Origin of the sequence: Coprothermobacter proteolyticus DSM 5265 (genome assembly GCF_000020945.1) — a bacterium.
GTDB lineage: Bacteria > Coprothermobacterota > Coprothermobacteria > Coprothermobacterales > Coprothermobacteraceae > Coprothermobacter > Coprothermobacter proteolyticus.
On the sequence record NC_011295.1, the window covers coordinates 908,759 to 966,127 of the forward strand.

At 47.5% G+C, this 57,369-nt stretch carries 53 protein-coding genes, 3 tRNA genes, 3 rRNA genes and 1 pseudogene (2 of these 60 only partly in view); 14 read left to right on the plus strand and 46 right to left on the minus strand.

Annotation, left to right across the window (positions count from 1 at the left end; genetic code table 11):
* Together COPRO5265_RS04860 and COPRO5265_RS04865 are read right to left on the minus strand one after the other, a co-directional pair.
* On the minus strand, nucleotides 1-629 hold the 5' portion of the coding sequence (locus COPRO5265_RS04860; RefSeq protein WP_012544560.1) for a carbon starvation CstA family protein. The gene continues 994 nt to the left of window position 1, outside the view; only the first 629 of its 1,623 coding nucleotides appear in the window; it begins with the start codon at nucleotides 627-629; its stop codon lies beyond the left edge, outside the window.
* Nucleotides 630-674: 45 nt separating this feature from the next.
* Nucleotides 675-1,118, minus strand: coding sequence for a hypothetical protein (locus tag COPRO5265_RS04865; RefSeq protein ID WP_236608187.1), 444 nt, complete (start codon nucleotides 1,116-1,118; stop codon nucleotides 675-677).
* A 143-nt stretch (nucleotides 1,119-1,261) separates the two neighbouring features.
* Between COPRO5265_RS04865 and COPRO5265_RS04870 the strand changes: the two genes are divergently transcribed.
* Nucleotides 1,262-1,912, plus strand: coding sequence for an MBL fold metallo-hydrolase (locus tag COPRO5265_RS04870; RefSeq protein WP_012543643.1), 651 nt, complete (start codon nucleotides 1,262-1,264; stop codon nucleotides 1,910-1,912).
* On the plus strand, nucleotides 1,909-2,397 hold the full coding sequence (locus tag COPRO5265_RS04875) for a YqeG family HAD IIIA-type phosphatase (RefSeq protein ID WP_012544448.1): 489 nt from the start codon (nucleotides 1,909-1,911) through the stop codon (nucleotides 2,395-2,397). Before COPRO5265_RS04870 ends, COPRO5265_RS04875 begins: the two co-directional genes overlap by 4 nt.
* Here COPRO5265_RS04875 and COPRO5265_RS04880 read toward each other — a convergent pair.
* Entirely contained in the window at nucleotides 2,353-3,123 is a 771-nt protein-coding gene (locus COPRO5265_RS04880) for a ribonuclease H family protein (RefSeq protein ID WP_236608188.1), read from the minus strand. The genes COPRO5265_RS04875 and COPRO5265_RS04880 overlap by 45 nt on opposite strands.
* Before the next feature lie 18 nt (nucleotides 3,124-3,141).
* On the opposite strand from COPRO5265_RS04880, the gene COPRO5265_RS04885 reads away from it, so the two are divergent.
* Nucleotides 3,142-3,879, plus strand: coding sequence for a prepilin peptidase (locus COPRO5265_RS04885; protein ID WP_012544049.1), 738 nt, complete (start codon nucleotides 3,142-3,144; stop codon nucleotides 3,877-3,879).
* A gap of 2 nt (nucleotides 3,880-3,881) precedes the next feature.
* Here COPRO5265_RS04885 and COPRO5265_RS04890 read toward each other — a convergent pair whose 3' ends face one another.
* Nucleotides 3,882-4,694 carry a Nif3-like dinuclear metal center hexameric protein gene (locus COPRO5265_RS04890; RefSeq protein ID WP_012544293.1) on the minus strand — a complete coding sequence of 271 codons (813 nt, stop codon included), beginning with the start codon at nucleotides 4,692-4,694 and terminating at the stop codon, nucleotides 3,882-3,884.
* Entirely contained in the window at nucleotides 4,691-5,182 is a 492-nt protein-coding gene (locus tag COPRO5265_RS04895) for an ECF transporter S component (RefSeq protein ID WP_012544574.1), read from the minus strand. The genes COPRO5265_RS04890 and COPRO5265_RS04895 overlap by 4 nt, the downstream gene beginning before the upstream one ends.
* 58 nt (nucleotides 5,183-5,240) lie before the next feature.
* Between COPRO5265_RS04895 and COPRO5265_RS04900 the strand changes: the two genes are divergently transcribed.
* Nucleotides 5,241-5,876 (plus strand): endonuclease III domain-containing protein, encoded by a 636-nt coding sequence (locus COPRO5265_RS04900; protein WP_143708103.1) that lies wholly within the window; start codon nucleotides 5,241-5,243, stop codon nucleotides 5,874-5,876.
* Here COPRO5265_RS04900 and COPRO5265_RS04905 read toward each other — a convergent pair.
* The 15 genes from COPRO5265_RS04905 to rpmH form a co-directional block, all read right to left on the minus strand.
* On the minus strand, nucleotides 5,858-7,453 hold the full coding sequence (locus COPRO5265_RS04905) for a formate--tetrahydrofolate ligase (RefSeq protein ID WP_012543927.1): 1,596 nt from the start codon (nucleotides 7,451-7,453) through the stop codon (nucleotides 5,858-5,860). The two genes, COPRO5265_RS04900 and COPRO5265_RS04905, sit on opposite strands and share 19 nt — an antisense overlap.
* A 19-nt stretch (nucleotides 7,454-7,472) precedes the next feature.
* On the minus strand, nucleotides 7,473-8,741 hold the full coding sequence (gene hutI, locus COPRO5265_RS04910; protein WP_012544437.1) for an imidazolonepropionase: 1,269 nt from the start codon (nucleotides 8,739-8,741) through the stop codon (nucleotides 7,473-7,475).
* Nucleotides 8,722-9,651, minus strand: coding sequence for a glutamate formimidoyltransferase (gene ftcD / locus COPRO5265_RS04915; protein WP_012543909.1), 930 nt, complete (start codon nucleotides 9,649-9,651; stop codon nucleotides 8,722-8,724). Before ftcD ends, hutI begins: the two co-directional genes overlap by 20 nt.
* Complete coding sequence (hutU, locus tag COPRO5265_RS04920) at nucleotides 9,651-11,312, minus strand: urocanate hydratase (RefSeq protein ID WP_012544625.1); 1,662 nt, start codon at nucleotides 11,310-11,312, stop codon at nucleotides 9,651-9,653. Before hutU ends, ftcD begins: the two co-directional genes overlap by 1 nt.
* 243 nt (nucleotides 11,313-11,555) lie before the next feature.
* Nucleotides 11,556-12,086, minus strand: a complete 531-nt coding sequence (locus COPRO5265_RS04925) for a cob(I)yrinic acid a,c-diamide adenosyltransferase (RefSeq protein ID WP_012544138.1) — start codon at nucleotides 12,084-12,086, stop codon at nucleotides 11,556-11,558.
* A complete protein-coding gene (locus tag COPRO5265_RS04930; protein ID WP_012543544.1) occupies nucleotides 12,076-12,957 on the minus strand; it encodes a PD-(D/E)XK nuclease family protein in 882 nt (293 codons plus the stop codon). Before COPRO5265_RS04930 ends, COPRO5265_RS04925 begins: the two co-directional genes overlap by 11 nt.
* A gap of 4 nt (nucleotides 12,958-12,961) precedes the next feature.
* Nucleotides 12,962-13,936: a DNA polymerase III subunit delta gene (holA, locus tag COPRO5265_RS04935; protein ID WP_012544177.1), complete on the minus strand. Its 975-nt coding sequence runs from the start codon at nucleotides 13,934-13,936 to the stop codon at nucleotides 12,962-12,964.
* A 24-nt stretch (nucleotides 13,937-13,960) separates the two neighbouring features.
* Nucleotides 13,961-14,764 carry an inositol monophosphatase family protein gene (locus COPRO5265_RS04940; RefSeq protein WP_236608189.1) on the minus strand — a complete coding sequence of 268 codons (804 nt, stop codon included), beginning with the start codon at nucleotides 14,762-14,764 and terminating at the stop codon, nucleotides 13,961-13,963.
* 237 nt (nucleotides 14,765-15,001) lie between these two features.
* Nucleotides 15,002-15,745, minus strand: a complete 744-nt coding sequence (locus COPRO5265_RS04945; RefSeq protein WP_049750682.1) for a YhjD/YihY/BrkB family envelope integrity protein — start codon at nucleotides 15,743-15,745, stop codon at nucleotides 15,002-15,004.
* Nucleotides 15,746-15,937: 192 nt separating this feature from the next.
* Nucleotides 15,938-16,783, minus strand: a complete 846-nt coding sequence (locus COPRO5265_RS04950) for a DegV family protein (RefSeq protein ID WP_012544585.1) — start codon at nucleotides 16,781-16,783, stop codon at nucleotides 15,938-15,940.
* On the minus strand, nucleotides 16,776-17,447 hold the full coding sequence (locus COPRO5265_RS04955) for a Jag family protein (protein ID WP_012544097.1): 672 nt from the start codon (nucleotides 17,445-17,447) through the stop codon (nucleotides 16,776-16,778). The genes COPRO5265_RS04950 and COPRO5265_RS04955 overlap by 8 nt, the downstream gene beginning before the upstream one ends.
* Before the next feature lie 148 nt (nucleotides 17,448-17,595).
* The gene (locus tag COPRO5265_RS04960; protein ID WP_012544731.1) at nucleotides 17,596-18,261 is read right to left on the minus strand and encodes a YidC/Oxa1 family membrane protein insertase; all 666 of its coding nucleotides are present in this window, start codon (nucleotides 18,259-18,261) and stop codon (nucleotides 17,596-17,598) included.
* Nucleotides 18,246-18,512, minus strand: coding sequence for a membrane protein insertion efficiency factor YidD (yidD, locus tag COPRO5265_RS07485; RefSeq protein WP_012544461.1), 267 nt, complete (start codon nucleotides 18,510-18,512; stop codon nucleotides 18,246-18,248). Before yidD ends, COPRO5265_RS04960 begins: the two co-directional genes overlap by 16 nt.
* A complete protein-coding gene (rnpA, locus tag COPRO5265_RS04965) occupies nucleotides 18,457-18,798 on the minus strand; it encodes a ribonuclease P protein component (RefSeq protein WP_041735732.1) in 342 nt (113 codons plus the stop codon). The genes yidD and rnpA overlap by 56 nt, the downstream gene beginning before the upstream one ends.
* Nucleotides 18,799-18,821: 23 nt before the next feature.
* Nucleotides 18,822-18,959, minus strand: coding sequence for a 50S ribosomal protein L34 (gene rpmH / locus COPRO5265_RS07490; protein ID WP_083760228.1), 138 nt, complete (start codon nucleotides 18,957-18,959; stop codon nucleotides 18,822-18,824).
* A 325-nt stretch (nucleotides 18,960-19,284) separates the two neighbouring features.
* Here rpmH and COPRO5265_RS04970 point away from each other — a divergent pair, with 325 nt between their 5' ends.
* The 3 genes from COPRO5265_RS04970 (at nucleotide 19,285) to COPRO5265_RS04980 (ending at nucleotide 21,461) form a co-directional block, all read left to right on the plus strand.
* A complete protein-coding gene (locus COPRO5265_RS04970; RefSeq protein WP_012544060.1) occupies nucleotides 19,285-20,406 on the plus strand; it encodes an iron-containing alcohol dehydrogenase in 1,122 nt (373 codons plus the stop codon).
* 128 nt (nucleotides 20,407-20,534) lie between these two features.
* On the plus strand, nucleotides 20,535-20,900 hold the full coding sequence (locus COPRO5265_RS04975; protein WP_012544882.1) for a hypothetical protein: 366 nt from the start codon (nucleotides 20,535-20,537) through the stop codon (nucleotides 20,898-20,900).
* Between the two features lie 69 nt (nucleotides 20,901-20,969).
* Nucleotides 20,970-21,461: a hypothetical protein gene (locus COPRO5265_RS04980; protein ID WP_012543898.1), complete on the plus strand. Its 492-nt coding sequence runs from the start codon at nucleotides 20,970-20,972 to the stop codon at nucleotides 21,459-21,461.
* A gap of 309 nt (nucleotides 21,462-21,770) precedes the next feature.
* Here the strand turns inward: COPRO5265_RS04980 and COPRO5265_RS04985 are convergent, their stop codons facing one another.
* Genes COPRO5265_RS04985 through COPRO5265_RS07395 form a run of 3 tightly spaced genes read right to left on the minus strand, consistent with a single transcriptional unit; the run spans nucleotide 21,771 to nucleotide 25,051 of the window.
* Nucleotides 21,771-23,036 (minus strand): type II secretion system F family protein, encoded by a 1,266-nt coding sequence (locus COPRO5265_RS04985; protein ID WP_012543656.1) that lies wholly within the window; start codon nucleotides 23,034-23,036, stop codon nucleotides 21,771-21,773.
* Nucleotides 23,017-24,627 carry a GspE/PulE family protein gene (locus tag COPRO5265_RS04990; protein ID WP_012544004.1) on the minus strand — a complete coding sequence of 537 codons (1,611 nt, stop codon included), beginning with the start codon at nucleotides 24,625-24,627 and terminating at the stop codon, nucleotides 23,017-23,019. Before COPRO5265_RS04990 ends, COPRO5265_RS04985 begins: the two co-directional genes overlap by 20 nt.
* 40 nt (nucleotides 24,628-24,667) lie before the next feature.
* Nucleotides 24,668-25,051 (minus strand): prepilin-type N-terminal cleavage/methylation domain-containing protein, encoded by a 384-nt coding sequence (locus COPRO5265_RS07395; RefSeq protein ID WP_143708105.1) that lies wholly within the window; start codon nucleotides 25,049-25,051, stop codon nucleotides 24,668-24,670.
* 364 nt (nucleotides 25,052-25,415) lie between these two features.
* On the opposite strand from COPRO5265_RS07395, the gene COPRO5265_RS05000 reads away from it, so the two are divergent.
* From COPRO5265_RS05000 to COPRO5265_RS05015, 4 genes are all read left to right on the plus strand, one after another.
* Nucleotides 25,416-25,504: transfer RNA gene (locus COPRO5265_RS05000), tRNA-Leu, on the plus strand.
* A 227-nt stretch (nucleotides 25,505-25,731) separates the two neighbouring features.
* Nucleotides 25,732-26,175, plus strand: a complete 444-nt coding sequence (locus COPRO5265_RS05005) for a TM2 domain-containing protein (protein ID WP_012543810.1) — start codon at nucleotides 25,732-25,734, stop codon at nucleotides 26,173-26,175.
* Between the two features lie 79 nt (nucleotides 26,176-26,254).
* Nucleotides 26,255-26,650 (plus strand): TM2 domain-containing protein, encoded by a 396-nt coding sequence (locus tag COPRO5265_RS05010; RefSeq protein WP_012544355.1) that lies wholly within the window; start codon nucleotides 26,255-26,257, stop codon nucleotides 26,648-26,650.
* 374 nt (nucleotides 26,651-27,024) lie between these two features.
* Nucleotides 27,025-27,507, plus strand: a complete 483-nt coding sequence (locus tag COPRO5265_RS05015) for a TM2 domain-containing protein (RefSeq protein ID WP_012544658.1) — start codon at nucleotides 27,025-27,027, stop codon at nucleotides 27,505-27,507.
* 41 nt (nucleotides 27,508-27,548) lie between these two features.
* On the opposite strand, the gene rrf is transcribed toward COPRO5265_RS05015, so the two are convergent.
* From rrf to COPRO5265_RS05040, 5 genes are all read right to left on the minus strand, one after another.
* Nucleotides 27,549-27,665: ribosomal RNA gene (gene rrf, locus COPRO5265_RS05020) — 5S ribosomal RNA — on the minus strand.
* 146 nt (nucleotides 27,666-27,811) lie between these two features.
* Nucleotides 27,812-30,835 (minus strand): 23S ribosomal RNA (locus tag COPRO5265_RS05025).
* 134 nt (nucleotides 30,836-30,969) lie between these two features.
* Nucleotides 30,970-31,044, minus strand: a tRNA-Ala gene (locus COPRO5265_RS05030).
* Between the two features lie 110 nt (nucleotides 31,045-31,154).
* Nucleotides 31,155-31,231 (minus strand) — tRNA-Ile (locus COPRO5265_RS05035).
* Nucleotides 31,232-31,298: 67 nt separating this feature from the next.
* Nucleotides 31,299-32,834: ribosomal RNA gene (locus COPRO5265_RS05040) — 16S ribosomal RNA — on the minus strand.
* Together the 16S, 23S and 5S rRNA genes with 2 tRNA genes alongside form the textbook arrangement of a ribosomal RNA operon.
* Before the next feature lie 337 nt (nucleotides 32,835-33,171).
* Between COPRO5265_RS05040 and COPRO5265_RS07400 the strand changes: the two genes are divergently transcribed.
* Complete coding sequence (locus tag COPRO5265_RS07400) at nucleotides 33,172-34,842, plus strand: glucosyl-3-phosphoglycerate synthase (protein WP_012544098.1); 1,671 nt, start codon at nucleotides 33,172-33,174, stop codon at nucleotides 34,840-34,842.
* Here the strand turns inward: COPRO5265_RS07400 and COPRO5265_RS05050 are convergent.
* The 5 genes from COPRO5265_RS05050 to COPRO5265_RS05070 form a co-directional block, all read right to left on the minus strand.
* Nucleotides 34,802-35,623, minus strand: coding sequence for a bifunctional 5,10-methylenetetrahydrofolate dehydrogenase/5,10-methenyltetrahydrofolate cyclohydrolase (locus tag COPRO5265_RS05050; RefSeq protein ID WP_012543728.1), 822 nt, complete (start codon nucleotides 35,621-35,623; stop codon nucleotides 34,802-34,804). The two genes, COPRO5265_RS07400 and COPRO5265_RS05050, sit on opposite strands and share 41 nt — an antisense overlap.
* 238 nt (nucleotides 35,624-35,861) lie before the next feature.
* Complete coding sequence (gene gcvPB, locus COPRO5265_RS05055) at nucleotides 35,862-37,334, minus strand: aminomethyl-transferring glycine dehydrogenase subunit GcvPB (RefSeq protein ID WP_083760229.1); 1,473 nt, start codon at nucleotides 37,332-37,334, stop codon at nucleotides 35,862-35,864.
* Nucleotides 37,331-38,638, minus strand: coding sequence for an aminomethyl-transferring glycine dehydrogenase subunit GcvPA (gene gcvPA, locus COPRO5265_RS05060; protein ID WP_012543755.1), 1,308 nt, complete (start codon nucleotides 38,636-38,638; stop codon nucleotides 37,331-37,333). Before gcvPA ends, gcvPB begins: the two co-directional genes overlap by 4 nt.
* A complete protein-coding gene (gene gcvT / locus COPRO5265_RS05065) occupies nucleotides 38,635-39,720 on the minus strand; it encodes a glycine cleavage system aminomethyltransferase GcvT (RefSeq protein ID WP_012543808.1) in 1,086 nt (361 codons plus the stop codon). The genes gcvPA and gcvT overlap by 4 nt, the downstream gene beginning before the upstream one ends.
* Nucleotides 39,721-39,763: 43 nt before the next feature.
* Complete coding sequence (locus COPRO5265_RS05070) at nucleotides 39,764-41,086, minus strand: acetyl ornithine aminotransferase family protein (protein WP_012544647.1); 1,323 nt, start codon at nucleotides 41,084-41,086, stop codon at nucleotides 39,764-39,766.
* 93 nt (nucleotides 41,087-41,179) lie between these two features.
* Here COPRO5265_RS05070 and COPRO5265_RS05075 point away from each other — a divergent pair, with 93 nt between their 5' ends.
* Both COPRO5265_RS05075 and COPRO5265_RS07685 read left to right on the plus strand, forming a co-directional pair.
* On the plus strand, nucleotides 41,180-42,529 hold the full coding sequence (locus tag COPRO5265_RS05075; protein WP_012544001.1) for a TrkH family potassium uptake protein: 1,350 nt from the start codon (nucleotides 41,180-41,182) through the stop codon (nucleotides 42,527-42,529).
* A gap of 16 nt (nucleotides 42,530-42,545) precedes the next feature.
* Nucleotides 42,546-43,205, plus strand: a pseudogene (locus COPRO5265_RS07685) (potassium channel family protein); the annotation flags it as partial.
* Nucleotides 43,206-43,208: 3 nt separating this feature from the next.
* Here COPRO5265_RS07685 and COPRO5265_RS05085 read toward each other — a convergent pair.
* From COPRO5265_RS05085 to COPRO5265_RS05145, 13 genes are all read right to left on the minus strand, one after another.
* Complete coding sequence (locus tag COPRO5265_RS05085) at nucleotides 43,209-44,396, minus strand: nicotinate phosphoribosyltransferase (RefSeq protein ID WP_012543790.1); 1,188 nt, start codon at nucleotides 44,394-44,396, stop codon at nucleotides 43,209-43,211.
* Between the two features lie 21 nt (nucleotides 44,397-44,417).
* Nucleotides 44,418-45,716, minus strand: a complete 1,299-nt coding sequence (gene eno, locus COPRO5265_RS05090; protein WP_012544256.1) for a phosphopyruvate hydratase — start codon at nucleotides 45,714-45,716, stop codon at nucleotides 44,418-44,420.
* 32 nt (nucleotides 45,717-45,748) lie between these two features.
* Entirely contained in the window at nucleotides 45,749-46,282 is a 534-nt protein-coding gene (locus COPRO5265_RS05095; RefSeq protein WP_012544695.1) for a 2-oxoacid:acceptor oxidoreductase family protein, read from the minus strand.
* A 4-nt stretch (nucleotides 46,283-46,286) separates the two neighbouring features.
* Nucleotides 46,287-47,081, minus strand: coding sequence for a thiamine pyrophosphate-dependent enzyme (locus tag COPRO5265_RS05100; protein WP_041736133.1), 795 nt, complete (start codon nucleotides 47,079-47,081; stop codon nucleotides 46,287-46,289).
* A gap of 46 nt (nucleotides 47,082-47,127) precedes the next feature.
* Nucleotides 47,128-48,252: a 2-oxoacid:acceptor oxidoreductase subunit alpha gene (locus COPRO5265_RS05105; RefSeq protein ID WP_012544763.1), complete on the minus strand. Its 1,125-nt coding sequence runs from the start codon at nucleotides 48,250-48,252 to the stop codon at nucleotides 47,128-47,130.
* Complete coding sequence (locus tag COPRO5265_RS05110) at nucleotides 48,249-48,470, minus strand: 4Fe-4S dicluster domain-containing protein (protein ID WP_012543923.1); 222 nt, start codon at nucleotides 48,468-48,470, stop codon at nucleotides 48,249-48,251. The genes COPRO5265_RS05105 and COPRO5265_RS05110 overlap by 4 nt, the downstream gene beginning before the upstream one ends.
* Before the next feature lie 89 nt (nucleotides 48,471-48,559).
* Nucleotides 48,560-49,360, minus strand: coding sequence for a TatD family hydrolase (locus COPRO5265_RS05115; RefSeq protein ID WP_236608190.1), 801 nt, complete (start codon nucleotides 49,358-49,360; stop codon nucleotides 48,560-48,562).
* Nucleotides 49,361-51,277 carry a methionine--tRNA ligase gene (metG, locus tag COPRO5265_RS05120; RefSeq protein ID WP_012544067.1) on the minus strand — a complete coding sequence of 639 codons (1,917 nt, stop codon included), beginning with the start codon at nucleotides 51,275-51,277 and terminating at the stop codon, nucleotides 49,361-49,363.
* A 229-nt stretch (nucleotides 51,278-51,506) separates the two neighbouring features.
* A complete protein-coding gene (gene glmS / locus COPRO5265_RS05125; protein WP_012543657.1) occupies nucleotides 51,507-53,327 on the minus strand; it encodes a glutamine--fructose-6-phosphate transaminase (isomerizing) in 1,821 nt (606 codons plus the stop codon).
* Between the two features lie 7 nt (nucleotides 53,328-53,334).
* Nucleotides 53,335-54,681, minus strand: a complete 1,347-nt coding sequence (locus COPRO5265_RS05130; protein ID WP_012543440.1) for a phosphohexomutase domain-containing protein — start codon at nucleotides 54,679-54,681, stop codon at nucleotides 53,335-53,337.
* Nucleotides 54,681-55,700, minus strand: coding sequence for a CdaR family protein (locus tag COPRO5265_RS05135; protein ID WP_041735736.1), 1,020 nt, complete (start codon nucleotides 55,698-55,700; stop codon nucleotides 54,681-54,683). The genes COPRO5265_RS05130 and COPRO5265_RS05135 overlap by 1 nt, the downstream gene beginning before the upstream one ends.
* Nucleotides 55,690-56,490: a diadenylate cyclase CdaA gene (gene cdaA, locus COPRO5265_RS05140; RefSeq protein WP_012543585.1), complete on the minus strand. Its 801-nt coding sequence runs from the start codon at nucleotides 56,488-56,490 to the stop codon at nucleotides 55,690-55,692. The genes COPRO5265_RS05135 and cdaA overlap by 11 nt, the downstream gene beginning before the upstream one ends.
* Nucleotides 56,487-57,369 carry the 3' portion of a carbamate kinase gene (locus COPRO5265_RS05145; protein ID WP_012544869.1) on the minus strand. Its footprint extends 53 nt past the window's final position, so the window shows 883 of its 936 coding nt (coding positions 54-936); its start codon lies beyond the right edge, outside the window; the stop codon is at nucleotides 56,487-56,489. Before COPRO5265_RS05145 ends, cdaA begins: the two co-directional genes overlap by 4 nt.

Consider the following 57,369-nt stretch of genomic DNA (forward strand, 5'->3'; position numbering starts at 1 on the left):
TGCACCCACGCAGAACTGTTGCCAAAGAAGAGCGCACCGATGACAAAAGGCAAGCAGATGATGGTAGCCCACAAGATGGACAAGTGGTAGCGGTAAACCAGCAAGCCAAAAATGACTGCCAGTACAATGTACACCACAGCACTGAAAGCCACAGCAGGGTCACCAGCAAAGGAGCCTGCAGCAAGTTCAAGGAAGTTTGCAACCACCAAGACCAACGTAAGCCACGCAAATAAGTTAAAAAGAATCTTTCCACGATGCCCAACATACTCATTGACCAGCTCACCAATACTGAGAGCTTTGTGCCTGATGGAACCCACTATGGCGCCAAAGTCATGAACGGCACCGAAGAAAATGGAACCAATAACGATCCACAAGTAAGCGGGCAGCCACCCAAACAAGTTCGCTGCAGTAATTGGTCCAACGATGGGGCCTGCACCAGCTATGCTGGAAAAGTGGTGACCCAAAAGAATCATGGGATGAGTGGGAACGTAGTCAATGCCATCGTACAGTTCCTCGGCTGGAGTCTTTCTACTACTGTCCAGTTCATACACTCTCTCTTGATAGCCGCCATAAACAATGTAAGCAACGATAAACAAGACTGCGGCTACCAAAAAAAGCGTCAACGCCATTAAAACTCACCTCCCCTTTTATGAAACACTGCAACCTGTGTATAACTACCCAAAGCCCTCTGAATAAGGCTTTAGAGCCCTTCTAAACTCTTCCCTTAAATCGTCTAGAACCTTTTCCTCACCTTCCAAAAACCCAATGTAAGCCCAGCCCTTTAGACCCCAGCCAAAGGATTTCTTGATCATTTTTCCTTCTCCGGGAAGCAAAAACCTTTGCATCATAACATCACTAATGGGCTTTACAAGGGGAAGAAGCTCTTCTAAAGTCATACCAGGAACAATAAAATCAAGGAGCTTGTAATCAGCTATGCGCCCAAGCAGGCCGCCTTTTTCCATTATGAGAACTCTTCTATAAATACGGTGGTTACCTAAATTGTGGGGTTCATAATAGAACTTTTTCAGCACTTCTTCATCCAAAAGGAGCTCAGAATTATTCATCCCCTCACCACTTTCATACACAAAGAATTCCTCCTGTGTAAAATTATACTCCACAATAGCTATTTAATAACACGTCAATATCCAATTTACATGTGCTTAGCATTGTGCCTTAAAGTGGATAAACAAAGAACGTTTATGGTAAAAACAATATATACAGGCTATAGGCTACTAACAAGGCCAAAGGAGGGGATGGCATTATGCGTATCACATATTTGGGTCACTCTTGCTTTTACATTGACTGGAACGGACAAAGAATAGTAACCGATCCTTACAACAAAGGCATGTTTGGTGAGGGGGGTTATGCCGCGCAAAATGTGGAGGCTGACATTGTTACGGTGAGCCACCACCATGATGACCACAACTACACGGGCGATCTAAAAGGAGAGTTTAAAGTTGTAGACAGACCTGGGAAGTACGTTTTTGGTAACCTAAACGTGGAAGGTCTCCTTAGCTCTCACGACAAACAAGGTGGTGCTCAAAGAGGAGAGAATATCATATTCAAGATGTCGGATGGCAAAACCACCTTAGCTCATTTGGGCGATTTAGGAAGGCCACTAAGCGAAAAAGAAGAGAAATTCTTGCAAGGAGTGAACATACTCATGGTTCCAGTAGGAGGTTTTTACACCATTGATGCAAATGAAGCGTATGACGTGGTCCAGAAAATACAGCCCAATATCGTACTGCCCATGCACTTCAAGACAGCAAAAACACAAACGTGGCCCATAACCGGCGTGGAAGATTTCCTAAGTCACTTCCCATCGAACATCATAAAATCTTTCCGTTCAGAGGTGGACATAAAAGAACTGCCCGGTCAAATGGAGGTCTGGCTGCTTAAGCCGAGCAGATGAATCTCGAGCCCACTGCCTATTTTAGTCGCGTTAGCGACATTCCTCTTGACATGTTAATAAGTGACGGTGTGGGTACTTTAGTTGTGGATGTGGACAACACACTGATGCCCTATGATGAAGACAACATTCCTGATGACATAGCTGAATGGATGCGCAAAGCAAAAAGGCATTTCACCGTTGTGGTCATAAGCAATACGAAACCTTACCGAGCAAAGATTATAAGGAAGACTTTACATGTACCAGCTTATGGAATGTGCATGAAACCGCTACCCATATCATGGCTGGTACTCAGAAGACGTGTGCCCAAAGATAAACCAGCTGTAGTCATAGGTGACCAGTTTTTCACTGACGGGCTTTACGCCAAATGGAACAACCTTAAATTCATAAAAGTGGAACCACTATCACCGAAGGATGCTACCCACACCAAAGTGACCCGTTGGTTAGAAAAGATTCTGTTCACCACCAACACAAAGCCGTCTGACTAAGGAAAAATTCGCTTTAGCAACGTTTCTTAAAGCGGAGCACCCCTGTTCTGAGGCAATATTTACTGCAACCTGTTGAGCTTCTCGGCTACTTCCCGCAGGCAGGTTATGCTCCTTAAGCCAATTAAGAAACGTTGCCCGAGCCACTACTGAAGCTGCAGCCACTGCTGGTATAACCTCTCCACGGTAAATAGGAACAAGCCCATGACTGCGTAGCTGCGCAGTAGCGCCAAAATCATCCACATAAAAAGGCCTGCAGTGGTCCAGCTCTTCATAAACGTTCAGATGAAGCTTAAGCAAAACAGCATTCATGTTCGAGGTTAGTTCATGGGGCAAAACTTGCTCAATTACAACCTGACATTTACTTTTGAAAAACTGCGCAAGCTTTTCCACAGCACCATTGGATAGCTCCTTGCTGTCAATGGCAAGGCGCATGGCCAATTGATCCTCCAAGAAAGTGCCTGCAACTACTAAGGGCCCAAATAGGTCTCCTTTACCAGCTTCATCAGATCCACCATGGGGCTTTATAGGAGTTAAAAAACCCACAATGAATCGTGCCAAAGCATGGTCTTCTGCATTTATGACTAGTTTTCTCTTGTACAGACTCAAGGTCACACCATTAATAACTAAGTTACTACCCTTCTTCTGAGCTCCCTCTTGAAGAAGGATTTTCTCCAACTTTTCTGCTTCTCCAGCATACAACCTTAGTACCATCTTGCCTCCTACCATACAAGTTACAATTATCTCATGTGGGTAAACGCTTTACTGTTTTTTGTTGTGGGCACCGTGGTAGGCTCTTTTCTCAATGTAGTAATTTACAGGCTTCCGCGAAATGAGAGCATTGCTTTCCCACCCAGCCACTGCCCCAAGTGCAATCACAAATTAGCCCCATGGGACCTCATTCCCATATTGTCATACCTGTTTTTGGAAGGCAGGTGCAGGTACTGCGGTGAGCCCATATCCTGGCAGTATCCCGTAGTTGAAACCATTACTGGCTTACTGTTCGCCGTGGCAAGTTTCCTACCTTTGCCAGAGATGATCTTTTTCATCATCTTTGTGTGCTTCTCCATAGCAATAAGCTGGATTGACCTGCAGACCATGCTCATCCCAGAAGTGCTCATCCTTCCGTTGATTGCAGTTCTCGTATTAAGTAGAACTTACACATATCAGTGGTTCATTCTCACAGGTGCTTTTTCCCTCTTCTTAATCCACCTAATCATTCATTTGATTGTTCCTGATGGTTTTGGCATGGGCGACGTGTTCTATGCAGCCGCCGTGGGTTTAATGCTCTCACCCCATCTGCTGCTTGTGTGGTTTGTTACAACTTACGCATTAGGTACCATCGTTGGCCTGAGCTTAATTGGCTTAAACAAAATGGAGCGAAAGACACCTTTGCCCTTCGCCCCAATCATGTTTGCTGGAACCCTTATTACATACTTTTTTGGAAGTTACATTTACAACTGGTATCTTACCTTGTTCTTGTGAATTCAAATAAGCTCATGAAAACCAACAGAAACCACGTTAATGCCCCTCTTTTTAAGCTCCCTAAGGAAAATTAATGCACCTACGTAATCACCAGGCATGTGACCTGTAAGCACTAAAACGCGGTCAGGAAAGTCCACTTTAAGCTTTTGGAACTCCTGAGGAGCAATGTGCATATAAACCACACCAGGGAAGCCATGGTCGAACCACACTTTTGCAATATGGTACCCACCATTGGTGAAGGCTCCTATGAGCACGGGCAGTCTATCAACCTTCTGCTGTGGATCGCCCATAATAGCTTCCACTTTCACAGGACTGTGGGGAAACGGATCAATCTGATTCATTTCATGAACAATATCAGAAACTGTGGCTGGGAGCATATCATCAATAGTCTTTTGAAGTGTTTTACGAGTAATTTCGTCAATGGGAGCGTGAATGTTCATAAAAGGCATATTCAGTAGCTTCGCCATGCCCACAACGCGTGTGAAGTTCTCTGTTTTCGACTGAATGTGCAGATCCACCAGTTTATCAGCAATGGCGCTGTGAGCTTCCTCAGCCGGTATGCCTGCCTGCATCATGAAGGTGGCATGCCTCTTGTAAATATCTTCATAGCGTAGTGCTGCATTGGGTGGATGATGTGCTATGACCAAATCAAAACCCTGTTGTCTTGCCCACAGCAGTTCTTCCACGCCAATATCAATACCAAAAAAGACGTTTTTGATACCCTGCCCTTCAACGTATATGCCTGAGTCAGCTGGTTCGACCTCCAGCTGAGACATTTCCATTGCCAGTTCCATGATTTCCTGTGTAGTCATCATCTATTTGCACCTCCTAATGCTCCCACAAAAGCCTTTCCAAGTAATGGTCCCACAATGGCACCTACCAACCCCTGGAATGCGTTGCCAGGAATCTCTGCTAAAGCTGCTGCCGTCCCGTACATGAAAATCTCCACCACAAAATAGCCCAAAACCATCACAGCGGGGCCCACAACCCAGCGCCAGTCAAACTTTGCTTTCACGTCGCTGGTTGACACAATGTAACCTTCCGCACTCTTGATTAGGAAAGTCCAAGGTGCCCAGTGAGCATAACCCCCCAGCAGGTCAGCTAGAGCGCTGCCCAAACCACCTGCAAGCCAACCTAAGCGTTTCCCGAGCACCATAGCCACGGCTATTACTGCAGCATCACCAATGTTTATGTACCCCTTGGTGAGTGGATGAGGAATCCTTATGAGCATGGTTGCCACAGTGACAAAAGCAGCTGACAATGCAGTCAATGTGATCTCGCGTGTCCCATTGTTGTTGTTCAAATGAATATCACCTCCCGTCACTCGTTAGTGCTATTATAATCCTGTTAGGTATAGGAAAATGAATATGCATATACATAAAAGATTTGCTCCGCCACAAGAAGTAGTTCATTTGCTTGCACAAACGTATACTTTTGATCCCTATGCCAAAAACGATCCCACAAGAGTACTTCTTAGTTGCATACTGTCAGCTCGTACCAAAGATGAAATAACCTACCCCACAGCTGACAGACTCTTTTCCTTTTACCCCACACCACTAAGCTTATGTCAGGCGCATTTGACTGATCTTGAAAACATACTAAAACCCGTTGGTTTCTACCGGCAGAAAGCCAAATACGTCAGAGATGCAGCTTGTTACATCGAAAAGTGGGGTGTTCCAAAAACCACGAAGCAGCTAACACAGGTTCCTGGCATTGGACCAAAATGTGCAGCCATAGTACGTGCATTCGGTTGGGGAATTCCCGATATTGCCGTTGATGCCCATGTCCAACGCATATCAAAAAGGCTTGGGTGGACAGAGGAAAAAGATGACCACCTTCGGACTCAGACAAAACTTAAAACACTTTTGCCCATCCATGAATGGGTTTACGTAAATCACCTCTTGGTCTCATTGGGGCGGCACGTTTGCCGCCCTCAGAGACCACTATGTCATCAGTGCGTGCTTAACAGCCTTTGTCCTTATCCCAGCAACCCCTGAACATTTCCCTTTTCATCCACGCTAACTTCCTGAGCTTGCGGGACTTTTGGAAGTCCAGGCATGGTCATCACGCTGCCAGCTAAAGGCACTATGAAGCCAGCTCCAGCAGAAATCTTTATGTCTCTAATGGTTATGACAAAGTCTTTTGGTCTGCCCAAAAGGTTTGCATCATCGCTCAGTGAATACTGAGTCTTTGCAATGCAAATAGGCAGACGGCTTAAGCCAAACTTATCCACCAACTTAAGCTTTTTCTTGGCTTCACTGGTAAACTCAACAGCCTTGGCACCGTAAACGTTCTTTGCAATCTTTTCCACCTTTTGTTCAATGCTGTCCTCAAGTTCATAAGCGTACGAGGGGTTAGCTGTAAACTTATGGGCCTTTTCCACTACTGCTTCAGCCAACGGCATACCGCCCTGTGCACCGTCCAATGCCACAGTGCTCACAGCATGAGTCACATGAACTTCATCGAGAAGCTCTTGAAGACGCTTGACTTCTTCTTCGCTATCATCAGGGAATACGTTTATGGCAACCACTGGATCGTAACCAAAGCTCCTTATGTTTTCAATGTGTGCCAAAACATTTTCAAAACCGCGATCCATGGCGTCCAAATCCTGCCCTTGACCATGGTGCTTAATGGCTCTAATGGAGACCACAAGTACCACCGCACTTGGAATCAAACTGTGCTCACGAGCCACGATGTCCATGAACTTCTCAAAACCTAAGTCAGAACCAAAGCCTGTTTCTGTTATCACATAATCGGCGTAGGTCAATGCCATCTTTGTTGCAACCACACTATTGGTTCCGTGAGCAATGTTCGCAAAGGGGCCTGCGTGCACAAAAGCAGGCGTGCCAGCTGCTGTCATGACCAGATTTGGTTTCAAGGCGTCTACCATGAGAGCAGTAACCGCTCCTTCTGCCTTCAGATCAGCCACGGTTAGCGGACTGCCGTCCATGGTAACTCCGAGCACAATTCTTTGCACCCTTTGCTGAAAATCCCCAAAGTTCTCACTCAGAGCCATAATTGCCATGATTTCAGATGCTGCTGTGATTTCAAAGCCGTCTTCTCGTGGTACACCGTTGCCCTGCAAGCCAACCACAATGTTACGCAGATCGCGATCATTCATGTCCAAGGCCCTTTTCCACCACACCTTAGTGGTATCAACAAGGGGCTGCTTCTTGTAATAGATGTGGTTGCCCAGCATGGCGGCTATGAGGTTATGGGCAGCTGTGACCGCATGCATGTCGCCGGTGAAATGCAGGTTAATCTTGTCAGAAGGCACCACGTGAGCCTTTCCCCCACCAGTAGCACCACCTTTGACACCAAATACAGGCCCAAGAGAGGGCTCTCGCAGTGTGACAATGGCTTTTTTGCCTGATGCAGCTAATGCATCTGCCAAGCCAATTGCTGTAGTGGTTTTTCCCTCTCCAGCAGGAGTAGGGTTTATGGACGTAACCAAGACCAGTTTTCCTTTTTGCTCGCCCAGTGCACCTAAATCCACCTTGTAAGCATAACCGCCATAGGGAATGAGGTAATCCTCTTTAATGCCCAGCTGTTTCACAACTTCCGACAAATTCATGCGCCGTTCCTCCTATCGATTATTGGACTGGACTTCCATTCTTGAAAACCATATCTACTGGATTTATACCGTGAAGATAGCCTAACCAATCCAAGCTGGGCACACTAAGGACAGCCAGGTCAGCCTTGTTGCCTGGTAGTATTGCCCCCCTATCACTAAGTCCCAGCGCTTTTGCAGCGTAAACGGTGGAGGCGAAGAACAGCTCAAAAATGGGTAAACCGAATTCAATGTGACCCACGGTGATGGCCTGCCAGGGCGAGGGTGAAAAGCTTGTTCCCGGGTTGAAATCCGTGGAAATGGCAAAGTACCCCTTCAAATCCTTGATAAGGTCGTAAGTTCTCCTTATGTCATAACTCAGATGCCAAGCCGTCAGGGGCAGAAGCACAGGCACAGTGCCCTTGGCAAACACAACTTCCAGATCCTCTCTTTGAGCAAAATCCAAGTGGTCCACGGAAACGAAGGGGTATTTCTCCAGCAGTTTCCAGCTGTTATCATGTTCCAGCTCCCACAAGTGAGCTTTCAGACTAAACCCCAACCTGTGTGCTGCATTGTAAATGAAGTCTGCTTCTTCCACAGTGTAGGCCACAGAAGCCACAAACACATCTACAAAGTCTGCCAGGTTTTCATTTCTAACCACGGGCATGGTTTTCATGACCATTTCCTCGATGTAATCTTGTCGGCTCTTTGCATCTTTTGGCACAGCGTGGGCTCCCAGATAAGTGGGAGCCACCTCAACAAGTGCCTGCTGCTGCTGTTTTACCTCGCTTATGATACGCAGCAGCCTTATCTCCTGTTCGTGGTTCAGACCGTAACCACTTTTCACTTCCAACGTGGTAACGCCTTGCCTAAGGAATACCCGAAGCCAGTATTCCAGGTTACGAAGGAGCGCTTCATCACTGGCATTCCTGGTAGCACTCACCGTGGCATTAATGCCGCCCTTCTTTTGCTGGTCGTGGTACGTTTCTCCCTGTATGCGAGCATGAAATTCGGCTGCTCTGTCCCCTGCAAAAATGGCATGAGTGTGGCACTCTGTAAGTGCTGGTATGACCACAGCACCCCTAACATCGTATACTTCCCACTCCTCACCAAAAGGAGCCTCAGAAGAAGGAACAATGTCCTTAATAACACCTTCTTCAATAACAATGACTTGGTCGCGTTTATCCAGGAGTGGCATATCCTCCATTGGTAGTAGTTCCATGGCGCTGGGGGACACCACATGGGCACCAAGGATAACAGTCTTTTTAGAACCAATGCCTTTATAAGTCTTATTATTGTTGTTGTTCATCATCTTGACTCTCTGCTAACCTCGAAAGCACTGCCACATCCAGAATCTGGTTTGCGTCCAGCTTGGGTATTTGCAGGTAATAACTTAAGCTATTTAAAGCAGCACCAAGTGGCATGAGACCTATGAGCTCGCCCTCCACGACCTCCACCCCGAAGCGTCTGGCTTCCAGCTTTACCAATTCAGTTATGCGGTACAAAGGTGTTTTTGTGTAATCCAGAAGGTTCATGGAGACTTGTGCTAAGCCCTTCTCTTCAATGAACATGCCTTTTGCCTGTATGTTTACCAAACCACCGCTGGACTCCCGTACCGCCTTGGCTATTTTGTCAGCAACGCCTTTATCAGCTGTGTTCAAATACAAGTTAAATGCGATTAGGAAATTTCGTGCTCCTACCGCAGTGGCGCCCGCTGTGGGGTGAATCACAGGCTCTCCAATGTCTGGGTGCCTCTCTGGCTCTTTAATGGCTTCCTTTAGACCCTCGAATTCACCTTTTCTTATGTTGGGAAGCCTCTTCCTTTCAGGCATTCTGGCGCTTTCAGCATACAAGTACACAGGCACTTTTAGTTCGTCCCACATCCACTGCCCGAACTCCAACGCAAGCTCATTGCATTCCTGCATGGTGGCATTGAAAAGCGGGACAAATGGAACCACATCCACAGCTCCAATGCGCGGATGTTCACCTTGGTGCTGGTTCAAGTCAATAAGTTCTACGGCTTTGCGAGCACCATTTTTCATGGCGCTGAGTACTTGCTGTGGTTCACCCACCATGGTAACCACCATGCGGTTGTGAGAAGGATCAGCTTCCACGTCCAAGATGATCACGTTTGCTGATTCCTTCATGCTGTTTACAATGGCATCCATGACTTCCTGACGTCTGCCTTCGGAGAAGTTCGGCACACACTCAATCAATTTCACTACTGTTCACGCTCCTCGAAGTTTTCCATGGGCATTCTTATGCCTTTTTCTTTGGCCACACGCTTTGCTATGTCATAGCCCGCATCAGCATGACGAACCACGCCAATCCCAGGGTCGTTAGTTAGTACTCTTCTTATCTTCTTCTCAGCCAAATCGGTTCCATCAGCCACCGTAACTTGTCCAGCGTGAATGGAGTAACCAATGCCCACTCCACCGCCATGGTGTACAGAAACCCACGTAGCACCAGACGAAGTGTTGAGCATGGCATTAAGTATGGGCCAATCAGCTATGGCATCTGAGCCATCCAGCATGGCTTCCGTTTCACGGTACGGACTTGCCACAGAGCCCGTGTCAAGGTGATCCCTGCCCATGACGATGGGCGCTTTCACCTTGCCTGTCTTCACCAAGTAGTTAAACATGACACCTGCTTTGTCGCGCTCACCATAACCAAGCCAGCATATGCGAGCTGGTAGACCCTGCCACTTAACCCTCTTCTGTGCCATATCAATCCACGTTCGCAAATGCTCATCTTCTGGGAACAGTTCAAGCAAAAGCTTATCTGTTTCGTAAATGTCAGCTGGATCCCCTGAGAGTGCTACCCAACGGAAGGGCCCTTTTCCTTCACAGAACAGCGGCCTAACCAGAAGTGGCACATAACCAGGAATTTCAAAAGCATCTTTGTAACCGTTTAGCTCAACCAACTTCCTAATATTGTTTCCGTATTCAAAAGCCACGGCTCCCCTGCGCTTCATTTCTACCATAGCTTCCACGTGCTTAACCACCGATTCGCCTACACGTTTCAAGTATTCCTCGGGGTTGGATTTTCTAAGCTCTGCAGCTTCTTCCACGGTGTAGCCAGAAGGTATGTAACCATTTAAGGGGTCGTGAGCAGCTGTTTGGTCAGTAACAATGTCCGGGATAATGTTCCTTTTCACCAATTCAGGAAACACGTCAGCAGCGTTGCCCAGCAGTCCAATGGACACTGCTTCTCCTTTTTCTTTGGCTTCCTCAACCATTCGTAATGCTTCATCCAGCGACTCAGCTTTCTTATCCAGGTAACCATGTTTAATACGGCGGTCAATGGCCCACGGGTTAACTTCCACAGCTAGCATGATTCCACCAGCCATGGTAGCGGCTAGTGGTTGAGCGCCACCCATTTCACCTAATCCCGCTGTGAGCACCAGCTTACCCTTTAAGCTACCACCGAAATAATGCTGGGCAGCTGAGTAGAACGTTTCGTAAGTGCCTTGGAGAATGCCTTGAGTTCCTATGTAAATCCAAGAGCCCGCAGTCATTTGACCATACATGATGAGTCCACGCTCTTCTAATTCCCTGAAATAATCCCAGTCAGCCCACTTAGGCACCAACAGGGAGTTGGCAATGAGTACACGCGGAGCCCACTCATGGGTCTTAAACACGGCTACAGGTTTTCCGCTTTGCACCAAAAGTGTTTCATCCTCTTCCAAGGTCTTAAGGGTTTCCACGATCTTGTAGAAGCAGTCCCAGTTACGAGCGGCTTTACCAGTACCTCCGTAAACAATTAAGTTGGCAGGATCCTTTGCCACCTCAGGATCCAAGTTGTTCATGAGCATACGCATGGCGGCTTCAGTCTGCCAACTCTTGCAGGTTAACTTGTTGCCCCTGGGTGCTCTGATTTCCATATCACATTACCTCCTTTTAACACCATTTTAAAACAAAAAAGAAAACCAGTACACACGCATACACACAACAACAAAAAAAGAAAGACGAAAAAGTATGCAAACTAAACAGGCTTAAATGCTACACAAACCCACACAAAAAGAAAGCGCCAAAAAAAGAAGGGAAAACAGATGCGAGCATTTACACAAGTGGTACTCCACATACGACAACACAAAAAGAGCAGCCAGTCAAAAAAAAAACACTTTTTAGTAGTCAATGCCCTCTCTGGCATTTATGCCCTGCTGAAATGGATGTTTTACCTCTTCAAAAACGGTGACGTAGTCAGCCATGGATTTAATATTCTCCGTGGCATACCTGCCCGTTATAACCAGTTCCACCTTGGGTGGCTTACTCTTTATGAGTTCTACCACTTCATCTTCGCTCACCAGCCCAAACGCCACTGCCACATTGAGTTCATCAGCAATGACAACATCATAGAATCCCGAACTCAGTTGGAATTTAAGAAAGGCAAGTGCCACCTGTGCAGCTTCTTTGTCAGTCACATCCGGGTTTTTGGGATCCACAAAGTGATCAGTGCCAAAACGAACCTGCGTAACTCCAGCAACCTTTGACAAGGAGACATCTTCACCATAGCTAAAGGAAGGGCCTTTCATGAAGTGGACCAAGAGAACCCTTAAACCACGGCCTGCAGCCCTTAAAGCCAAGCCCAAAGCCGCACTGGTTTTTCCTTTACCATTACCCGTGTAAACGTGGGTAAGCCCCTGTTCAAGTCCCATTCTTCCGCCTCACTTTCAAATAGAAACTGCCTTTCTTTTCCACCACAAAGTCCTCAGTCAGGTGTACGCCTTCTGTGAATCCCGGAGCAAGCTGTTTCTGAATCAAGCCTGCTCGCTCTTGAAGACGCCACAGCTCATGTAGTGCCTGATTGGTCTGAACGTCTTTTACGGTCTTCTGGCACCATCTGCCGTAGGGGCAAAATGAGCAGTGATCTGAAATCCGTGGACGCCTGTTTCCTAAGCTGTACTGCTGTAGGAACTGCTGGACAAAATCCTCCACCACCACTGCTTCTGCCTCGCTAAATTGAAACACATTTGACTCAGCCTGTGAGCCTTCCACACCAGCTTTGCCCAAGTAAACCACTCCCAGGGTGGCTGGAAGCTGAAGAAGTCCTAAGCGCCAAAGCATGGTAGCGTATATCTTAACCTGCTGGCGGTGGCTTTCTGCCATGAAACTGCCTGTTTTCCAATCCAATACCAAATTTTCACCCAGAGCATCAGCTATGCCTATGACAAGCATGTCGTCACTGCCGAAGCCGTATTCAAACTTCACTTCGAACTGACTCGGGTTGTAGTTCTCGGCGAAACGCTTAGCAGCTCTTGCCATGTTCAGCATTTCCTTGACCACTTGCTCAGTAAAAGAGGACTCCACTGCTCCCGGAAATGATTCCAGCAGCACAGACCAAGCTAAATCTTCCTCCGTATCAAATAGGCCCTTGTGGTCGCCCGATAGCATCCTGTAAATGAGCTCATGCACCGCAGAACCAAATTGATCAGCCACACCCGTGGTCGCAATTGGTAGTTGTGCTGAATAATCCAAATACAAAGGACACCAATAAATCAGCGTCGTTACACCAATTCTTCTTAACATGCTATTACCTAATCGCCTCCCTCTTCTTGGGGAACATGATTTGCATCAGTTTCCCAGCAGCGCCTTGCTCGTCGATTTCTCCTGTTTTTATCATCAAATCCAGGTGCAAAAAAGCACTGATTATGTTTCTAAGTGCTTCCAAGCTGTACCACTTTCCAACCTCCATGCACCGCATCACAAAAAACGGGCTCCTACCAGCCGCTTGAGCCAAAGCAGCTTTGTTATCCATGTTGAACTCCTTGCTTTTCCACGCCAAGCTGAAAATGCGGTAAAGAAAAACGAAGATTTGCTGGAGTGCTTCCCCCTGCTCAAGCAAACTGCCCATTTCAAGTTGGGCTCTTTTTTCATCAGCCGCTTGCAAAGCATCCATGAGAGCAAAATAGTTACCCTTAACCATGCTGCCTACCACAAAGGTTTGCAAGTGCTCCATGGTCACTTTCTTTGTCACCAAAGACAGCTTTTCAATCTCGGTGTAAGCAGACCAAAGGTCGCCGTCACACAGATCCAAAAGCTGTTCAGCCACCTCAAGATCACACCTAACACCATGTAACCTGAACTCCGCCACAATCCAAGAAACAGCTTGCTTCTTTGCCAAGGGTTTGCACTCCACTACTTCGGCACCAGGAATCTTTGCATCCCCCATGACCACCACAACGCCACTTAAGTTCCCAGATGAAACAGCACTTATCATGGCATCGCGAATGACTTTCTTTGCTGGAAGTTCCACCACAATGACGCGCATGGGAGAAAACAGAGAATAGCTGGTCAAAGAACGCAGAACGTCCATGTTTTCTGCGTCCACACGCACAACTTCAGCCTTAGTTTGTTCGCGTAGCCAGAAAACAACCCTTTCCTTCAGAAAATCGTTCTCACCTGTTAGCACGTAAAGGTCTCTTATGTTTCCTTTTCTTATTTCTTCAATGGTCTTCAGAGCATTACTGCTTTTGTTATGGCTTGTTCCACCGTGACTAGCGCTCATACTCTAAACAATCACACCCCATATTCACCCTTCAAGCTGAACACCGCTCTCACGCCACAAATGCAGTACCCGTTCCACGTGCGCAGATGGTCCAACCACAATGCTCTTGGAAGTAAAAGGGTCGTAAGGCTGGCCAGAAAAATCCAATGCCACGCCGCCTGCCTCCCTAAGCAGGCAGACGCCAGCTGCTGTATCCCAAGCGTTTATCCCGTATTCGAAATACAAACCGAAGATGCCGGCGGCTGTGTAGCAAATATCCAACGCCGCGGAGCCCAACCTTCTTATGTCCATTACCTCAGGGTAGACGTGCAAAAGCAGCTGGGTAATCCAGTCCACCTTATCGCGAAACTTAAAAGGCAGAGCCGTGGCAACCAATGTGTCTTTGAGCGGCTCTTGAGTTACATGTATGGGCTCACCATTTAGATAAGCGCCTTTACCTACTTGAGCATGATACAGTTCCTCCAAAACGGGGTTGTACACCACACCAGCCTTAGGCTGCCTCTCTCCTGTGAAAACGCCTATGCTTACACAAAACTGGGGTATGCCCATGGCAAAATTGTTCGTGCCGTCTAAGGGGTCGATAACCAGCAATGGGTCTCCTTTGGTAGAAAAATGCTCTTCTTCAGCCACAAAACCTGCACCGGGGAACGCCTTGCTTAGCTGTTCCACAATGAACTGCTGAACCGTTGTGTCGTACTCAGTGATAAGATCATGAGCCGACTTCTGCTCTACTTCAAAGCGCTGCCTAAAACCCGTCCTTAAAATGTCCCCAGCTTTCAAAGCTGTGGAAATAACAGTATTCATGAGAATTTCGTCTGTGTTCTTCATAAACTTAATAATACTATGAGTTTGCCCCATGCTTGTCAGCTTTACAAGATCCCCTGCATTTAACTAAGGGAGCAGGTAGCACACATAGCAGTAATATGCAGCCTGCAAAGGATCTTCAGTCAGCGCCTACCATATAGGCCACCTTCACTTTTTCATTTTGGAACACCGCTTTTTGAGGCACGTGAAAGCTGCTTGAACTGTTTATCAGCGGGCTGAACCCTGTTTGGTAGCTGCCTGCTAAGACCTATCATCATGGACAGTAGAACTGTTCTTATTTTGACTACTACCAATTAAAGAAAGCAGCTCCCAACCAAGTAGGATCACATAAGCCAGTACGTAGTACCAGAAAAGCACCACTGGTATGGCTGATGCCACTTTGAAGACAATGCTGGTACTCACCTGTTTTATGTAGAAATTAACAATTTTGCTAACCACGTACCAAATGACAGACTGACCTGCACCAACAACCAAAGCATATTTGGTATTCACGTGGCCGTCCAAAAACACATTGAAGCCACTAAACAGAACTGCGTAAAACAAAAGGTTGTAAATCCATGATGGTAAATGCTCCAAGAACAGGCCCACCACGGTATAACCCCACACGGAAAAAGCCAAGATGAGTATAAAAGCAAAAGAAAGCAGCCTAATTGTCACGGTGGAACGCCTTTCTCGTTTAGCAATGACCGTGGCAGCATGTTCCAGCGAAGCGAAAACATTGGTGCTGCCCCAAGCCAGTGGAATGAGGAGAAACCATGACCATCTTGCACTTATGGTCAGGGAAGTAATCACAGGCTTTAGCAGTGCCTCATAATCGGGTGATAAGTACTTGAGCACTGAAAAACTTACCTGTTCCCCAAAAAGCAAGAACAAAAACAGGGTAAGTGCCGCAGTTGAAAAGAACATGAAGTAAGAAAAAGCACCTGCAAAGAATCCCAAATCGTCCTTACTAATTTTGTAAAATATTTTTTTTATGAGTTCCATCTTTTTATCACTATTTACTGCCTTTAGTGCCGATTGTACTGCAAATCCGTATCATCGACAACGCCTTCTTACAAACACTTAGCTGCATATGTTACCACACATATATATACACACACCTTTAAGCGTTAGTGGGAAGCCATGTAGCAAACGAATCTGCTCCCCCGCTGGCACAACGGAACCAACGTTGTGTTATCAAAGCATCACTTTTGTAGGCACACCAAACAACGCGAGAAGATCTGGTCCCAAGTGCGTGCCGATAACAGGACCCAGCCTAAGTACGTCTTGCCGCTTCATGCCGTTCTCTTCTAAGAATTGCTCCAGCACGCTGACCTCATCAAAATTGTCCGACCACACAATGTCCAAAAACAACTGTTCATGGCCAAAGTTCTTTATCATGAACTGAGGCATTTCCTTAATGGCTGCCTTCCTGCCTCGCACCACTTTGTAGGAATTCACCATGCCGTCATCCACAAACAAGAGTGGCTGAAAGTGAAGCAGATTGCCAGCCAAAGCTTGGGCTTTCCCGATTCTACCGCCCTTTGCCAAATGCTCAATGGATGCAAGAAAAATGGTTTGATAAGCATCACGCACCTCAATCACGTGATTCACCACTTCATCCAAAGACCAGCCCAAGTCGATGGCTTTAAGAGCTTCCAAAATCATACGATAAGGTCCTGCCGCTACTAACTTTGTATCGAGTGCAATGAATCTGCCGTTGAATTCGCTTTCCAACATCTTTGCTTCCTCAAAGGTGACGGAGAAGTGTTTAGATAGCCAAATGCCGATGACGTTATCGTTGCCCTCATCAAGAAGCTCATTTATGGCACTTCTCACTTCCTCAATGGGTGCAGCTGAAGTAGTTGGAATATTTTTCTTTTCTCGTAGGTCTTTGTAGAACTCATCCCAATCAATTTCCGTAAGTTCCTTGTAACTTCTGTCACCCTTGTTGACCCGCAGTTCCACTACTCTGGTATGCTCCAGTGGCTTTGGCGCATACGCTGAGCTATCGAATACTACGCCAATCTTACTTCTACTCATCTTCCCTCTCCCCACTTTTGGCATTATTGGTACTACTGCCCTTACTTCCCTCTTCTCGCTCCCCTGAATTGCCAGCTGTTTTCAAGAATATTTGCACCCGCCTGTTTGGATCATAGCCAGTGCTCTTGCTTTCAAAAGCGGGATACTTTTCACTAACGATGCGATGCACTTCCCGGCGCTCCCATCTTAGCATGGGAGGTAATGTTGCTGGACGCTTTGTTCTTTTTGTTTTTTGCACGCTTTGTTCTACCATGTCCTCCAGCTGGCGGATACGTTTTTGCTTGTAATTCATGACATCCACATCTACGTGAGCAATTTCCGGAAAGCGTACACGTATGATATAGCGCACGAACCCCTCAAAGGTATCCAGAAAAGAACCATGCTTTCCAATGAGTATGCCCAGATCTTCGCCGTCCACACTTATGTGAAGTTGATCATCCATTTGTTCAGCATGAACACTACCTGTTTTGCCCATGGCCTTAAGAAGTGCGGTTACCAACTGCTCAGCAACCGATTCAGGGGAAACTACCCATGCCTTTATGACTACTTCATTACGCAGAAGTCCCCTCTTTTCAGAAATCACCTCGTATTCCAGTTCATCTGATCCAAAGTACTGTCTGGCTTTTTCTAAAGCCTGCTCAACGCTTTCTCCGATGAACTCCATAACCAATATGCACCTCCCCTGTTTGTTCACAAAAAGGCAGAACAAAGCAGTGCGTTAGCACTGCCCCGCTTCCTTTTGCTGAATACTTACTCTTTTCACATCTCACCGATGTGTTCTGATAGCAAAAAACCCGCACTGAGGCTCAAAATCATTTCTGAGCAGCTGCAGCGTTCTTTTCGGCGAACTGCCTCTCAACCATTTTGCGTATGATGAAGGACTCTAAAATGCTTATGAGAGAAAATGCCATCCAGTACAAAGCCACGCCAAATGGGAAACTGCGGGCAATCCAACCTATCATGATAACAAAAATCCACATCATCATGTTCTGCTGACGCTGCATGGCAGGGTCAGTGGTTGCTTGACTTGTAAACTTGAACTGGAAGTAAGTCACCACAACCATGGCAATAACCGTGATCCACGTTGGGTCAGGCTTGCTAATATCAGGAACCCACAAGAACGGTAAGCCCTTGAAGTTGGGATTCTGGACAAGCGAGCCGTAAAGCCCAAAGAATATGGGGATTTGCAAAAGGGGCAACAAACAACCAATAAGCGGATTCACACCGTGTTCCTTGTAAATCTTAGACTGCTCCTGAGCCGCTTGCTGTGGATCATTCTTGTACTTCTTTGCAATCTCTTGGAGCTCACCCTGGATGCGGCTGATAACGAAGCTGGTACGCAGCTGCTGGTAAGTAAGGGGTTCCAAAATCAGCTTGAGCAAAATGGTCATTAGGATGATATCCACCGGATAGTTGGGTACCACAGAATATAACCAATTAAGGATCATACTAAAGAAATTGCTTATACTTTGAACCATAGAACTTTCACGTCTCCTTTCTTCGGTACGGGGTCATAGCCCCCTGGAAAAAGTGGATTACAGGTAAGGACGCGTTTGAAGGCAAGGACTGAGCCCCAAAACAAACCGTGTTCTGCCACTGCTTGTTCCCAGTACACGGAACACGTCGGGGTATGCCTGCACACAGGACCGGGCAAAACCAGTTGGCGCACCATTCTATAGAACTGCAGAACAATGTGGACTGTTTTTACCGCTAGCCCATTGCCATTCATGGAAAAGCTCCTTCACCTTGCTCCGCCAAACATTCTCCTCCACACTTAGTAGTGAAGAACGGGGCAGAATAATGTAGTAACCAGAAGGCAGGTGGTCATGGTTCTCCTGCCATGCTTCTAACAGTAGCCTCCGTATGCGGTTACGCCTTACTGCGTTGCCAAAACGCTTGCTCACCACAACTGCCACTCTTTGCTCAGAAGCCGGCAAGAAATACACAACAACGTAGTCTGAGCGAACCACGCTGCCCTCTTTATAAACACGAGAAAAATTCTTCTTGCCTTGCAAACGCAAAGACCGCCGCACTGCCATTAACGGGGAGTAAGTCTGTGACGTCCTTTCATTCGTCTACGCTTAATGACCTTCCTGCCGCCCGGTGTGGACATCCTTGCAAAGAACCCATGCGTTTTTCTTCGATACCTTTTGCTCGGCTGATAAGTTGCCTTCACTGCTATCTACTCCTTTCACCAACATGATGATGACTCTTTTTGTTGCTGCTGTTCTTCTTCTTGTTAAGTGCTCTTGCTTCTACGCTTTACTCTTTCTTCTTCTTGTGTGCTTGGCTCACACACCTTACCTAAAAAAGCCCTCTTCAGCTGTCCAATAACTCTTCCTATTTATTTGACGCCATTAATGTGAGCCGCACCTTTTTTGCGCACACGGGCGCACACACACCCAATTAAGTCCCTTTCTCAAACGTAGCACAGGTTAGCATATAAATTATATACTAATCACAGATCAGATTCTTTTTAACGCACGTGGAGGTGAAGGTGAATGTTTTTCCAATGCGACTTGAACCACCAAATAGTGTTCGGTAATGGAACATTGGAGCAATTGCCACAGCTTATGAGCAACATGGGGAAGAACGTGTTTTTGACCACTGGCAGAAGCGCAAAACAAAGGGGCTTACTGGGCCACCTCATGGAACTGCTAAAAGATTTTCAGGTGCTTCATTTTGACCAAATTTCCCCCAATCCAAAGGCGGAAGAAGTGCACGAAGCAGTGAACTTGTTAAGACAAAAAGCGTTTGAGCCTGATGTTGTACTGGCAGTGGGTGGCGGCAGTGTGCTAGATTTTGCAAAAGCAGTAGCAGCCAGTTATGCTTCGGGTAAAAGTGTGGAAGAGGTTTTTGGGGTAAACAACGTGCCTTCGGCTTTACCTGTGGTTGCAGTTCCGACAACCCATGGCACAGGCTCAGAAGTGACCAAGTACTCCATCATCACACACGAGAACCAGAAGAAATCCATCAGCGACAGCAAGATTGTGCCAAAGCTGGCACTAATTGACCCTGTGCTCACCTACTCCATGCCTGATGAGGTTGCCATTGACACCACCTTAGATGCTTTCTCACATTTAAGTGAAGCTTACTTCTCTGCACTTTGCAATCCAGTAGTTGAGGCTTTCGCTGAGAAAGGTTTTGCCTACCTAAAACCCCACATGAAAAACTTAGGCAGAATTCCCATGACTGAAAAGGTTCACGACGAGCTTACTTTGGCTTCCCTGTTTGGAGGTCTTGCCATAAACAGCGCAGGTTCAGGAGTAGTACACGCCATGGGCTACCCCCTCACTTCTGAATTTGAACTTCCTCACGGTAGAGCCAACGCAGTGCTCATGCCCTGGGTATTTAAATTCAATGCTGAGGTCAAACCTGAGAAATATGAAAGAATGGGTGAAATGCTGGGTGTAACTGATTTAGCTGATTACCTTTGCAGCATAAATGAACAATGCGGTTTCATGGAGCAAATCAAAGCAGTGGCAAATCAGGTTGATGACAATAAACTTCACCAGTGGGCTGAACAGGTTGTAAACAACCACCGGCTGATGAATTCAGCTTGTAGGAAACCGTCCTTGGAGCAGGTAATACAGCTTTATAAACAAGCACTGTTCCTGGTTTAATTAACTGCTGCACAGTTCATGCACCACAACAACGTTAAAGCAAAACAAACAGGAAATGCCCAAGCATCAAAACGTGCGTTGTAGTGTTATCATTATTTTAACGTATAAATTGCAAAGGTAAGGAGTGGATGATCTTGGGATGGAGGAATAGCTTATATGCTGTCTTGGGGCTCATAGCTGCCATCGCCGTACTCACAAACCCATTCATAGCCAATCCAATTGGTTGGCTGGTCTTCTTTGTTGGTTTTGGCGGTGTGTGCTTATTGGTGGAGATCATTGCCATTGTTCAGAAGAAGCCTGCTAACTGGGACTTTCTCATTGCTTCTGCGGTCATGTTCGCGGTTGGACTGCTGGCTTATATGAACAAAGTTAGTGCCGACCCATATATGCCCATCGAAGGCAGCAGCTACGCAGTTTACTCATTTCCAGCTTTCATAGCTAGCCTTTACTTGTTCATTGTTTCAATTACTAAATCGTTTTTCGCTGGTATTTAGGTTTTATGCAAAAATCACTTCCCAGAGGGGCTCAGCTCCTCTGGGAAGTGCAAAACAAAGGGGGTTTCTGTGGAAGAAAGTGTGAAGCGTTTAGCCGATGAGTGTTTCGCTTTGGGAGCTCAGCTTGAAGAGCTTTCTGATGATTTATCTGCTCTTAACAACGACATTAGACAGACAAAAATGCAAGTGGAAGAGCTTTTCGCCCAAAGCCAACAATCCGGAGCTGTTGTAGCTGAAACGCTCAAAACACACAAAAAAGAACTCATGGATGACCTCCAAAACCTTGGCCAGCAGTGGGAACAACTTAACCGTTCTTTGATTGCCTTGCAGGAACACGTGTTCGCTAAACACGAAGATGTGCAGTTTGAACTTGACCACCTTGAAGAAGACAGCGAGGAGTACGCACTCCTGGAAGACACCCTGGACGACCTTTCCTTGGTTTATGCCGAGCTTACCGAGATCCTCGATGAAATGGATACCCTGCTTTTGGCAGTAGCTGATTTAACCCGCACAGTGGAACAGTTGCCGCCACATTATTCTGGTGCTGACAGCGGCACATAATAAAAGTAGTAACATTTCCCTTTTTGGCAAGTTAACTACTTAATAAAGCCCATTCAAAAGTACACCAGCAAACCAAATCCGCAGCGTTTCGTTGCATTGGCAAACTAACACACACAAAAAAGTGCTGACCCGTGTAGTAGCTCTTTGTCTTTGTTTCAAAGGCAAATTGCCAGCCTGCTTATTACAAAAGCAAACAATGCCAGTACTTAGTAGCGTAGCCGCGTACATGTTGTGGTGCACGTTGAGCACACCATGTATAAAGGTGTGCGCCCTGCTTTCGAAAAGTCCTCTTTTGTGTGCCGTCTACTACTAACTTCCCAGCAGTGTGGGAACCATGTCGAACATGGGCAAATACAGCGACACTACAATGAAACCCACCACAACACCAACAAAAATCAGTGCGAAAGGTTCTACCGCAGCCGTTAGTGTACCCAAGTAGGCATTGAACTCGTCTTCCACCACACCGATGTAACGAGTCAAGCTTTCTTCCAGCCTACCAGATTCCTCACCCAGCGCAATGCTTCTCCACAGCAAGGAATCAAAGCCGTTCACCTTGAAAGCTTCATGCAGTGGCATACCAGCAATGACCATGTCGCGAGCACTTTTTATCTTGTCCTTGTAAATTTGATGGCTCATCACGCCCATGGTCAGATTCAGCACATCGACCACGGGCAAACCATTTACATAGGCACTGCGCAGCGTCTTAGAAAGCCTGAGGTACTCAGGCGTTATGGCAACCTTGTTCACAACAGGTATGGTAAACTTTATGTGCTCATAAACACGTTTAACGGGAGTCACATTGGTGACTAAGAACCGAATAAGAGCAAGACCACCAATGATGCCCACAATGAGCCAAATCCAGTAGTTCTTTATAAAATCGGCAATGCCCATGACAATGCGTGTGGGAGCAGGCAGTTGAGCACCCATCATGTCGTAAAGCCCGCCCAAGGTGGGCAGAACAAACAGCATGTAAACAATGATGGCACCCACAGCCGCAACTGATATTATGATTGGATAAAGAACCGCATTCGTAATCTTTGAGCGCAGCCCCAACATAGTTTTGTAAAAGTCAGACAAGTCCTTCAGTGCCAGCGGCAGCGTACCGCTGGTTTCTCCGCTTCTTACCAGGTTTACAAAAAGCGGTGAAAAGGCGCCTGTAAGCTGCATGGCACCAGACACAGAAACTCCACGGTTTATGTAGAAGATCAAATGATCTATTACTTTCGACACTTTTTTGTTTGCCGAGCGCTCTTTAACAACGGTGAGTGCTTCCACCATGTTGAAACCGCTTTCAATGAAGTTAGCCAGATTGAAAGCAAAGAAGTACATATCGCGCTCAGACATTTTAGGGCATCTGCCAGGAGGCGATTCCGTTACCTCCAGCACCAAGCCTTTCTTACTTGCTTTCTCTTTGGCTTCTTCCAAAGTGGCTGCCATAACAGACCCTTGCACGCTGCGATCACCTTTTATGATGATGTACCTGTAACTTCTCTGCCGTTGTTGTTGCTTTGCTGCAGCTGCAGTAGTGGAAGAAGAAGCTTTCGCTCTCTTTTTGTTACTGGATTCCTCCGCCAACGACCCTCACCACCTCTTCCCAGGTTGTGATACCCTGGTCCACTCGAATCTTTGCGATTTCCTCCATGGTCATGAACCCCTTTCTTCTGGCTGCGTTGGTAAGGTCCACAATGTCAGCCCTTGAGGAAATCATCTTTCTTAATTCGTCGTCCATGGGCAGTATTTCAAAAATGCCCAGACGACCTCTGTAAGTTTCGCTCACAGCATCCCACACTCGAACCAACCTTTGCGCCATGACACAGTTCAAAGCAGAAGCAACCAACATGGGGTCAGCACCCATGCTCATGAACCTTGCCACGGCTGCTAAAGCGTTGTTGGCATGCAGTGTGGACAGCACCAAGTGCCCGGAAAGAGCGGCGTCAATGGCAGTTTTCATGGTTTCTTCGTCTCTGATTTCACCCACTAAAATGACATCTGGGTCCTGCCTCAAGGCAGACCTTAGCGTACCCGAGAAGGTGATCTCCGCCTTCGGGTTTATTTGAATCTGGGTAATGCCTTCAAAATCGTATTCCACGGGGTCTTCAATGGTGATAATGTTCTTATCGCGGGTTTCGTAAATTTCTTTGAGCAGAGCATAAAGAGTGGTGGTCTTACCACTGCCTGTGGGACCCGTGGTGACCACAATGCCGTATGGCTTCCTGATCATTTCACGTATGGCTTGAACCTGCTCAGGCAACATACCCAGTGAATCCAAGCCCGTCCTCAGGCTGCGCCTGTAAAGAAGCCGCAAGAACATGTTTTCACCGTAAATACTGCCCACAGTGGCAACACGTATGCTGTATGACTGGTTTTCCACCACCAAGTCAAACTGACCGTCCTGTGGACGGCGCTTCTCCGCAATGTCCATGTCTGATAGCACTTTAACCCTGGTAATAGCTTCTTCGGCCAACGACTTAGGTATTTGCACCATTTCCTGCACCATGCCGTCAATACGGTACTTAATTATGCAGCTTGTGGGTGCACTTAAAAAGTGAATGTCCGTGGCTCCGCGATGCGCCGCATCAAAGAACAAAATATTCAATGCGGTCTCAGCAGATGCCTCGGTTGCCAAAAGATCCAAGGAGGTCACCTTTACTTCTCTGATGACCACCTGTTCTTCCTTGGCTTTTGTCAAGGTCTCCAAGTTGAAAAAGTTTGCCACTACCACGTCCGAGAAATCCTGCTCAGTGGTCACTGCGTAATCCACTTCTGCCTTGAAGTAGTCGCGCAGCCGCTTTAAGGTGTTCTTGTCAATGGGCGGAACCAGTACCGCCTGAATACCCTTTTCGGTTTTGCCAATGGGGATCAGGCGGTACGTCCGCATAAGTCCCATGAGCTGGTCAGTGGGTTTATTGAAAAACGTAGACAGTTTAGCTGCACTGTTCAAACCGCCATTCTCAAGAGCTTGCAGAATTGCCGATGCGTCCATGTAAGGCTTGCCTTCCTGCTCGGACAGTACCTCACCCAACTGCTCGCGTTTAAGTATGCCTTCACGGATCAGGTACTGCCCCAGCTTCATGTTCTGCCTTTTTGATTCCAGCACCAGCTGTTCCACACGCTCGGGGCTTAAAAACCCCTTCTGAACTAAAAGATCACCCAACTGATCAGCCATAACTTCACCCTTTCAATGCTTACACTGTCAATGCCTTAGGTTATTGGATGCCGCAGTCGGGGTTCGTTGACGCTGTGTAGCTCGTACCATCATAGGTATACTGGAACTGACCAGGAGCGCCTGGAACAGCTTCCTGCGCCTGAAGTATCTCCCCATCCGTATATGGGTTCTTCGGCGGTTGGCTGAAATACGTAGCAGATTTGATTATATCTGTGTTGAGATCTTCGGCACTCGCTGGATACGCTGTCGTTGCATTGTCAATTCTCCATGTCTCAATGGCGCTCATCACGTTTCTCACGTTGGCGCAGAATGTTGTCTTCTTGGATTCTTCTACTGACCTTAAATACCTTGGCACAGCTAAACCGATTAAAATACCTAAAATGAGCAGGACAATTAAGAGCTCTACTAGGGTGAAACCCCTCATTTTTCTCTCTTTCCTCACTGTGAAGCACCTCCTTCTGTTTTATGCCACAGGGAGCATCCCGCGGCATAAATATATGGTAAGCCCCACTTGTTACTTTGTCAATAGTTTTGAATAACTATTGTGATCTATTTCCACACTTGTAAAGTCAATAGAGCCTGCACGCACAAGACATGAAGGGCATTTTTATGCTTTCTTAAGGCATTATTAACATACTGCAATATTGTTTGCCATGGCATCACAAAGGCACTGCCATTTGTCTATTCAACTAACAATGCACAGTTTACCATTTTTCACCAAGGGCATTTATGGCCAACGACTGAGCACCTTCACAACCCCCAGCGTCATCTGGTATAATAAGAACCGTGCCGAGGTGGCGGAATAGGCAGACGCAGTGGACTCAAAATCCACCGGGCTTCACCACCCATGCGGGTTCGACTCCCGCCCTCGGCACCATTTTTTAAATTGCGTCAAAGAACCCACAAACCCTTAAAAATACCCGAGACAAAAAACCAATTTTCTTGACAAAAATGATTACTGCCGAGTAAAATAAAGCCAGCAAGCGGTTGGTTTGCCTTGTATACATATCACATATATAAAAAACGCTGTGCAGGGGCAAAACGGGCAAGCAAACCAACTTTGTTACTCGTTATGCATGTGTTTGGGAAAGGGGGAAATGTAAAGTGTCCGTGGAAAAAAAGCAGCAGTTAACAGAAAAACAATTAACCATTTTAGAAAGTGAGATGCAGAAACGCAGAAAAAACTTAGTGTTATCTTATGTGCTCCTCATCTTTCTTGGCGTTTTGGGTGTTCACAAGTTTTACCTTGGTAAAAACAGCCAAGGTGTGAAGTACCTCGTGTTATTCATTGCAGCATGGATCTTGGGAGCTGGAAGCATCATTTTTGGTGGCATAGGCACCTTAGTGGGCGGTGAAGGTGGCGGTTTGGCAGCTTTTGGCATAAGTGCCCTGTTTGGCGTTCTCTTTATGGTGGTGCTTTGGTGTTTCTTGCTTTATGACCTATTCACACTGCCCTCTCAAGTGGACAGAATTAACGAAGACATTGAAGACGAAATCATAGCCCAGCTAATGAATGTAAGTTCATCCATGGAGTCGCGCCAACAATAAGTAATGAATAATGAGTAGTAGTGAATAACAGTTAACACGGTTTGCTAGTAAAAAAAGAATGGGGGCATGCACCGTGCACATGAACAAGAAGAACCAACTAACAGAAAAACAGTCTGCCATACTACAAAGCGAGATGAAGAAGCATCAAAAAAGTGTTGGCTTAGCATATGTCCTTTGCATTTTTTTGGGGATTTTTGGCATTCACAAGTTTTACCTAAGAAACGTTAGGCAAGGCATTGTTTACCTCATACTGGGTTTGGTCAGTATTCCTTCGCTAATCGTGGGTGAGTTCACCGGGCTGATCTCCTTTGGCGCCTCTGGCAACCTGCTTTTCAGATTTGGTCTTGCATGCCTTGCCATTTTGGTCATATTGCTCATTATTGACCTGTTCACCATACCCCGTCAAGTTCGGCAAGCAAACATGGCAGCAGAAGACAAAATTATTGACCAGCTGCTGAGCTCCTACGGAAAATAAGTCTGTTTAGCAAAAAAGCATGTGCATGTGTAAGCTGACGGTAGAAACGCAAGAAAAAACATTGGCATATTGGCACGTTGGCATAAGCGCTTTTCCTCTGGGGAATCTTTTCTTGAGCTAAGGTGAGCTGCCTTGCTTAGAACGTGGTCAGTAGTGAGCTACTTAATAAGGCTGTGCAGCAAAAAAGGACAAAGCTTAGCTGTTAGCAGCCTTACTATGTTTTTGTAGGGCGGTTGCATGCATGTGTCTTGGCTGTGCCCTTTACACATATACATGTACGTATGCAGCTTTTTTTTGGGACGTAGACGTGTATGTATGTGCGTGCGTGATTTAGCTAGCAGGGACAAAGAAAGGAAAAAGGAGGTGCTTTGAGCATGGAATTAAGTCAGAAGGAGAGGCTCACAGAAAAGCAGATTGCCATTCTGCAAACGGAACTTATGAAATCACAGCGGCAGGTTGGTTTTGCCTATGTTCTAACCCTGATTGGTGGCTTTTTTGGTTTGCATAAGTTCTACTTGGAAAAAACAGGACAAGCAGTGCTGTACCTATTTTTAGGACTTGTTGTCATTCTATCCGGTGTGATAATGCTGTCAGTTGGTGGTTTGATCGGCTTTTTCATGGGAACCAGTCGAGCCGCAGAAGCAATGGGCTTTAGTTCCGTTTTGAGTTTTATTTGCCTCATTATTCTAATCTGCCTCATCATTTACGACCTGTTCACACTGCCAGAACAGGTTAAGCAGTTTAACGATGACCTGGAAGAGAAAATTGTTATGGCTTTGCTCAGCACAAAACCCGACCAGAACACACCTGCTGCTGATGATGATGGTAATCAAGGCATGGGACAATCAAAGGAGTAAGTAAGGTAAAAACGCGCAGTTACCACAAAATAAAAAGGGGGACTTAGCACCAACCTACTCTCCCGGCAGCTCCCGCACACCAGTACCATCGGCTTCCCTGAGCTTAGCTTCCGGGTTCGGAATGGATCCGGGCGTTTCCCCAGGGCGTGGGCACTAAGTCCCTTTTTACACACTAAACAACTGTTGGAGAAGGTTTTTAAAGGCTTTCTACTTAAGCACAATCATGTGTTGCCATGTAAGCGCTTTTCTTCTACCCATCGCTTATTACTACAAACGCTTTTTTGGTATTCAAGGCCTTCTTAAGTGAAGCAAGACCTCGGGCTATTAGTACTGGTCAGCTACACCCATTACTGGGCTTCCACTTCCAGCCTATCTACCGGGTAGTCTTCCCGGGCCCTTACCAGATCTTCTCTGTGGGAGTTCTTATCTTGGGATGGACTTCGCGCTTAGATGCTTTCAGCGCTTATTCCTCCCAGGGTGGCTACCCAGCTCTGCACCTGGCGGTACAACTGGTACACCAGTGCCTGGTCCCTTCCGGTCCTCTCGTACTAGGAAGAGCTCCCCTCAGAACTCCTGCGCCCGCGGCGGATAAGGACCGAGCTGTCTCACGACGCTCTGAACCCAACTCGCGTGCCTCTTTAATGGGCGAACAGCCCAACCCTTGGGACCTGCTTCAGCCCCAGGATGAGACGGGTCGACATCGAGGTGCCAAACGGATCCGTCGATATGGACTCTCGGGACCCATTAGCCTGTTATCCCCAGGGTAACTTTTATCCGTTGATCGGTGGCCTTTCCACTCAGCACCACCGGGTCACTAAGCCCGTGTTTCCACTCTGCTCGAGGTGTCCCTCTCGCAGTCAAGCACCCTTATGCCTTTGCACTCTTCAGCGGGTTTCCATTCCGCCTGAGGGTACCTTTGGACGCCTCCGTTACCTTTTGGGAGGTGACCGCCCCAGTCAAACTGCCTACCTGACACTGTCCATGTGCCGGTTTCACGGCTCCATGTTAGAGTTCCAACACGTGCAGGGTGGTATCTCACCGTCGGCTCCAGTACCCCCGAAAGGGTACCTTCTCAGCCTCCCACCTATCCTGCGCAGCACATGCCAAAACCCAATATCAGGCTACAGTAAAGCTCCATGGGGTCTTTCCGTCCTGCCGCGGGTAGAGGGCATCTTCACCCCCATTGTAATTTCACCGAGTCCCTCGCTGAGACAGCGTCCCAGTCGTCACACCTTTCATGCGGGTCGGAACTTACCCGACAAGGAATTTCGCTACCTTAGGACCGTTATAGTTACGGCCGGCGTTTACTGGGGCTTCAGCTCGGAGCTTCGCCCATTCCTGGGCTAACCCCTCACCTTAACCTTCCAGCACTGGCCAGGCCTCAGCCCCTATACTTCGGCTTCCGCCTTCGCAGAGACCTGTGTTTTTGGTAAACAGTCGCCAGGACCTATCCTCTGCGGCCTGCCTCGGCTCATCAATCTCTTGATTCACCTATCGCAGGCACCCCTTCTCCCGAGGTTACGGGGTCAGTTTGCCGAGTTCCTTAGCGAGGGTTCTCTCGCGCGCCTCGGTAGTTTGTCTACCAGTCCACCTGTGTCGGTTTCGGGTACGGACACTAACTATGTCTCCCTGACGAGGTTTTTCTCGGCAGTGTAGGATCACTACCTTCGCATCCTTACGGACACTCCTCCTAGCCGCTAACCTGCATCGGGTGCGGTTTTCCCTACACCCAGGCCTCGCTGCTAAGAACGTGCTATTCCACTAGCACGCGTAGCTACCTTCCTGCGTCTCCCCTTCAGGTCAATCGACATAATCAGTGGCACGGACTATTAACCTGTTTCTCCATCGGCTACGCCTTTCGGCCTCACCTTAGGCTCCGGCTTACCCTGGGCGGACGAACCTTCCCCAGGAACCCTTGGACTTCCGGCGGACAGGATTCTCACCTGTCTTATCGTTACTCATGCCAGGATTCTCACTTCTGTGAAGTCCAGCTACATTCACATGTAACCTTCGCCCCTCACAGAACGCTCTCCTACCACTTACTTCAGCCTTGGCTAAAGTAAGTCTATGGCTTCGGTGCTACGCTTAGCCCCGTTACATCTTCGGCGCACATCCGCTCGACCAGCGAGCTGTTACGCACTCCTTAGATGATGGCTGCTTCTGAGCCAACATCCTGGCTGTCTTTGCAGACGTACTTCCTTTAGGTTGGAACACTTAGCGTAGCTTCGGGACCTTAGCCGATAGTCTGGGATGTTCCCCTCTCGCCTACGAAGCTTGTCCCCCGTAGACTCACTCCTTGGGCTAGCTACCATGGCATTCGGAGTTTGACAGGGTTCAGTAGGCCTCACGACCCCCTAGCCCTACCAGTGCTCTACCTCCACGGTCTACTACCCAAAGGCTGCACCTCAATGCATTTCGGAGAGAACCAGCTATCCCCGGGTTCGATTGGAATTTCTCCCCTACCCACACCTCATCCCACAGGTTTTTACCCCTGACGGGTTCGGGCCTCCAGACAGTCTTACCTGCCCTTCACCCTGGACATGGGTAGATCACCCGGCTTCGTGTCTCAATCCAGCAGCTTATCGCCCTGTTCAGACTCGGTTTCCCTTCGGCTTCAGTGCCTCAGCACCTTAACCTCGCTACTGGAATGAACTCCCTGGCTCATTCTTCAATAGGCACACGGTCGGCAACCCATGGGTCGCCTCCCGTTCCTTGTGGACGCACGGTTTCAGGTTCTATTTCACTCCCCTCACTGGGGTTCTTTTCACCGTTCCCTCACGGTACTATGCGCTATCGGTTAGCAAAGGTGTTTAGCCTTGGAGGGTGGTCCCCCCTGATTCCACCAGGATTCCTCGTGTCCCGGTGTACTTGGGGTCACATACCAGCTAGTCTTGTACATTTCGCCTACAGGACTATCACCTTCTTCGGTCTGCCTTCCCATGCAGTTCGGCTATGTACAAGTTTTGTAACTAGCTGAGCCTGTTGCCAGCCGGCTCCGTATGTGCCCCGCTACCCCTAAACTGCAACGCCTGGCCGCTATCACACAGCTTAGGTTTGGGCTCTTCCCCGTTCGCTCGCCGCTACTTAGGGAATCTCTCTTGATTTCTCTTCCTGAGGCTACTGAGATGTTTCACTTCGCCTCGTGCCCCTCGCTTAGCTACTATCTTCACTAAGCGATGCATGGATTTCCTTCCATGCGGGTTTCCCCATTCGGATATCCCGGGATCTTCGGTTGTTAGGCACCTCCCCCGGGCTTTTCGCAGCCTGCCACGTCCTTCTTCGGCCTTTGCTACCAAGGCATCCCCCGTGCGCCCTTTATATCTTGCTTCACTTACTATTTCCTTCTACCTCTTACGCGCTTGTCTTTTTTACAATGGGCTTCCAATTGCTCTCACACGGCTTACTCTTGTGCCTTTGTATTTGTATGCCTTCTCTACCTTCTCCCCAGTTGTTTAGCGTGCATGGTGGAGATGAGCGGATTCGAACCGCTGACCCCCTGCTTGCAAAGCAGGTGCTCTCCCGCTGAGCTACATCCCCACACATTCACAAACAAACACAGCGCAAGCACTTCACAAAAATGCATTTGGCTTGCCCATGTTCGCTTGTCCGCTTGCTTGCTTTTCACCTACTCGGCTGAGGAACAAAAATGGTGGGCCCTCGAGGAGTCGAACCTCGGACCTTGCCCTTATCAGGGGCACGCTCTAACCTACTGAGCTAAGGGCCCATCCATCAAACCGGGATCAGGAAGAAAGAAGAAGAAAAAGGAGTTTCTTTGTTTCAATTCTCCTTAGAAAGGAGGTGATCCAGCCGCACCTTCCGGTACAGCTACCTTGTTACGACTTAGCCCTCCTTACCAGGCACACCGTCGTCCGGCCCTCTTCGGTTACCGGCCTTCTGGTGAACCCGACTCGGGTGGCTTGACGGGCGGTGTGTGCAAGGCCCGAGAACGTATTCACCGCGGCTTTGCTGATCCACGGTTACTAGCGACTCCGACTTCACGCACGCGAATTGCAGCGTGCGATCCGAACTGAGCAGGGCTTTTGGGGATTTGCTCCACCTCGCGGCTTCGCTTCCCGTTGTACCCTGCATTGTAGCATGTGTGTAGCCCAGGGCATAAAGGCCATGCTGACTTGACGTCATCCTCCCCTTCCTCTGGCTCTTCGCCAGCGGTCTCCCTATTGTGCTCTGACCCTTTTACCTGCCAGGAGCAATTAGGGATGAGGGTTGCGCTCGTTACGGCACTTAAGCCGACACCTCACGGCACGAGCTGACGACAGCCATGCAACACCTGTGCTGGCTCCCTCCCTTACGGTCGGGTCGTCCCCCTTTCAGGTTCCTACCACCAGCATGTCAAACCCTGGTAAGGTTCTTCGGGCAGCATCGAATTAAACCACATGCTCCGCCGCTTGTGCGGACCCCCGCCAATTCCTTTGAGTTTCAACCTTGCGGCCGTACTCCCCAGGTGGGATGCTTATCGCGTTGGCTTCGGCACTGAAGGGTCTTTACCCCCCAACACCTAGCACCCATCGTTTACGGCTAGGACTACCCGGGTATCTAATCCGGTTCGCTCCCCTAGCTTTCGCGCCTCAGCGTCAGGATCGGCCCAGAGAGCCGCCTTCGCCACCGGTGTTCCTCCCGATATCTACGCATTTTACCGCTACACCGGGAATTCCACTCCCCTCTACCGTCCTCTAGCTGCCTAGTTTCCCACGCAATCTCAGAGTTGAGCCCTGAGTTTTCACATGAGACACAGACAACCACCTACGCGCCCTTTACACCCAGTGAATCCGAACAACGCTCGGGACCTACGTTTTACCGCGGCTGCTGGCACGTAGTTAGCCGTCCCTTTCTACTGGGGTACCGTCCTTCCTCGTCCCCCAGTCCAGGAGTTTACGCCCCGAAGGACTTCTTCCTCCACGCGGCGTCGCTGGGTCAGGCTTTCGCCCATTGCCCAAGATTCCCTGCTGCTGCCTCCCGTAGGAGTCTGGGCCGTGTCTCAGTCCCAGTGTGACCGGACATCCTCTCAGACCGGTTACCCGTCTTCGGCTTGGTGAGCCGTTACCTCACCAACTACCTGATGGGCCGCAGGCTCATCCTTCAGCAGCTACCTTTAAGGTAACTCTTTCTTCACCAGTATCCCTACCAGTGAACGTATGAAGGTTTAGCCTCAGTTTCCTGAGGTTGTCCTCCTCTGAAGGGTAGATTACCTACGTGTTACTCACCCGTTCGCCGCTAAGCTACAATCCGAAGATCGTAGCCCGCTCGACTTGCATGCATTAGGCACGCCGCCAGCGTTCGTCCTGAGCCGGGATCAAACCCTCCGTGATATATATATGTGTATCTACTTCATATACTTTTCCCTTTAGGTCTAATCCCTACTCTATTTGATTCACTGTATCCTTATGGATACGCTTTGTCGTTTCCGACCGCTTCTTCCTCTTCTTCCTGTCCCCGGTTTTTCACCTTTCGGTGTTCTGCTCCATAGCGCATCGCTCCCGCGCTGCGCCTCACCGTGCCTATCTCGTTAGGCAGGCATTGTTAAGTATACGGCATCAGAGAAAGTTTGTCAAGAGACCACACCTGCATAAAGCCTATTTGAGTGCTTAGCGTCATTTAACCTTGTAGAAAACTAATACGGCAAGTTATGGGTGTAAAATGCAGATTATGATATATGTGAGCCAAAGAAAACCCAATAAAACCTTAAAAAACTTCTTCTACAACCTTTCTCCAAAAAAAGAAATTAAGCGCGTAAACACACCTCAAGAGGCGGTGGACTTACTAAGTAAGAAAGTGGATTCATATGTGTGCGTGGACTTGCTCACAACAAATCTGGACGTGCAGACCCTAAACGCACTCATGGAAAACAGTGATAACCTGCTACTTTTGGGACTACACAGTATGCGCCAGAAAAAGAAGGTGGGCATATTTAGCAGAGGCAGAGCAAACATTGCACTTTTTGATACGGTGGGAACTGCTCTGCAAGAGGCGGGACTGGTTAAAAACGCAAAGCTGATTAACTTGTACAAACCACAAACCACAGAAATAACAGAGGATGACATTACTTTTGACAGAAGCTTGCAGCAGGACGAACTGGAAGAAATCAACTTCATACCCCTTAGCTCAGAAGATGCTGCTGTGGCGATCATGGAACAACTGCCAAAACTGGACTTAGCCATACTTGGTTTGCCCTATCCCATGAACACAGAACATTTCCTGTGGCACTTGGTAGAAAGAATCAAAAACGGAAACGGCGGAACCGACTTCATTTTGGTTCGACAGCGCATGCAGAAACCAAAACAGCGCCCACACAGAGTGGAAACAGAGGACCCCACAACAGTTTTCGTACGCAATACATTTCCTAAAGCTTCTTTCAACAAGGAATGGATAAGACAGCGGAAAAATGAAAGGAAACAAAGAATTGCTGTGGTCATACCAGCATTTAATGAAGAAGAAACTATTGCTGAAGTGGTGCAGTGCTACCTGCCCCTTAAAAAAGAAGGCATATTGGATCGCATCGTTGTAATAGACAACGATTCCACTGATGCCACCTTCAACATAGCAAGGCAGGCAGGGGCTGAGGTCTTTAGAAGTGGTGAAATTCATCCGGAACTGGGCGCTTTTCGTGGAAAAGGGGAAGCTCTGTGGAAATCCCTGTTTGTACTAAGTAACATTGACATTGTGGCGTTTCTCGACGCTGACATAAAGAACCCCACCGAAGACATGGTGCTGGGCACCATTGGACCTCTGGTTTTAAGAAGGGACATACAACTGGTTAAGGGCTACTTTAACCGAGGTGGACCTGAAGACAAAAACCTTAAAAGTGGTGGCGGCAGAGTAACAGAGATACTTGTTAGGCCACTGCTGAGTATGGAAATGCCTGAGCTACTGTTTTTGTTTCAGCCACTGTCAGGGTTTACAGCTGCTCGCACCTCCTTACTAAGGTCCATACCCTTTTACACGGGCTACGGCATAGAAATTGGTTTTCTCATACACACTGCTAAAAAGTTTGGCGTAAGTGCTATTGCCCAGAGCGACGTTGGATGGATTGTACACCGTAACCAAAGAATTGAAGCTTTAACGCGCATGAGCACGGAAGTATTGCAGGCTTTTCACGACGCTACGGAGACTGCTCAGGTGGAAACAGTGGAGCTGAAAACGTCACTGCTTTATGCCCTTCTTTCCAGCGAAAAGTACTCCTTGCTAAAGCGAAATATAACGCAGCTGCGTAGACCACCGGTAAATACTCTGCTGAAAAGCCTAAGCAGTGAACCTAATAAAGCTTATACGGATTCGCCTAACGCGTCTGCTCCTGATAACACAAGAAAAGATTCTTAAACAGACAAGCAGTAGTTACAGAACCCACTCCACCGGGCACAGGTGTGATGGCACGCACTAGTGGTTCCACGTTTTCACGATCTACGTCGCCCACCACCTTGCCGTCTTCCAATACGTTGGTGCCCACATCAATGACCACAGCACCCTCTTTTACATGATCTTTGGTAAGAAAATTGGGTTTACCTACTGCCACTACTACTAAGTCTGCTTGCCTTGATAAAGAGGGTAAATCCTTTGTGCGGCTGTGTGCCACAGTCACAGTGGCGTTGCGCTGCATGAGCTGTAAAAACGCTGGCAGACCTACCGCTTCGCTTCTACCTATGACCAGTGCGCTTGCTCCTTCCAAAGGCAACACGTTGTAGAAATCCAAAATACTTAGTACGGCTTGAGGAGTTGCCGGCACCAAATTACCTCTGCCTTGCGCCAGTTTCCCCAAATTCACTGGGTGCAGAGCATCTACATCCTTCTCGGGGGGTATGAGGTCAGAAGCTTGCCTAAAGTTCCACTCCTTTGGGAAAGGCTTTAGCAGTAGTATGCCATGAACCTGTGAATCCTTGCCCATGACAACAACACTTTGAGTAAGCTCCTGAAACTGTTCTACTTCGTTTACGCGAAGTTGAACATTTAGGCGCTGGGCTGCCTTGGAAAGGCCACTTAAGTAACCACCTGCATCGGAGCCCTTGTACTTAATAATGCCCAGCGTCAAATTCAGTGACGTCATGGGCTGAAGCTCTTCATAGATGGCATCTGCCACCGGTTTTCCTTTCATTATTAAGGCCATAAGCTTTCATCACCTCGCAAACAAGTTATATGCATGCATACATGCCTGTGCACAGCTAACTATGGCACAGGCACATTATTGCTTTGTAAAGAAAAACGCAAACAAAACATTTGCTTGCATGGATTCATTTTACAATCTTCAAAACACCCACAAAAGAAAGAAAGATAGATGTTAGGTAGCGCAAATACTCGTGTTTGTAAAGAGAAAAAGGAGCCCCCACCTCAGTGGGGGGTCTCCCTTACCAACGAACTTTTAACTCCTTATTGGCTTTTACCTCATCAAGGCGCCTAACAGGGGTGTCATGTGGAGCACTCAAAACCACATCAGGATTAGTAGCCGCTTCCTCCACAATCTCCTTTATGGCTTGCACAAAGGCATCTAAGTTTTCTTTTGTTTCCGTCTCAGTGGGTTCAATCATGAGTGCTTCTTTCACAATGAGCGGGAAATACATGGTTGGTGCATGAAAACCTTTATCCAGCAAACGTTTTGCAATATCCTGAGCTTTCACACCGTAGCGCTTTTTTACCTCTTCTGCTGTGGCAACATACTCGTGCTTACACAAACCAGGATAAGCTGTGGGCAGCGTATCCTCCATGGCAACGCGCATGTAGTTGGCATTCAAGACCGCCATGGTACCCACTTCGCGCAGTCCCGCTCCACCCAGGGATTTTATGTAAGCCAAAGCCTTTAAGGCAACTAAAATGTTCCCAAAATTGGAACGTACCTTGCCAATACTACGAGGCCTGTCATAATCCCAATGGTAGCTACCATCTCCATCTTCATCTTCTGCTTTCACCAAAACAGGCTTTGGCAAAAACGGTTCCAGAGCTTTTTTGACTGCCACCGGACCGGAACCGGGACCTCCTCCACCATGGGGTGTGCTGAAGGTTTTGTGCAGATTCAAGTGAACAAAGTCGAATCCCATATCCCCTGGTCTTGCCCAACCCAGCATGCCGTTAAGATTTGCGCCATCGCAGTACATAAGCCCACCCACACCATGTATGAGCTGTGCAATGCCCAAGATGTTTTTCTCAAACTTGCCCAGGGTGTTGGGGTTAGTCAGCATGAAAACTGCTGTATGATCGTTAACCAATGCTTTTAGCTGTTCCAAGTCCACTAAGCCCTCTTCATCAGACTTAACAGTAACCACTTTGAAGCCTGCCATGGTAGCAGAAGCGGGGTTGGTTCCGTGAGCGGAGTCAGGAATGATTACAGTGTCCTTTTCCAGAAGACCATGGTCTTTGAAATAAGCTTTTGCCATGAGCAGTGAGGTGAGTTCTCCGTGTGCCCCCGCGGCAGGCTGCAGGGTTATGGCATCCATGCCCGTTATTTCAAGAAGATCTTGCTGCAAGGTATAAAGCAGTTCCAATAGTGGCTGAACCCTGTTTTCAGGCAAAGCTGGGTGTATGTCTTGGAACCACGCCGCCACTTCTTCGTTTATCTTGGGGTTGTACTTCATGGTACAGGAGCCCAGTGGATAAAAACCGTTGTCCACACCGTAATTCAAGTTTGACAAATTGACAAAATGCCTGACCACTTCTACTTCACTAAGTTCAGGCATGCTTAGTGGTTCTTCGCGAAGAAACTCCTTGGGAAGAATTTCAGATATGGGCCGATCTTCAAGACCACTCACTGGCACTTGGGGCCCACGCCTACCCATTTTGTGCAGTTCTTTAAGCAAGGGCAATGTGCCTTTTCTACTGTTCATCATCGCAGACCCTCCATGAGCTCAATAAGCTTGTCCATGTGTTCCTTGGTGCGCTTTTCTGTGACTGCCACCAAAAGCGTGTGCTCATCAATGACGGGACCCACATAGTACCCGGAGTCAGCCAAAGCCTCCTGAACAGCCTCAGCATCCCGTGCTTTTATGGGGAATTCCTTGAAAAAGTACTGACGCTGCCAAAGTGGATAGCCCACGGAAGCCAACTTCTGAGCTAAATAGGTGCTCCTGTTCAAAATGGTTTGACCCAGCTCAGGAAGTGATCCTCCCATGAGAGACAGGTAAACAGCAGATGCCAATGCCATGAGCCAGTGGTTGCTGGTAATGTTCGACGTAGCTTTCTCACGGCGTATGTGCTGTTCACGGGTTTGCAATGTGAGCACATAGCCCACCCTTCCATCCACGTCCACAGTTTGCCCAGCCATTCTACCGGGCATGTAGCGGATGTAGTCCATCTTGGTTGCAAAGAAGCCAAAATGTGGTCCACCGTAACTCATGTGGTTACCAAGACTTTGCCCTTCTCCCACTACTACATCGGCTCCGTATTCATGTGGGCTTTTTAGTACGCCCAAGGACAGCGGATCTACGGCAGCCACAAATAAGCCACCTGCCTTGTGGATCAGCTCTGAAGCCTGATTCATGTTTTCTAAGAAACCGTAGTAGTTGGGGTTTTGCATAACCAGACAGGAAACATTTGATAAATCCTCAAGCTCAGAAAGGTCGGTTACCCCTTCCTTTTGGGGTAAGGTAAGTATTTCAAAGTCCTGACCCAGCTGATACGTTCGAAGAACTTCTATGATGTCAGGATGCACGCACTCAGAGACCAAAACGCGTCTCTTCCCATTGATGCGCATAGCCATTAGCACCGCTTCAGCCACTGCACTGGCACCATCATAAAGGCTGCCATTCGCTACTTCCATGCCCGTCAGCTCACAGATGAGTGATTGGTACTCAAACATGGCTTGAAGGGTGCCCTGACTGATCTCAGCCTGATAAGGTGTGTAAGCGGTGTAGAACTCGGGTAAAGCGATTATCTTGTCCACTGCTGAAGGTACGTAGTGGTCATAAACGCCACCGCCTAAGAAGTAAACAGCACTGTTTGCATCTGGAATACTGCTTGCAGCTTTTCTAAAATACGCCCTAAGCTGTTCTTCGTCCCAGCCACCTTCAACTTGAAGATGTCTTTTGAGCAGTGCCTCGGTGGGTATGTCGCTGAAAAGCTCATCCACATTTCGAAGCCCGACGGCTTCCAGCATGGCTTTGATTTCTTCTTTGGTATGCGGCACGTACCTCATTGCGTTTTCCCTCGCTTGTAGAACATCTTTGACACAACCTTGGCTGGCACCATTTGTCCATGGATTTGAACTTCAACAGGTGTGCCTATTTTCGCTTTATCCACACGCAAAAATGCCATGGCAATGCTTTTCTTCAAGAAGGGAGCCATGGTTCCCGAAGTAACCACACCCACTTCTTCACCTTCAGAAAAGACCTTGTAACCCTCTCGGGCAATACCACCGGTAATCTCCAATCCCATGAGCTTCTTTTGAATGCCTGATTCTTTTTGCTTTACTAAGGCTTCTCGACCTATGAACTGCGGTTTATCCCAGTCAATGACAAAAGCGTAATTCGATTCCAGCGGCGACGTTTCTTCATTAAGTTCGTGACCATAAAGGGGCAAACCAGCTTCAATGCGAAGTGTGTCACGAGCACCTAAGCCAGCTGGTTTCAAACCCAGTGAAGAACCAGCATCCATGAACTTATTCCACCACGTGGGGGCTTCCTCCATGGGGCCGTAAACCTCAAAACCGTCCTCGCCAGTATAACCAGTCCTGCTTATGATAAGGCCATGTTCAGGCACTGAGACAAACCCAAAGGCAGCCAAATCAACAACCTGAGGGAAATAGGTTTTCAATATGTCCACGGCTTTTGGTCCCTGCACAGCAATATCAAACCACTTGTCGGACACATTCTCGAACACGTGAGAGCCTTCTTTGGGCAGGTAGTTAAGTATGTGCTGGAAGTCCTTCTCAATATTCGCCGCATTTACCACAAGCAGTACTTCATCTGGCGATAGGCGGTAAACGATTAAGTCATCGACGACGCCACCACTTTCGTTCAACAGCATGGTGTAAGCAGCCTTCAACGGTTCCAGCTTTGTGAGGTCCACCGTAACCACCATGTTTATGGCATCGATGTCGCCCTTGTAATAAAACTCGCCCATGTGGGAAACATCGAACATGCCAGCACTGGTTCGCACAGCCATGTGTTCGTCGATTATGCCACTGTACTGCAAGGGCATTTCAAAGCCGGCAAATTCAACAAGCTTTGCTCCCAGTGTCTTATGCACTTCATACAAAGAGGTTCTTTTGAGCCCCAAGATTCATCGCCTCCTAAAAACACATACAGAAACTTTTAGGAAGCTATCCCAGCGCAGCTTTTATTGATTCATCCAAAATTTCAATAGCTATGTCCACATGCTCCTCTTTTAGCGTTAATGGTGGTGCAAAACGGATCGCACTCTTGCCAGCAGCCAAGCACACCAAGCCACGCTTGAACGCTTCCTGAATGACTTTGTTTCTTAATTCATAATTATAGTCCCTCTTAACAGGATCTTTTACAAAATCGATTGCCAGCATGAGCCCAATGCCGCGCACATCGCCAATTACTTCGTATTTCTTCTGAAGTTCACGTAGCTGGTTTATGAAATAATCGCCAATCTTGGCTGCGTTTTCAACTAAACCAGATTTTAGAAGCTTTATGGTTTCAATGGCAGCCACAGCGGCTACCGGGTTGCCTCCGTAGGTGTTGGAGTGAGCTGATTCTTCCCAATCCATGACACTTTCCTTTGCTAAGCATGCACCCATGGGCATGCCAGAAGCGATACCTTTTGCAATGGAAACTATGTCGGGTTCCACACCAAAATGTTCAATGGCAAACATTTTTCCTGTACGGCCCATGCCACTCTGTACTTCGTCAACGATGAGGTAGATCCCATGCTTATCTAGTTCCTGCTTTAATCGGGGGAAGAAATCCTTTGGCGGTACGATGTAACCGCCTTCACCCTGAATGGGTTCTACTAACACAGCTGCTACGTCCTCAGGTGGAGCAACGGTTTCAAACATGCGATTCAAATACCAGATCACAAAATCGGTTACTTTCTCAGGCACTACGCCCTCAGGTGGTCTGTAGGTGTCGGGGAAAGGAATATGAACCACCTGAGGCATCATGGGAGAAAAGTATCTGCGCTGAATCACTTTTGAAGAAGTAAAAGACAAAGATCCCATGGTTCTTCCGTGGAAACCACCTAAGAACCCAATATAAAGTGGCCGCCGCGTTTTGTACCTTGCCAACTTTATGCAAGCTTCCACTGACTCAGTTCCGCTGTTGGTGAAAAACACACGGCCTTGCTCTTTGAAGGGCCTTATGTCATTTAGGGACTCTGCCAAAGTAACTTGTGGTTCATAGTAAAAGTCAGTACCTGCAAAGTGAAGGAATTTTTCCACCTGATTCTTTATGGCTTCCACCACTTGAGGATTTGTGTGGCCAACGTTCGTTACTCCCACACCGCTGGTCATGTCCAGGAACTCATTACCGTCTACATCGTAAATCCATACATCCTGCGTTCGTTCCACTACCAGGGGAACATCTCGGCTTAGTGAAGTGGACATCACCTTCGCGTCGCGCTCGATAATTTCTTTCGCCTTTGGGCCAGGCAGCTCCGTCTTAATTTGTGGTCTATTCATGGGAACACCTCCTTAGTAGTTAATATTATTTTAACACTTTTGCACACTTTGTTCTATAATGTATAGCCGTGAGAATTGCGAGGGTGATAAAACATGGAAGCAGCAATTAAAGCAAGAAGACTCATTGTGAGAAGCTTCGCCGCGGTAATTTTGGTGGGAGCCGTGCTATTGGCTCTGCCCATAACCAGCAGAGGTGGAGGTTTTACCAATTTTGTTGATGCGTTGTTTACTAGTACTTCAGCAGTATGCGTTACAGGGTTAATAGTAAAGGACACATGGGATTATTGGAACTTTGCAGGTCAGTTTATCATCATGTTGCTGATTCAGTTCGGAGGTTTAAGCTATTTGACTATTACCACGTTCACACTGCTTCTTCTCACAGGTGCTCGCATCGGTTTGAGAACCCGTATTACGTTGGCTTCACAGTGGAATGTGAATAGTCTTCAGGGAGTTGTCAAACTGCTAGGCTTTACAGTAAGATTTGCTCTCTTGGTTGAACTCATAGGAGCATTGCTTCTTAGCATAACGTTCATTCCCTATTACTTGAACTCACGAGGTTTGGCAGGTGGAATTTGGGCCTCAGTTTTCGATGCTGTTAGCGCTTTCAACAATGCCGGGTTTGATATACACGGCGGTTTTAAGTCGCTCAGTGAATTTGCTCAAGACCCCGTCGTCAACTTGACCATAATGGGCCTCATCATAGCAGGAGGATTGGGATTTGTAGTCTGGTCTGAAATATTCCAGAAAGTTAGGCAAAAAAAGTTTTATTTTTCATTGCATACACGCATAGTACTTGGCGTTACCTTAGCGCTAATAGTGTTAGGAGCTCTGCTAATCGGTATTTTTGAGTGGAACAACCCCAAAACCTTGGGTCCACTGAGCATCCAAGGGAAAATACTGGCAGCATTCTTTCAAAGTGTGACACCAAGAACAGCTGGTTTTGCAACGATTAACCATGGTTACGCCACCTTACCCACACTGCTTATCACCATGCTGCTCATGTTCATAGGCGGCTCTCCAGGTGGTACTGCAGGCGGTATTAAGACCACAACCTTTTTTAGTGTATTTCAGTACATAAAAGCCGTGTTGACAGGTTCAAGCAGGGTGCATGTGGCTCATCGCACCATCAAATGGTCTATTTTGGATACAGCTAACGCCATATTAATTTTGAACATGACCATTGCCGTAATCAGTATTGTACTTTTGTCCGTCTTCGAACCGGCCTTGCATCTGCATCAGATCGCCTTTGAAGTATTCTCTGCATTGGGAACAGTAGGGCTGACCACGGGCATTACCCCTAACCTTTCTGTGGCTTCGAAAATTGTACTTATCCTGACCATGTTTGTGGGCCGTGTGGGTGTGTTCACCATCCTTACAGGCTACATATTCAGACCAGAGCTACCAAGCTACACTTACCCAGAAGAGGATATAATTGTAGGGTAACAAACAAGGAGGTAATACTGTGGCAAAGAAAAGCGTAGCAGTCTTGGGATTAGGCAGATTCGGTAGTGCCTTCGCAAAAACTGCAGCAGAATTGGGACACGAGGTTATTGGCCTAGACAAAGACGAAACAGTAATCAAGGAACTCTCGCCCTATTTAGTAGTTGCAGCACAGGCAGATCTTTACAAACTCACTAAGGACGACCTTATGTCCCTTGGCATACGCAACGTGGATTTTGCAGTGGTAGCCATTTCCGAGCTAGACCTTTCTGCTCTGCTATCCATGGAACTGTTGGAAGAAGGCATTAAGGTTGTAGCACGGGCAAACACGGAGCTTCAAGCCAGACTGCTAAGAAAGCTGGGCGTGGAGAAAATCATTATGCCTGCAGCCGAAAGCGGTGTGCGAGCCGCTTATCAACTTCTGGAAGGACACATCTACGACGTAATGGGGATTTACACGGATTTGGTCATGGCAGAACTTAAACCGCCCAACAGTTGGATAGGTAAAAAACTAAGCGATTTAAACGTACCCAGTAAATACGGAGTTCTCGTGGTTGGTGTAAAAAGCTCTGAAGACTTTATCTTGGGCAACCGTGACTACGTAGTTAAAAGTTCTGATATACTGCTCATCACTGGCAAAACGCAGGACGTTTATAATTTCTTAAGGCAACAGCGCTAGGCCCTAAGGCCTAGCGCTGTAAATCACTTCCCATTTTGACGGTGACTTAATCTTTTTTACTTCCGAAGGCAACTGCTCAAGCTGAGACAGTACAAACGCTCTTACTTCCTGAGGAGATTTTTCTTCCTTTACCGGTATACCATGATCCAATACTGGTTCAAGCATTTTCTTTCCTTCGCTTATCTGGGAATCCCACAGTGAAACCACATCATGACACGCACTGCGCCAAACATTTTTATGACCAGGTGTGTTTGAAAACTTGGCTTTGGGTTCACCATCGACCTCCACAATTTTGAGGGCAAAATCGAACACCGGCGCGTTTACGATTTTCGTGCCCACGCCAAACCCCTCAACCATGGGTGCGTAGGCAGGAATCTCGTACTCGTCAATGCCACCACTAATCCAGAAGTTTACATTGCGAAGACCCATACGATCCAGTTCCCATCTTATGCTGGAAAGAATGTAAGCTAAATCCTTTGTGTCAAGACGTATACCCTCCAGCTTGGGACCGAGTATTCTTGCAGCCTCCATGGTTTCGTTGAAGGGAGCCCCCGTGGTATCCACCAGCATGATTCGAGGAACTGATGGATCCAAGTACTTGTCGTAGTATTCAAAGGCCGTCCCAGGGTCTCCTCCCAGAGCCAAGACCAAAGCGTGAGGCATAGTGCCTGCAGCTGGAATACCCAACCTACGAGCACCGGCCGTATTACTCACACCATCCATACCACCTATGTAGGCGCTGTACTCAATGGCTGGTGCCACCACAGGATGCATACGGCGAGTGCCAAAGCTGAGCATTTTCTTATCCCAAGCCGCCACTCTGCACCGCGCCGCCTTAGTAGCAACACCTGACATGAAAGCCACAAAGCCAATAATCGCCGTTTCCAGCTTGCCGAAACTTAGGTAAGGACCTTTTATATTCATTACCGGTTCACCGGGGAAGAAAAGACTACCTTCTTCCATGGCCTCCACGGTTACGGGTAAGCCTTCTAGAAGCTTCAGTACCTCGTAAGTGCCTGCCAGCACGCCAAACCCGTAATCTGGCGAAGGAAATTGTTTTACATGAAGCTCCATGACAACTTCTGGGTTCTTACCTGCTTTGGAGAGAATCTCTTCTGTTCGTTCAAAATAAGCATCTGTGACGCTTCCGCTGAGAATCTCGCTGGCAGAAGCTACGAGGAATTTTTTCATCGCAAATCACTCACCTCAAACTCAACGTTTTACTGCTTTCCACCACGGGAATACTTTGCCGAAGTAAACAGCACTGTCACCTAAGTATTCCTGGATTCGAAGCAATTCATTGTATTTGGCAACGCGTTCTGATCTGGCTGGCGCACCAGTTTTAATAAAACCAGCGTTGGTGGCAACTGCCAGATGAGAAATGGTAGTATCCTCTGTTTCACCTGAGCGGTGTGAAATGATGCAGCGGTAACCTACTAGGTGTGCTGTGCGAATAACATCCAGCGTTTCAGTCAGAGTGCCGATTTGGTTCAGTTTAATAAGAATGGCGTTAGCTATACCATCTTCTACACCCTTGGTGAATATTGCTGGGTTGGTGACAAACACGTCATCACCCACTAACAAGACTTTACTGCCCAAGCTCTGTGTGATCAGCTTCCAGCCTTCTTTATCTTGCTCAGCCATACCGTCTTCTATGGAGATAATGGGGTACTGAGAAACCATTTCCTCATACACAGCTAGCATGTCTTTGGAGGAAAGCTGTTTGCCTTCGTACTTATAACTGGTGCCATCGTAAAATTCTGATGCTGCGGCGTCGAGGGCCAAGAAAACCTGTTTACCTGGTTCATATCCAGCCGTTTGTATGGCTTCCACCAAAACTTGTAAAGCTGCCTTGTGATTGGGTAAAGTGGGAGCAAAACCTCCCTCATCGCCAACGGCAATTCTGTAACCTTGTTTCTTGAGCACACTCTTAAGAACCTGATAGACCTCGGCACCCGCTCTAAGAGCATCGCTGTAATTGTCAAAACCAGCAGGTACGATCATGAACTCTTGGAAATCCAAACCGCTATCAGCATGTACGCCGCCATTTATAACATTCATGAGTGGAATAGGTAACACCTTACCTTGAACACCGCCAAGGTAGGCAAACAAGGGTAAACCAAGCGACTTTGCAGCGGCATGGGCTACTGCCAAAGAAACTGCTAAAATGGCGTTAGCCCCCAACTTGGATTTGTTCTCCGTTCCATCAGCTTCAATCATGGCCATGTCAATGCCAGCTTGATCGTAAGCATCCATACCAATAACTACTTCTGCCAGTGCCTCATTTATGTTGGCAACGGCCTTGTCCACGCCCTTGCCCCCAAACTCCTTGCCGTTGTCCCGCAGTTCCAGAGCTTCTCTAGTTCCAGTAGAAGCGCCAGAAGGCACAGCTGCCGTGCCCATGCTACCGTCTTCCAGCAGCACAGTAGCTTCCACAGTTGGATTGCCTCTAGAATCAAGAACCATACGTCCCTTCACATCAATGATAACCGGGCTTTCAGCATACTCCATATTCAACCGCCTCCTAAAAAATCCACAGTAAATTAAAATTCACTTGCTTCCAGCCCAATTTTAACGGCAGCCATGTTCAACTTGAATAAATCTCCTTTAAATCGTTCTTTTAACGCCATTTCTACTTCTTCGAGGCTGATGTCGCCAAGGGTCTTTAAGCAATATCCCAATGCTACCATGTTCATTACACGAGCACTGTGAAGCTCTTCTCTGGCCCATCGTTCAAAGGGCACATAAACCACTTTGAAACCGAGACTTTCCACGCCCTTATCTCTGAGGCTTTCATCAGCAAGAATGACAGTGTGGCCATTCATCTTGGACTTAGCACCGGGCAAAGCATCAGATGAGAAAGCAACCACCACATCCGCTTTACGCACCTTGGGGTAATAAATTTCCGTATCGCTCATAACCACTTCAGCACGTGCCAAACCGCCTCTTTGTGCTGCGTCATAAACCACTGTTTGCACAACATTCCAATTCTTCAGCGCATATGCCTCAGCCAGGAGGGCGCCCATGAGGACTACCCCTTGACCTCCAGATCCAACTATGTAAACTTCTCGTCTCATGGCATTATTCCTCCCAAAGTTGTCGGTAGCTTTTGCTCAGCTCCGGCGTCTCTTTATCATCTCTGAATACACCGACGGGTATTTTCCCTTCCTTTTCTTCGTAGGGGCTCTTTGCCATGAATGTGTTGGACTTGAACCATTCCAACATCTGCACAGCATCTGGCATACCATTAAAACGCCCAAAATACGTTGGGCATTGAGAAAGAACCTCTAACACGCTAAATCCATCGTGCTCCAAGGCCCTCCTGATAAGTTGGCCCAAATAGACAGGGTTCGCTGTATGCGCCCTGGCAACAAAGGTGGCTCCAGCTCCCAGTGCTAACTTGCTTACGTCCATGGCTGGTTCCACGTTTCCGTAAGGAGTAGTACTCGATTTAGCTCCTGAGGGTGTGGTAGGCGATACTTGACCACCTGTCATTCCGTAAATGCGATTGTTAACCACAATGGCAGTTATACCAATATTACGCTTTGCCGCATGAATGAAGTGGTTTCCACCAATGCCCACACCGTCTCCGTCGCCCAGCATGGCAACCACGTGCATGTCAGGCCGAGCCATCTTTATACCTGTGGCGGTGGGTAATGCCCTGCCGTGTATGGTATGCAGTGTTTGTGCATTCACATAACCTGAAGCCCTGCCAGTGCAACCAATACCGGTTACAAAGACCACTTCGTCATTACGCCACCCCAGTTTTGTAAACTGCTCAATGACTTGCCTTAGAATGGTTCCGATGCCGCAACCGGGGCACCAAATGTGGGGCAAATACTGTTTTCTTAGCCACTTCTCAGGAGCCTCAGACATGGGCACCAAGTTTATTCCGTTATCAGCATTATGGTTGCTGCCGAGATTATCCATGGAGAATCGCCTCCTCGATTAGCTCAGGCGGGATAAGATCGCCATTTACCACGTTCACACCCAAAACAGGGACATCAAAACCTTTCAATGTCCACTCCACTAAAAGCCTGAGCTGGCCGTAGTTTATCTCCGGTATGACGATTTTCTTCGGTTTGACATGGTTAACAATGTCCCTGAGCTCCTCCTTGAAGAAGGGCCACATGGTAAAGGGACGAATTAATCCAACTTTGTGTCCTTGGCTACGAAGCTCCGCTACGACACCTTTTGCCACTCTACCCATGGAAGCAAAACTGATTACCAGTGTTTCTGCGCCATCAAGCTCATATGTTTCGTATTCGATGAGCTCCTTGCGATGTCTTTCAACCTTGGTATTTAACCTGTCCAGCAACGCTTTTACTTTGTCTGGCTTAATAGTGGGAAAACCATCTTCACCATGAGCTGAGCCAGTAACGTGCCACAAATAACCCTGTCCCAAAGGTGGCAATGGCACAGCGTCTCCGTTCACGGTAGCGTAGGGCAAATACTTTTCAGGAGGTACCTCAGGTACTGTCCTCACGGGAATCTTTATGGGCTCTGGAAATTCCACGTTCTCTCTCATGTGACCTACTACTTCGTCAGCCAAAACAATGGCTGGCATGCGAAGTTTCTCAGCCCAGTACAGCGCTTTTTGCGTGTAAATGTAAAACTCCCGAACATTACCTGGAGAAAACACTACCACGGGATGGTCCCCATGAGTTCCCCAAATAGCTTGCATTAGATCTCCTTCACCAATCTGGGTAGCCAAACCCGTGGAAGGACCAGCACGCATGACATTAACAATGGTTATGGGAATCTCAGCCATGGCAGCGTACCCGATGGCTTCCTGCATGAGAGAAAACCCCGGCCCGCTGGTAGCAGTCATTGCAGGATAGCCAGCATAGGAAGCGCCGATTACTGCCATAATACTGCCTATTTCATCTTCCATCTGCAAATAGATCCCCTGATGTTTGGGCAACAGCTCCGAAAGTGTTTCTGCTATTTCAGAAGATGGTGTAATGGGGTATCCTGCATAGAATTTAAGCCCTGCATCAATGGCACCCATGGCGCACGCCACGTCGCCCATGACTATTCTGCTCAAGCTTGAACACCTTCTTTCTTGAAGACCGTTATTGCAAAATCAGGACAAATGTTAAAACACTGGGTGCACCCGATGCAATCCTCTTCTCTGACGGGGACACTCTTCCCATCGGGAGCTCTTAGCTCGAATACCTTTTTTGGGCACACCATGACACACAGCCCACAGGATTTACACAACCTGGTATCCACAAACACAGAAAAATTCGCCAAAAAAGTCACCTCCTCATTCGCCACCGCACGGTAGCGAATGCCATTATGGTAATCTTCTCACATTTAATATAACATTAACAATGCCTTTACTCAACCGTTTAAGAAAAAGTCAAGGAAATACCAAAAACGTGAGCGAAGTTTCTGCATATAACTTGGCAAAGCTCATCCATGGGCATGTCAGTAACTTCAACCGCCTTTTTGTAGACTTCCTTCACGTAAGTGGGATCGTTGCGTTTACCCCTGATAACTTGCGGCGGCAGATAAGGACTGTCAGTTTCTAAAAGGAGGTGATCCAAAGGCACCATCTTTAGAGCCGAGCGAAGTGAGTCTGCTTTAGGGTAAGTTATATTGCCTGCGAAGGAAATAAAGAAGTCTTTTTTTAGAGCCTCTAAAGCTTCATTGGGTCCATGCGAGAAACAATGGAGCACTACGGGCACAGGTATGGAACCGTATTTGTTCAAAACCTCCATAACATAAGGAAATGCTTCTCTTTCATGAATAACTATGGGCTTCCCAAAGTAAAGAGCTATTTCAACTTGCCGACGAAACCACACAAGTTGATCTTCAAGCGCAGTTTCAGATCTAACCGTGTCGAGTCCAATCTCACCAACGGCGTTTGCTTCTTGGTACATATTCTCATATTGCTTAAGAACATCCAGGGAACCAGTAGCGTTATGGGGATGAACCCCGACCGCTACCGGTTCCTGAGGATGCCTTAGCTGAAGGGCTTTCTGTGAAGATTCAATATCATAACCCACCCACGCGAAACTTAACAGTTCTCCTCTGACCTTTTCAAGCACATCCTCCCTATCGTCGTCGTAGGCTGGATCCTGCAAATGGGCATGTGAGTCAATGTAATAGCTGCATGAGTGTTGGTCTGACATATTATTATCGCTCATCTATTTTATTTTAGTCCCGGGTTCAGGCTGCCCATCCACGCTGAGCAGGTTGGGTAATCCATCTTCCCCTGTGGCTGCCAGAAGCATACCGTGGGACAAAACACCCATAAGCTTCCTTGGCTGAAGATTTGCCACAACCACAATCCGTTTTCCCACCAAGTCCTCAGGTTCGTACTTGAGACCTATGCCAGCCACAATGGTGCGTTTTCCTAAAGAACCTAAATCCACCGAAAGTTTTATGAGTTTATCGCTCTTAGGTACCCGCTCTGCAGCTTCCACCAAGCCGATGCGCAGGTCCAGCTTACTAAATGTGTCATAGTCCACCACTGGTTTTCCTTCATCCACTTCAGGGGACGCACTTTCTTTGGTTTGTTCATTGTTTGCGCCGGCCTTACCGCCTTGCTTATCTTTATCCTCCTTGAATCTGGGAAACAGCGGTGGCTGCGTTAGGTCTGGCTTAAAACCGCTGACTTTACCAAAGGTTAGAGAAAGTTGCGTTTGCAAGGTAGCTGCCACTCGCTGGGCAGCGGAAGGCATAGCTGGACTGAGCATGGTGGTAGCAACACGATAAGCCTCTAGTTCACTGTACAGAAACTCCGCTAAATCATCTCCGCTAAGGGTCCATGGTTTTTCTTTGTCCTGAAAATCGTTGAGGAACTTAATAAGATCCAGGGCACTGCTTAACGCACCTTGGACGTCTTCCTTTTCGTAAGCAGCATGGTACTTTTGAAGCTGCTCCTCTACCACGGCTGCTACTCGACTGTAACGCTGCCCCGTAACCTTTGGCGCCGTATCAATGCCTTTTTTCTTCATGAAGCCCAGTACGCGGTGAAGTAGATTACCGTAGTCGTTTGCCAAATCTGCATTGTAGGTCCCCCAAAGAGCTTCCAGAGAAAGGTCAGCGTCATCTCTTTGAGGTCCTGCAGCTAACATGAAGTAGCGGAGAGCATCTACTGCAATGTCCTCAGTCAAGCCCACAGAGTTTTCTATGTGGGAAACTAAGTCCTGTGGACTGAATATGTTACCAACGCTTTTTGACATCTTTTGCCCAGAAACCAACCACCAACCATGGGCAACTACGCGCTTTGGAACTGGCAGTTCCAGGCTCATGAGCATGGCAGGCCACAATGCTGCATGATGCCTGAGAATGTCTTTACCAATGAGATGTACACCGGGCCAAAACTCCATCTTCTCGCCTGAGTCAGTGTATCCCAGAGCAGAAATGTAGTTGATAAGAGCATCGTACCAAACATACACCGTGTGCTTCGTGTCAAAAGGCACAGGAATACCCCAGGGCACACTGGTTCTGCTAACGGATATGTCCTTTAGTCCCCTTTCCACAAAGGATTTGATCTCATTCAATCTGGTGGCAGGAACCACAAAATCTGGGTTAGTTCTATAAAGCTCCAGCAACGGGTCTTGGTACTTGCTCCACTTAAAGAAGTACGACTCTTCAGATACGAATTCCACAGGTGTTTTGTGGATGGGACAATTTCCATTTTCTAATTCATTCTCGCCGTAATACGTCTCACATTTGGGACAGTACCAACCCTGGTAAGTGCCTAAGTAAATGTCTCCTTTTTCATACATGATTTCAATGACTCGTTGGACTACTTTTTCATGACGTGGCTCCGTGGTACGTATAAAATCGTCGTTGGAGATGCGCATGAATCTCCAAGCATCTTTGAATTTCTGTGCCATTTGATCCACGAATTCTTGTGGGTTTATACCTTTTTCATTGGCAACCTTGAGAATGTTTTGACCGTGCTCATCGGTGCCCGTAAGAAAAAACGTACGATCACCTATGAGCCTGTGATACCGAGCCAAGGCATCGGCATAGACTGTGGTATAGGCACTCCCTGCATGAGGTTCAGCATTCACATAGTAAATAGGTGTGGTAACGTAATAAAGTCCCATTTTGCTCGCCTCCTATTGTATATTGTTGACCATTTGCACAAAAAAATTGATCTTCGCACACATATCATACACATATATGTATATGTGGAAAGGCCCACACACGCGCGTACAAAAAAACACATTATGTTGTCTGTTATGTGCGTTCTTGTTTTCGCATTTTTAATTCTTCTATTATTCTCCTGCATAATACGTATGAACCATCCTCGCACAAGAAAGAACAATCACACTCCTACTCAACTGTTACAGACTTTGCTAAGTTTCTTGGTTTATCCACATCAGTGCCCCTTAGGACGGCATTGTAGTAAGCAAACAACTGAAGCACAGGAATGCCAACAAGTGGTGCAAGCAAGGGCAATGTATCAGGAACGAAAAACGACCATCGACCAATGTCTTCGAGCCTCTTCCTGTCCCGCTCGAAACCGAGCACGAAAACATCCCCTTGCCGAGCTTTTACTTCGGACACATTACTAAGCGTCTTTTCAAGTACATCTTCCTGCATCAAAATTGCCAATGTTGGGGTGTCAGCTGTAACCAATGCCAACGGCCCATGTTTTAACTCACCTGCAGGAAATGCTTCGCTGTGTATGTAAGAGATTTCTTTCAGCTTCAATGACCCCTCCAGGGCAAGCATGTAGTCCAGCTGTCTTCCAATGAAGAAGATGTCGTTAGCTTTATAGGTGTCCTGTGCAATTCTTCTTACGCTTTCAGCGTTGCTGAGTACTTGCTTAACCTTTTCTGGTATACTCCAAAGGTCTTCTAAAATATTTTGTTCTTCCTCCTGTGTCAGTAGCCCTTTGAGCTTCGCCATGTACAGGGCAAACAAATAAAGAACTACCAGCTGCGTGCTGTAAGCCTTTGTGGAAGCCACAGCAATTTCTGGCCCAGCTTGTGTTAAGAGCGATGCATCTGCTTCCCTGTAAACGGAGCTACCAACCACATTTACCACGGCTATGACAGGAATGCCATCTGCTTTCATCATTCTCAAAGCCTGAAGAGTATCAGCTGTCTCACCTGACTGACTGATAACTAACCCCACGGAGTTTTCACGCCAATGGTGTTTTGCGTACCTGAATTCGCTTGCCACTTCAATCTCCACATCCAAACCAGCCACGTGCCTAAGCAAATAGGCACCTACCATGCCTGCGTGATAGGCAGTCCCACAAGCTGTGATGTAGATGCGCTCCGCGTTCTTGAGTTCTTCTTGAAGCGCTTCTAGTTCATCGAGCCTGACTCTGCCGCGATCCACACGCCCCAACAGGGTGCTCCTTATGGCTTCATCTTGTTCCATGATTTCTTTTATCATGAAGTGGTCATAGCCACCTTTTTCTGCCTGCTTCTCGTCCCAGTCCACCTTGGTTATCTTGATTGGAATGGCATTGCCTTCAAAGTCGTAAAGCTCCACATGCTCCGCACGAATGTCTGCAATTTGTCCATTTTCCATTATTACAAACTCACGTGTGTGTGATAGCAAAGCCGGTATGTCAGAAGCTAAAAAGTTCTCCCCACGACCCAAACCCAGCACCAGTGGAGAATCCTGCCTAACAGCTAAAATCCTGTCTTCTTTTTGACTGATGATGGCCAGAGCAAAAGCACCTTTTAGTAGCGGTAAAATCTTTAGCAACGTAGTAAACAGATCACCCTGGTAGAACTCCTCCAGCAGGTGTGCCACTACTTCCGTGTCAGTTTCAGAAGTAAACTTGTGTCCCCTTTCAGCTAAGTATGCTTTGAGTTCTCTGTAGTTCTCGATAATGCCATTGTGCACCACGGCAATGGTCCCAGTACAATCAGTATGTGGGTGAGCATTCTCGTCTTTTGGTGCACCATGGGTTGCCCATCGAGTGTGCGCTATGCCCATGTTAGAACTGGGAACAGAAGGAAAATCCTTCTCTAACTCCGATATGCGTCCTTTTTTCTTTGCAATGAAAATGCCTTCATCAGTTTTTAGCGCCACACCACTGCTGTCATAACCTCGGTATTCCAGCTTCTTCAGTGATTCGATGACTACGTCATAGGCGTTCTTTTGCCCCACGTAACCCACTATGCCGCACATGCCCTAATCACCCTTTGAAAATACGTTCCACAAGTGGCACAATGGCTTCCAGAGCTTGTGATACTTGCTCCTCTTCACCTTCAATGGTGATTCTTAGAAGTGGCTCAGTGCCTGAAGGCCGAAGCACAATCCTCATGCCTTGTCCACTGTAGTCTTCAACCAACTGCCGTAGTTCAGGCAGCTGTGCAATGTCGAAGCTGGAACCATTGAGCCGCTTTCCCAAGGGCACGTTAACAGTTTTTTGTGTCTTCTTGTTCACGTCTTTTAGCAGTTCCTCAGGTGACTGGCCCGTTTGATTCAAAATACTCAAAACCGTTGCCATTATGCCAATTCCGTCTCCAGTTAGATTAACAGGGGTGTAAATGACATGACCAGAAGGTTCACCACCCAACATAGCACCATTCTCACGCATGGAGTCGGAAACGTATTTGTCTCCCACATTGGTTCTGACAAGCTCTCCGCCCATCTTCTTGAGGAATTCCTCAAAACCGCTGTTTGTCATGAGCGTACCAACAACCAGCTTTGGATCCCAAAGCCGTCTTTGGGAGAGGTATTTAACAATGATCGCCATAAGATCATCACCATCAAGGACTCGGCCACTACTGGTTACAGCCATGACCCTATCACCGTCGCCGTCAAAAGCAAAACCGAGAGGCACACCCATGGTTTTTACAACTTCCTTAAGGGGCTCCAAATTTGTAGCACCACAACCATGGTTAATCCAGTAGCCATCAGGCGTTGCAAAGAGCGTATGAACCCGTGCTCCAGCTTTTTGTAAAACATAGGGGGCAGCTGCGTACGTAGCACCATGAGCCACGTCCACTACCAAAGGTACTTGATCCAACATCAGATGCGTTTTTTCCAGAATTTCGTCACCATAAAGCTGGGTGCTATTAGAGACATAATGAAGTTGGCCAATGTGGTCCCAGGATACGGGCTTGTGGTCGCTTTCCATGAGCTGTTCCAGTAATTCCTCTTCCGCCTCCTGCATTTTCAACCCCACACTGTTTAGTACCTTAAGCCCATTGTCTTCCATGGGATTATGAGACGCTGAGACCATGACGGAGGCGTCAGCTCCGAATCGGCGCGTTAACATGGACAAACCAGGTGTGGGCAGTACACCAAAATAAAGCACATCTGCCCCATATGACATTAACCCGGAGCTTAAAGCAGTAAAAAGCATGTTGCTAGATGTTCGCGTATCTTGTGCCACTCCAACCAGTGGCCTGCTTCTCTTTATCGATCCTTCCCTTAGTAAAATCGCAATGGCTTTCCCCAACTTGTAAGCCAGCTCGGGGGTCATCTCCTTATTGGAGCGACCGCGAATCCCGTCCGTTCCAAACAAATTAGGCATTAGTAGTTGCCTCCTTTTCCTAAGAATACGCATGTCGAAGGGTAGTCCACACCAGTGGCAGTTACAACAATGTCAGAAGCCGTCAACTGCACAGACTCCGGACATAGGAATCTGTAGACACTGCCTTCCAATATGAATTCGCTTGCCACCATGCGCTCAGCAGAGTAAGACACGGTTACCCACTGGTCCTCAGTTTCCAGCAATTCAACACCTTCAGGTAACTGAAGAGAAGCCTTAGCTGAGCTACTCCCAGCCCCTACCGTCACGCGTGAAGTCTTAATAAAAGCTACAGACTCAAGAGCACTGGCCGTACCCTGCACAGTGACTACCCGAGGTCTCACAGAATAACTCTTAAGAAAGACGTTTGGCGGCACGTCAAACTGCGGAAGTACAGCAACCTGCATGGTTACAATGTCCTTTGCTTGCTGAATCGTAACAGTGAGTAAGTCAGGACTAATCTTAACGTTCTCCACTAAATTACCTGATTTGTCCACTGCAATAGCCTTTAACTGCATCACTTCTGCACCTGAAACAGGGCTCTCTGTCTTTATGTCAGCGACCTTTGCCACAGCGGTTTCAGGTCCTGTGACAATGACTTGTCCTGGCTCCACTTTCATATTGAGTAAGTTCACTGGCATGAGCTTGCTAACAATGGGCTCCACGTGAACCTTTACTTTGCTCGGATTTATGGAAATCAGCCTACCAGATGTGGGAGCAAAGGTCTGCAGAGTTAACTCTTGATCGCCCCACTTTGCTTGATCCAGACGCACAAATACCACTGGTGGTTCTTTATCACCTATGAGTGGCACTTCGTAAGTAACTTCCACAACCGCTGGCGTGACCTCGTAGTACCAGTTTGCCTGACCATTGACCTGCAGAACTTCTACTTGTTCGCTTACACGTACAGGCAGGCTCCCTGCAGCCACTGAAGACCACAGGCCCAAAGCGATAAGAAAAGACAGTAGCAGCAGTTTAGTCTTATCAGAAAACTCGAATTTTTTCTTGCTATTATTTTTCATGGTTCCCACCAGGAGATATAAAAGATTCTAATATAAAAGGCAGGTCTTTTAGCTCCACATACCTGGTTAGGTGACCTTTATAGGCAAAGCTGATGATACCAGTTTCTTCAGAAACCACTAATGCCACTGCATCGGTTTCTTCACTGATGCCAATCGCCGCTCTGTGCCGTGTTCCAATGCGGTCATCTCGCCTATCAGCCAACGGAAGTATGACCCGTGCGGCCACAATGCGGTCTTCCTTAATGATTACGGCGCCATCATGGAGAGGACTCCTAGTATTAAATATGGACAAGAGTAAGTCTGCAGAAACCTGAGCGTTTAACATAGTTCCTGATTGTTGTATGAGATCCTTTAGACCCACTTTACCTTCAAACACAATTAGAGCACCGGTACGGTTAGCCGACAAAAGTTCCACAGCTCTGACTACTTCATTAATGACACGCTTGATATCGTACTCAGGAACCGCTTTAAAAAGGTTCTTAAAAGGATCCAAACTGAACTCCTCCAAGGCTCGCCGAAGTTCTGGCTGAAAAATGACAGGTATGGCAAAGATCATCATGGTGGCGACGTTGTTGAAAAGCCATGTTGTAAGCTGCAATGAAGAAAACAATTTACCCAGCCAACTGAGTACAGCTAAACTAGCTAATATGATTAGCAACCCTCGTGCCAAATGATAGCCCCGTGTCCCGTAAATACTGGACAACAGCCAATACAACAATGCCGTCACCAACGCCACATCGATGACGGCACCAAGAATTGTTCCCACACTTGGCAAGAAATTACTTATCATCGATAAACTATTGTACCAGCTACACCCCTTACTACTGCCTCCGCTTCTTCCAAAGACCCAATTGCAACCTGGCCATCAACGTTTTCCAAGTACTTGATGGCAGCCAAAATCTTGGGACCCATAGACCCAGCAGGGAAGTGCCCCTGGTCATAGAGCTCTTTTAAGTAATCCAGCTTCGCCCTTTCTAAAGGCTGCTGGTGATCACTTTTGTAGTTGATGTAGACCTTGTCTACCTGAGTCAATATGACAAAAAGCTCTGCTTTTAGCTCTACTGCCAATAAGGAAGACGCTAAATCCTTATCAATGACAGCTTCCACTCCGCGCAAAGCTCCGTCATGCTCCACAACAGGAATACCACCGCCACCCACGGTGATAGGCACAATGCTTTCCTCCATTAATGCCCTAATGGAGGAAAGCTCAACAATTCTACGCGGCATGGGAGATGGCACGACACGCCTGTACCCTCTGCCTTTGTCCTCTTTGAAAACCCAGCCTTTTTCAGCTTGAATTTGCATCGCAGTCTCGTAGTCGTATGTGGGCCCTACAAACTTGCTTGGGTTATTGAAGGCTGGATCATCCTCATCCACTACTACTTGCGTTACCAAAGAAACAAAGCTTCGTTTTTCTTTTGCCAGCGCTACGACGTTATGAAAAGCATTTTGAAGCACGTACCCAATATAACCCTCTGTAGTTGCATCCAACACATCTAAGGGGAAAGGAGTGACCACGTCCTTTGCCCTGTCATGGCGCAGAAGTTCTGTACCCACTTGTGGCCCGTTACCATGGGTTATGGCTAAACTGATACTCTTATCAGTGACTAGTCGCAAAAGCTGAGCAGCAGTACGCTCAGCGGCATACTGCTGCCCCTCTATGCCATCG

Excerpts from the sequence above, each read along its gene's own strand:
- COPRO5265_RS04870 (WP_012543643.1), top strand. The coding sequence starts at position 1,262 with ATGCGTATCACATATTTGGGTCACTCTTGCTTTTACATTGACTGGAAC.
- COPRO5265_RS04875 (WP_012544448.1), top strand. The coding sequence starts at position 1,909 with ATGAATCTCGAGCCCACTGCCTATTTTAGTCGCGTTAGCGACATTCCT.
- COPRO5265_RS04880 (WP_236608188.1), bottom strand. The coding sequence starts at position 3,123 with ATGGTAGGAGGCAAGATGGTACTAAGGTTGTATGCTGGAGAAGCAGAA.
- COPRO5265_RS04885 (WP_012544049.1), top strand. The coding sequence starts at position 3,142 with ATGTGGGTAAACGCTTTACTGTTTTTTGTTGTGGGCACCGTGGTAGGC.
- COPRO5265_RS04890 (WP_012544293.1), bottom strand. The coding sequence starts at position 4,694 with ATGATGACTACACAGGAAATCATGGAACTGGCAATGGAAATGTCTCAG.
- COPRO5265_RS04900 (WP_143708103.1), top strand. The coding sequence starts at position 5,241 with ATGAATATGCATATACATAAAAGATTTGCTCCGCCACAAGAAGTAGTT.
- COPRO5265_RS04905 (WP_012543927.1), bottom strand. The coding sequence starts at position 7,453 with ATGAATTTGTCGGAAGTTGTGAAACAGCTGGGCATTAAAGAGGATTAC.
- hutI (WP_012544437.1), bottom strand. The coding sequence starts at position 8,741 with ATGATGAACAACAACAATAATAAGACTTATAAAGGCATTGGTTCTAAA.
- hutU (WP_012544625.1), bottom strand. The coding sequence starts at position 11,312 with ATGGAAATCAGAGCACCCAGGGGCAACAAGTTAACCTGCAAGAGTTGG.
- COPRO5265_RS04925 (WP_012544138.1), bottom strand. The coding sequence starts at position 12,086 with ATGGGACTTGAACAGGGGCTTACCCACGTTTACACGGGTAATGGTAAA.
- COPRO5265_RS04930 (WP_012543544.1), bottom strand. The coding sequence starts at position 12,957 with ATGTTAAGAAGAATTGGTGTAACGACGCTGATTTATTGGTGTCCTTTG.
- holA (WP_012544177.1), bottom strand. The coding sequence starts at position 13,936 with ATGAGCGCTAGTCACGGTGGAACAAGCCATAACAAAAGCAGTAATGCT.
- COPRO5265_RS04940 (WP_236608189.1), bottom strand. The coding sequence starts at position 14,764 with ATGAAGAACACAGACGAAATTCTCATGAATACTGTTATTTCCACAGCT.
- COPRO5265_RS04945 (WP_049750682.1), bottom strand. The coding sequence starts at position 15,745 with ATGGAACTCATAAAAAAAATATTTTACAAAATTAGTAAGGACGATTTG.
- COPRO5265_RS04950 (WP_012544585.1), bottom strand. The coding sequence starts at position 16,783 with ATGAGTAGAAGTAAGATTGGCGTAGTATTCGATAGCTCAGCGTATGCG.
- COPRO5265_RS04955 (WP_012544097.1), bottom strand. The coding sequence starts at position 17,447 with ATGGAGTTCATCGGAGAAAGCGTTGAGCAGGCTTTAGAAAAAGCCAGA.
- COPRO5265_RS04960 (WP_012544731.1), bottom strand. The coding sequence starts at position 18,261 with ATGGTTCAAAGTATAAGCAATTTCTTTAGTATGATCCTTAATTGGTTA.
- yidD (WP_012544461.1), bottom strand. The coding sequence starts at position 18,512 with ATGAATGGCAATGGGCTAGCGGTAAAAACAGTCCACATTGTTCTGCAG.
- COPRO5265_RS04970 (WP_012544060.1), top strand. The coding sequence starts at position 19,285 with ATGTTTTTCCAATGCGACTTGAACCACCAAATAGTGTTCGGTAATGGA.
- COPRO5265_RS04975 (WP_012544882.1), top strand. The coding sequence starts at position 20,535 with ATGATCTTGGGATGGAGGAATAGCTTATATGCTGTCTTGGGGCTCATA.
- COPRO5265_RS04990 (WP_012544004.1), bottom strand. The coding sequence starts at position 24,627 with ATGGCTGATCAGTTGGGTGATCTTTTAGTTCAGAAGGGGTTTTTAAGC.
- COPRO5265_RS07395 (WP_143708105.1), bottom strand. The coding sequence starts at position 25,051 with ATGAGGGGTTTCACCCTAGTAGAGCTCTTAATTGTCCTGCTCATTTTA.
- COPRO5265_RS05010 (WP_012544355.1), top strand. The coding sequence starts at position 26,255 with ATGAACAAGAAGAACCAACTAACAGAAAAACAGTCTGCCATACTACAA.
- COPRO5265_RS05015 (WP_012544658.1), top strand. The coding sequence starts at position 27,025 with ATGGAATTAAGTCAGAAGGAGAGGCTCACAGAAAAGCAGATTGCCATT.
- COPRO5265_RS07400 (WP_012544098.1), top strand. The coding sequence starts at position 33,172 with ATGATATATGTGAGCCAAAGAAAACCCAATAAAACCTTAAAAAACTTC.
- COPRO5265_RS05050 (WP_012543728.1), bottom strand. The coding sequence starts at position 35,623 with ATGGCCTTAATAATGAAAGGAAAACCGGTGGCAGATGCCATCTATGAA.
- gcvPB (WP_083760229.1), bottom strand. The coding sequence starts at position 37,334 with ATGATGAACAGTAGAAAAGGCACATTGCCCTTGCTTAAAGAACTGCAC.
- gcvPA (WP_012543755.1), bottom strand. The coding sequence starts at position 38,638 with ATGAGGTACGTGCCGCATACCAAAGAAGAAATCAAAGCCATGCTGGAA.
- COPRO5265_RS05070 (WP_012544647.1), bottom strand. The coding sequence starts at position 41,086 with ATGAATAGACCACAAATTAAGACGGAGCTGCCTGGCCCAAAGGCGAAA.
- COPRO5265_RS05075 (WP_012544001.1), top strand. The coding sequence starts at position 41,180 with ATGGAAGCAGCAATTAAAGCAAGAAGACTCATTGTGAGAAGCTTCGCC.
- COPRO5265_RS05085 (WP_012543790.1), bottom strand. The coding sequence starts at position 44,396 with ATGAAAAAATTCCTCGTAGCTTCTGCCAGCGAGATTCTCAGCGGAAGC.
- eno (WP_012544256.1), bottom strand. The coding sequence starts at position 45,716 with ATGGAGTATGCTGAAAGCCCGGTTATCATTGATGTGAAGGGACGTATG.
- COPRO5265_RS05095 (WP_012544695.1), bottom strand. The coding sequence starts at position 46,282 with ATGAGACGAGAAGTTTACATAGTTGGATCTGGAGGTCAAGGGGTAGTC.
- COPRO5265_RS05100 (WP_041736133.1), bottom strand. The coding sequence starts at position 47,081 with ATGTCTGAGGCTCCTGAGAAGTGGCTAAGAAAACAGTATTTGCCCCAC.
- COPRO5265_RS05115 (WP_236608190.1), bottom strand. The coding sequence starts at position 49,360 with ATGAGCGATAATAATATGTCAGACCAACACTCATGCAGCTATTACATT.
- metG (WP_012544067.1), bottom strand. The coding sequence starts at position 51,277 with ATGGGACTTTATTACGTTACCACACCTATTTACTATGTGAATGCTGAA.
- glmS (WP_012543657.1), bottom strand. The coding sequence starts at position 53,327 with ATGTGCGGCATAGTGGGTTACGTGGGGCAAAAGAACGCCTATGACGTA.
- COPRO5265_RS05130 (WP_012543440.1), bottom strand. The coding sequence starts at position 54,681 with ATGCCTAATTTGTTTGGAACGGACGGGATTCGCGGTCGCTCCAATAAG.
- COPRO5265_RS05135 (WP_041735736.1), bottom strand. The coding sequence starts at position 55,700 with ATGAAAAATAATAGCAAGAAAAAATTCGAGTTTTCTGATAAGACTAAA.
- cdaA (WP_012543585.1), bottom strand. The coding sequence starts at position 56,490 with ATGATAAGTAATTTCTTGCCAAGTGTGGGAACAATTCTTGGTGCCGTC.